At 62.2% G+C, this 56,401-nt stretch carries 51 protein-coding genes, 1 rRNA gene and 1 pseudogene; 9 read left to right on the top strand and 44 right to left on the bottom strand.

The window, feature by feature from the left end; all coding sequences use genetic code 11:
* Positions 1-102: 102 nt before the first annotated feature.
* Complete coding sequence (locus BR00_RS11725; RefSeq protein WP_496477786.1) at positions 103-2,964, top strand: tetratricopeptide repeat protein; 2,862 nt, start codon at positions 103-105, stop codon at positions 2,962-2,964.
* A gap of 79 nt (positions 2,965-3,043) precedes the next feature.
* Complete coding sequence (amrB, locus tag BR00_RS11720; RefSeq protein WP_496477785.1) at positions 3,044-3,856, top strand: AmmeMemoRadiSam system protein B; 813 nt, start codon at positions 3,044-3,046, stop codon at positions 3,854-3,856.
* Here amrB and folD read toward each other — a convergent pair.
* The 3 genes from folD to BR00_RS11705 all read right to left on the bottom strand — a co-directional run bounded on the left by folD (position 3,853) and on the right by BR00_RS11705 (position 6,869).
* Positions 3,853-4,707, bottom strand: coding sequence for a bifunctional methylenetetrahydrofolate dehydrogenase/methenyltetrahydrofolate cyclohydrolase FolD (folD, locus tag BR00_RS11715; protein WP_496477784.1), 855 nt, complete (start codon positions 4,705-4,707; stop codon positions 3,853-3,855). The genes amrB and folD overlap by 4 nt on opposite strands.
* A gap of 75 nt (positions 4,708-4,782) precedes the next feature.
* Entirely contained in the window at positions 4,783-6,075 is a 1,293-nt protein-coding gene (gene eno / locus BR00_RS11710) for a phosphopyruvate hydratase (protein WP_496477783.1), read from the bottom strand.
* 17 nt (positions 6,076-6,092) lie between these two features.
* A complete protein-coding gene (locus tag BR00_RS11705) occupies positions 6,093-6,869 on the bottom strand; it encodes a type III pantothenate kinase (RefSeq protein WP_496477782.1) in 777 nt (258 codons plus the stop codon).
* Between the two features lie 124 nt (positions 6,870-6,993).
* On the opposite strand from BR00_RS11705, the gene BR00_RS11700 reads away from it, so the two are divergent.
* Both BR00_RS11700 and BR00_RS11695 read left to right on the top strand, forming a co-directional pair.
* A complete protein-coding gene (locus BR00_RS11700) occupies positions 6,994-7,197 on the top strand; it encodes a Trm112 family protein (RefSeq protein ID WP_496477781.1) in 204 nt (67 codons plus the stop codon).
* A complete protein-coding gene (locus tag BR00_RS11695; protein ID WP_496477780.1) occupies positions 7,194-8,036 on the top strand; it encodes a TatD family hydrolase in 843 nt (280 codons plus the stop codon). The genes BR00_RS11700 and BR00_RS11695 overlap by 4 nt, the downstream gene beginning before the upstream one ends.
* A 42-nt stretch (positions 8,037-8,078) precedes the next feature.
* Here BR00_RS11695 and BR00_RS11690 read toward each other — a convergent pair.
* The 13 genes and pseudogenes from BR00_RS11690 to BR00_RS11630 all read right to left on the bottom strand — a co-directional run.
* Positions 8,079-8,231, bottom strand: a pseudogene (locus BR00_RS11690) (DUF4911 domain-containing protein); the annotation flags it as partial.
* Positions 8,232-8,269: 38 nt separating this feature from the next.
* The gene (locus BR00_RS11685; protein ID WP_496477779.1) at positions 8,270-9,325 is read right to left on the bottom strand and encodes a M24 family metallopeptidase; all 1,056 of its coding nucleotides are present in this window, start codon (positions 9,323-9,325) and stop codon (positions 8,270-8,272) included.
* Between the two features lie 82 nt (positions 9,326-9,407).
* Positions 9,408-10,499, bottom strand: coding sequence for an MraY family glycosyltransferase (locus BR00_RS11680; protein WP_496477778.1), 1,092 nt, complete (start codon positions 10,497-10,499; stop codon positions 9,408-9,410).
* Between the two features lie 3 nt (positions 10,500-10,502).
* Positions 10,503-11,642, bottom strand: coding sequence for a glycosyltransferase family 4 protein (locus tag BR00_RS11675; RefSeq protein WP_496477777.1), 1,140 nt, complete (start codon positions 11,640-11,642; stop codon positions 10,503-10,505).
* Positions 11,639-13,639 (bottom strand): asparagine synthase (glutamine-hydrolyzing), encoded by a 2,001-nt coding sequence (asnB, locus tag BR00_RS11670; protein WP_496477776.1) that lies wholly within the window; start codon positions 13,637-13,639, stop codon positions 11,639-11,641. Before asnB ends, BR00_RS11675 begins: the two co-directional genes overlap by 4 nt.
* Positions 13,640-13,717: 78 nt before the next feature.
* Complete coding sequence (locus BR00_RS11665; protein ID WP_496477775.1) at positions 13,718-14,485, bottom strand: glycosyltransferase; 768 nt, start codon at positions 14,483-14,485, stop codon at positions 13,718-13,720.
* A 135-nt stretch (positions 14,486-14,620) separates the two neighbouring features.
* Positions 14,621-15,502 carry an alpha-1,2-fucosyltransferase gene (locus BR00_RS11660; protein ID WP_496477774.1) on the bottom strand — a complete coding sequence of 294 codons (882 nt, stop codon included), beginning with the start codon at positions 15,500-15,502 and terminating at the stop codon, positions 14,621-14,623.
* A 136-nt stretch (positions 15,503-15,638) separates the two neighbouring features.
* Positions 15,639-16,310, bottom strand: a complete 672-nt coding sequence (locus BR00_RS11655) for a class I SAM-dependent methyltransferase (RefSeq protein ID WP_496477773.1) — start codon at positions 16,308-16,310, stop codon at positions 15,639-15,641.
* A complete protein-coding gene (locus tag BR00_RS11650) occupies positions 16,297-16,848 on the bottom strand; it encodes a class I SAM-dependent methyltransferase (protein ID WP_496477772.1) in 552 nt (183 codons plus the stop codon). The genes BR00_RS11655 and BR00_RS11650 overlap by 14 nt, the downstream gene beginning before the upstream one ends.
* Before the next feature lie 194 nt (positions 16,849-17,042).
* On the bottom strand, positions 17,043-17,819 hold the full coding sequence (locus BR00_RS11645) for a DUF268 domain-containing protein (RefSeq protein WP_496477771.1): 777 nt from the start codon (positions 17,817-17,819) through the stop codon (positions 17,043-17,045).
* Complete coding sequence (locus BR00_RS11640) at positions 17,803-19,080, bottom strand: lipopolysaccharide biosynthesis protein (protein ID WP_496477770.1); 1,278 nt, start codon at positions 19,078-19,080, stop codon at positions 17,803-17,805. Before BR00_RS11640 ends, BR00_RS11645 begins: the two co-directional genes overlap by 17 nt.
* 380 nt (positions 19,081-19,460) lie before the next feature.
* Positions 19,461-21,047 carry an ATP-binding protein gene (locus BR00_RS11635; RefSeq protein WP_496477769.1) on the bottom strand — a complete coding sequence of 529 codons (1,587 nt, stop codon included), beginning with the start codon at positions 21,045-21,047 and terminating at the stop codon, positions 19,461-19,463.
* Positions 21,048-21,184: 137 nt separating this feature from the next.
* Positions 21,185-22,516 carry a glutamine synthetase family protein gene (locus BR00_RS11630; protein WP_496477768.1) on the bottom strand — a complete coding sequence of 444 codons (1,332 nt, stop codon included), beginning with the start codon at positions 22,514-22,516 and terminating at the stop codon, positions 21,185-21,187.
* Positions 22,517-22,618: 102 nt separating this feature from the next.
* Here BR00_RS11630 and BR00_RS11625 point away from each other — a divergent pair, with 102 nt between their 5' ends.
* Positions 22,619-23,191 (top strand): GNAT family N-acetyltransferase, encoded by a 573-nt coding sequence (locus BR00_RS11625; RefSeq protein WP_496477767.1) that lies wholly within the window; start codon positions 22,619-22,621, stop codon positions 23,189-23,191.
* Between the two features lie 26 nt (positions 23,192-23,217).
* Here the strand turns inward: BR00_RS11625 and trpA are convergent, their stop codons facing one another.
* The 13 genes from trpA to BR00_RS11560 form a co-directional block, all read right to left on the bottom strand.
* Entirely contained in the window at positions 23,218-23,991 is a 774-nt protein-coding gene (gene trpA / locus BR00_RS11620; protein WP_496477766.1) for a tryptophan synthase subunit alpha, read from the bottom strand.
* Complete coding sequence (gene trpB, locus BR00_RS11615; protein ID WP_496477765.1) at positions 23,981-25,204, bottom strand: tryptophan synthase subunit beta; 1,224 nt, start codon at positions 25,202-25,204, stop codon at positions 23,981-23,983. The genes trpA and trpB overlap by 11 nt, the downstream gene beginning before the upstream one ends.
* Positions 25,201-25,809, bottom strand: a complete 609-nt coding sequence (locus tag BR00_RS11610) for a phosphoribosylanthranilate isomerase (protein WP_496477764.1) — start codon at positions 25,807-25,809, stop codon at positions 25,201-25,203. The genes trpB and BR00_RS11610 overlap by 4 nt, the downstream gene beginning before the upstream one ends.
* Positions 25,806-26,582 carry an indole-3-glycerol-phosphate synthase gene (locus BR00_RS11605; protein WP_496477763.1) on the bottom strand — a complete coding sequence of 259 codons (777 nt, stop codon included), beginning with the start codon at positions 26,580-26,582 and terminating at the stop codon, positions 25,806-25,808. Before BR00_RS11605 ends, BR00_RS11610 begins: the two co-directional genes overlap by 4 nt.
* Positions 26,575-27,567: an anthranilate phosphoribosyltransferase gene (gene trpD, locus BR00_RS11600; protein WP_496477762.1), complete on the bottom strand. Its 993-nt coding sequence runs from the start codon at positions 27,565-27,567 to the stop codon at positions 26,575-26,577. The genes BR00_RS11605 and trpD overlap by 8 nt, the downstream gene beginning before the upstream one ends.
* Positions 27,568-27,569: 2 nt before the next feature.
* The gene (locus BR00_RS11595; protein WP_496477761.1) at positions 27,570-28,142 is read right to left on the bottom strand and encodes an anthranilate synthase component II; all 573 of its coding nucleotides are present in this window, start codon (positions 28,140-28,142) and stop codon (positions 27,570-27,572) included.
* Complete coding sequence (locus tag BR00_RS11590; protein ID WP_496477760.1) at positions 28,117-29,538, bottom strand: anthranilate synthase component I family protein; 1,422 nt, start codon at positions 29,536-29,538, stop codon at positions 28,117-28,119. Before BR00_RS11590 ends, BR00_RS11595 begins: the two co-directional genes overlap by 26 nt.
* A gap of 85 nt (positions 29,539-29,623) precedes the next feature.
* The gene (locus BR00_RS11585) at positions 29,624-30,394 is read right to left on the bottom strand and encodes a prephenate dehydrogenase/arogenate dehydrogenase family protein (protein WP_496477759.1); all 771 of its coding nucleotides are present in this window, start codon (positions 30,392-30,394) and stop codon (positions 29,624-29,626) included.
* Positions 30,387-31,709, bottom strand: coding sequence for a 3-phosphoshikimate 1-carboxyvinyltransferase (gene aroA, locus BR00_RS11580; RefSeq protein WP_496477758.1), 1,323 nt, complete (start codon positions 31,707-31,709; stop codon positions 30,387-30,389). The genes BR00_RS11585 and aroA overlap by 8 nt, the downstream gene beginning before the upstream one ends.
* Before the next feature lie 7 nt (positions 31,710-31,716).
* A complete protein-coding gene (pheA, locus tag BR00_RS11575; RefSeq protein ID WP_496477757.1) occupies positions 31,717-32,799 on the bottom strand; it encodes a prephenate dehydratase in 1,083 nt (360 codons plus the stop codon).
* Positions 32,796-33,761, bottom strand: coding sequence for a 3-dehydroquinate synthase II domain-containing protein (locus BR00_RS11570; RefSeq protein WP_496477756.1), 966 nt, complete (start codon positions 33,759-33,761; stop codon positions 32,796-32,798). The genes pheA and BR00_RS11570 overlap by 4 nt, the downstream gene beginning before the upstream one ends.
* Before the next feature lie 10 nt (positions 33,762-33,771).
* Positions 33,772-34,578, bottom strand: coding sequence for a 2-amino-3,7-dideoxy-D-threo-hept-6-ulosonate synthase (locus tag BR00_RS11565; protein WP_496477755.1), 807 nt, complete (start codon positions 34,576-34,578; stop codon positions 33,772-33,774).
* A 710-nt stretch (positions 34,579-35,288) separates the two neighbouring features.
* Positions 35,289-35,462, bottom strand: coding sequence for a hypothetical protein (locus tag BR00_RS11560; RefSeq protein ID WP_496477754.1), 174 nt, complete (start codon positions 35,460-35,462; stop codon positions 35,289-35,291).
* A gap of 25 nt (positions 35,463-35,487) precedes the next feature.
* On the opposite strand from BR00_RS11560, the gene BR00_RS11555 reads away from it, so the two are divergent.
* Positions 35,488-36,864 (top strand): HAD-IIB family hydrolase, encoded by a 1,377-nt coding sequence (locus BR00_RS11555; protein ID WP_496477753.1) that lies wholly within the window; start codon positions 35,488-35,490, stop codon positions 36,862-36,864.
* Here the strand turns inward: BR00_RS11555 and BR00_RS11550 are convergent.
* The 9 genes from BR00_RS11550 to BR00_RS11510 all read right to left on the bottom strand — a co-directional run bounded on the left by BR00_RS11550 (position 36,861) and on the right by BR00_RS11510 (position 46,721).
* Positions 36,861-37,595 (bottom strand): metal ABC transporter solute-binding protein, Zn/Mn family, encoded by a 735-nt coding sequence (locus tag BR00_RS11550; RefSeq protein WP_496477752.1) that lies wholly within the window; start codon positions 37,593-37,595, stop codon positions 36,861-36,863. The two genes, BR00_RS11555 and BR00_RS11550, sit on opposite strands and share 4 nt — an antisense overlap.
* Complete coding sequence (locus BR00_RS11545) at positions 37,592-38,413, bottom strand: metal ABC transporter permease (protein ID WP_496477751.1); 822 nt, start codon at positions 38,411-38,413, stop codon at positions 37,592-37,594. The genes BR00_RS11550 and BR00_RS11545 overlap by 4 nt, the downstream gene beginning before the upstream one ends.
* Positions 38,410-39,027 (bottom strand): ABC transporter ATP-binding protein, encoded by a 618-nt coding sequence (locus BR00_RS11540; RefSeq protein ID WP_496477750.1) that lies wholly within the window; start codon positions 39,025-39,027, stop codon positions 38,410-38,412. Before BR00_RS11540 ends, BR00_RS11545 begins: the two co-directional genes overlap by 4 nt.
* Positions 38,999-39,601 (bottom strand): class I SAM-dependent methyltransferase, encoded by a 603-nt coding sequence (locus BR00_RS11535; protein WP_496477749.1) that lies wholly within the window; start codon positions 39,599-39,601, stop codon positions 38,999-39,001. Before BR00_RS11535 ends, BR00_RS11540 begins: the two co-directional genes overlap by 29 nt.
* A gap of 12 nt (positions 39,602-39,613) precedes the next feature.
* Positions 39,614-41,515 (bottom strand): TonB-dependent receptor, encoded by a 1,902-nt coding sequence (locus BR00_RS11530; protein WP_496477748.1) that lies wholly within the window; start codon positions 41,513-41,515, stop codon positions 39,614-39,616.
* A gap of 131 nt (positions 41,516-41,646) precedes the next feature.
* Positions 41,647-42,030 carry a TraR/DksA family transcriptional regulator gene (locus BR00_RS11525; RefSeq protein WP_496477747.1) on the bottom strand — a complete coding sequence of 128 codons (384 nt, stop codon included), beginning with the start codon at positions 42,028-42,030 and terminating at the stop codon, positions 41,647-41,649.
* A 96-nt stretch (positions 42,031-42,126) separates the two neighbouring features.
* Positions 42,127-44,742, bottom strand: a complete 2,616-nt coding sequence (locus tag BR00_RS11520; RefSeq protein ID WP_496477746.1) for a putative bifunctional diguanylate cyclase/phosphodiesterase — start codon at positions 44,740-44,742, stop codon at positions 42,127-42,129.
* Positions 44,732-45,946 carry an HDOD domain-containing protein gene (locus tag BR00_RS11515; protein ID WP_496477745.1) on the bottom strand — a complete coding sequence of 405 codons (1,215 nt, stop codon included), beginning with the start codon at positions 45,944-45,946 and terminating at the stop codon, positions 44,732-44,734. The genes BR00_RS11520 and BR00_RS11515 overlap by 11 nt, the downstream gene beginning before the upstream one ends.
* A 106-nt stretch (positions 45,947-46,052) precedes the next feature.
* Positions 46,053-46,721 (bottom strand): GntR family transcriptional regulator, encoded by a 669-nt coding sequence (locus BR00_RS11510; protein ID WP_496477744.1) that lies wholly within the window; start codon positions 46,719-46,721, stop codon positions 46,053-46,055.
* 177 nt (positions 46,722-46,898) lie between these two features.
* Here BR00_RS11510 and BR00_RS11505 point away from each other — a divergent pair, with 177 nt between their 5' ends.
* On the top strand, positions 46,899-48,152 hold the full coding sequence (locus BR00_RS11505) for a DUF401 family protein (RefSeq protein WP_496477743.1): 1,254 nt from the start codon (positions 46,899-46,901) through the stop codon (positions 48,150-48,152).
* Here BR00_RS11505 and BR00_RS11500 read toward each other — a convergent pair.
* Positions 48,112-48,807: an HAD family hydrolase gene (locus tag BR00_RS11500; RefSeq protein ID WP_496477742.1), complete on the bottom strand. Its 696-nt coding sequence runs from the start codon at positions 48,805-48,807 to the stop codon at positions 48,112-48,114. The two genes, BR00_RS11505 and BR00_RS11500, sit on opposite strands and share 41 nt — an antisense overlap.
* A gap of 87 nt (positions 48,808-48,894) precedes the next feature.
* On the opposite strand from BR00_RS11500, the gene BR00_RS11495 reads away from it, so the two are divergent.
* Positions 48,895-49,569: a Crp/Fnr family transcriptional regulator gene (locus BR00_RS11495; RefSeq protein ID WP_496477741.1), complete on the top strand. Its 675-nt coding sequence runs from the start codon at positions 48,895-48,897 to the stop codon at positions 49,567-49,569.
* An 80-nt stretch (positions 49,570-49,649) separates the two neighbouring features.
* On the opposite strand, the gene BR00_RS11490 is transcribed toward BR00_RS11495, so the two are convergent.
* The 5 genes from BR00_RS11490 to BR00_RS11470 form a co-directional block, all read right to left on the bottom strand.
* Positions 49,650-53,384 carry a pilus assembly protein gene (locus BR00_RS11490; RefSeq protein ID WP_496477740.1) on the bottom strand — a complete coding sequence of 1,245 codons (3,735 nt, stop codon included), beginning with the start codon at positions 53,382-53,384 and terminating at the stop codon, positions 49,650-49,652.
* A gap of 275 nt (positions 53,385-53,659) precedes the next feature.
* Positions 53,660-54,088, bottom strand: coding sequence for a hypothetical protein (locus BR00_RS11485; RefSeq protein WP_496477739.1), 429 nt, complete (start codon positions 54,086-54,088; stop codon positions 53,660-53,662).
* Positions 54,089-54,119: 31 nt separating this feature from the next.
* Entirely contained in the window at positions 54,120-54,494 is a 375-nt protein-coding gene (locus BR00_RS11480; RefSeq protein WP_496477738.1) for a type IV pilus modification PilV family protein, read from the bottom strand.
* Positions 54,495-54,497: 3 nt separating this feature from the next.
* The gene (locus tag BR00_RS11475) at positions 54,498-55,121 is read right to left on the bottom strand and encodes a PilW family protein (protein WP_496477737.1); all 624 of its coding nucleotides are present in this window, start codon (positions 55,119-55,121) and stop codon (positions 54,498-54,500) included.
* Positions 55,109-55,687, bottom strand: a complete 579-nt coding sequence (locus tag BR00_RS11470; RefSeq protein ID WP_496477736.1) for a GspH/FimT family pseudopilin — start codon at positions 55,685-55,687, stop codon at positions 55,109-55,111. Before BR00_RS11470 ends, BR00_RS11475 begins: the two co-directional genes overlap by 13 nt.
* Before the next feature lie 493 nt (positions 55,688-56,180).
* Between BR00_RS11470 and BR00_RS11465 the strand changes: the two genes are divergently transcribed.
* A 16S ribosomal RNA gene (locus BR00_RS11465) occupies positions 56,181-56,401 on the top strand; the annotation flags it as partial.

Below are 56,401 nucleotides of genomic sequence, written 5' to 3'. Positions count from 1 at the left end.
GGCAGCCTTCTGCTCCTTGTCCCGCTTCCTGTAAGGGCGGCGAGCTATTATTGGAGCCGGCAGCCTCAGCATGAGCGGCTCGTCTTCCACTTTGATACCGTCATGCCGCCGTTGGACACGGCCCGCACCAGCGCCACGGAAATTACGTTGCGCCTGCCTCAAGGCATTTGGAAAGCCGAAGCCCGGCCTGCACCTTTTGACCTGACGCCATCCCGTCTTGTCGCCGCCGTACGGGTGGAAGGGGACGCCTTGGTGGTCCAGCTGCGGCGTGAAGATGTGGATTATCTCGCCTATCCGTTGCCGCGGGAGAACAAAATTGTGCTGGAGCTTACGCGCCGGCCCAAAACTCCCCCGGCGGCCAATGCCACGGAGAAGAACGCGACTCCTGAGGGAGCGTCCAACACCTCGGCCGACACTCCGCCGCCTCCGGAAAACGCCTCCGCCGCGCAGCTCCCTCCGGCGGATGTTTCCGCCAATACGACCATATCGATCCCCCACCTGGAGATACAGCCGCCCGCGGCAGGGGGGAACGAAACGCCAGCACACCGGATGCGCGCCGCCATTGCCCCGGCGGGGCCTCCGCCGCCGTCCCCCCACCGCGTGCGCTCCCGCATCGATGCGACCGCTACCCCGGAGCGTCCCGGCGAAGTGCTGCAGGCTGCTGCGTCGCCGACGTTCACTAAGGCGCCCTCGGGGCCGCAGCAAACGGGCGGAGAAAGCCCGTCCGCCGCGCCAGGGGCACTGCAATCGGCAGAAGTCAATGCCTCGGTGTCTGCGGAGGGGGCCGCGAACCCAGCCCCCCCTGCAGAGCCCCCCGCGGCTGCCGTTGGTGGCGCTCCTGAATCTTCCTCGCCGCGCGAAAACGCAGACGCTCGCAATGCCACGGCCAAGTCCACCCCCCCGGCCGGTGCGGAACAGCCTCCTGCGTCGGTAGCCGCAAACACCAACGCCAGTGCGGAAACTGTTTCTCCTGGGCAGTCCGAGGCCAACGCCACGGACGCCCAGCGCACGGCGGAGTTGGAAAATCTCTTTCAAACCGTACAGGAAACCTTGGCCCGAGGGGATATCCCCGGCGCTCTCGACGGCCTGGAGTCCTTGCGTCGGTATCCAGATCTCCCGGATCACTTGCGTGAAGAGGTGCTGTACACCCTGGCCGAGCTCCGCATGAAAGAGGCCAAGGACGACCTGGCGAGTCAGTACCTCAAGGTCCGCGAAGCCTTCTTGGAGGCCCTGAACTTTAATCCTGCCTCCGTCCGCGCGCCCCAAGCCCTCATCAATCTGGGGTACCTCAATCTTGCCGTGGGCAACGAGCCCGAGGCCAAGGCCTATTTCGATCTTCTGCGCCGCAAGTACCCCCGAGATTTCCACGTCCCGCTCATCGATTACTATTGGGGGGAGTATTTTTCCCGGCGGGGACAGTGGAGTCAGGCCGCAGACCATTTTCAGGCCGTAATCCAGCAGTATCCCGATTCCCAGCCGGTGCTCCAAAGTGCGGTGGGCTTGGTGCGCGCCTTGGCTGAACTCGGGTTTTGGGCCAAGGCCTGGGAGATCGTGGACTTCGTGGAGAAACGCTGGCCCCGCTACTACATCGACGACCCGGAATTCCTCTCCCTGGCCGGGCAGGTGGCCATGAATCATGGCTTGCTCGATGCGGCTCGGGAGCGGCTGTGGCTCTACTACAACCTGATGGGCGACAAAGGTGCCTCCGCGGACATGGCGCTGGCCCGCATCGGTGATATCTATCTTCGGCAAAATAGTCCTCAGGCCGCCAAAAGGATTTACGAAAAGGCGGCCGCCGAATTTCCGGACAAGGAAGGCGGGCTCATTGCCATGATGCGTCTGGCCGAAGAAGGCATCGTGGATTCTCCCACCCTGGAAGGCATGGCCGCGGTGTTCGATCGGCCCTTCAGCCTGCGGCCGGAGCGCATCTATACCGACATCGTCACCCGGTTTCCGGACTCGCCCTTGGCCCCCATCGCCCGCCTCAAGCTCGCCATGTGGTATTTGTGGACCGGCCGCTTTGATGAGGCCGTGGCCCAAGGCCGACGCTTTTTGCAGGACTATCCCCAGCATGCGCTGGCGTCTCGGGCAAAGGAAACCATCTTCACCGCGCTTACCCGGTGGATGGCCCGGGATGCGGAGGAGGAAAACTATCGCGGCATTGTGACCCGCTTCGAGGCCAATCCGGATATGGCGAAGCGGCTTTTGGAAAGCGATCGTCTGCGCCTGGCCTTGGCCATGGCCTACCTCAAGCTCGGACAGCCTGAGAAGACGTTGGAGATCGCCCGTCCCTTCTTCTACGGCTCCATTGCCCAAGGGGAGTTTTCCCTGCCTGCCCTGGATTTGGCCCTGGCCGTGCTCGTGGATTTGGGGCGCTGGAGCGACGTGGTGGACTTGGCCTCCCGAGTGAAGGACTGGAATTTGGGTGAAGCGCGGCAGCGTCAGGTGGACTACGCCCTCGCCCTTGCGTTTGAGAATTTGAATCAGGAAAAAGACGCCCTTGCCATCTGGCGGCACTTGGCCATCGACGTGGATCTCCCGCCCACGCAGCGGGGCCATGCCCTCTATTTTCTCGCTCGCGCCGCGTATGCCGAAGGAGAGTGGGAGCAAGCGTACACTGCTGCCCAGGAAGCCCTTTCCTTACTGCTGCACAAGAACAGCGATCCCGAAAAGATCCGGGACGCTTTGGCCATGTTGACGGATATCACGGAAAACACCGGCCGCCTCGATGAGGCCCTCATGTGGGCTGAAGAATACGAGCGTCGGCTGGAGCCGAAGACCCCCCAGTGGTCCGCATGGGTGTATCGTAAGGCCCAGATTGAGCGGCGTTTGGCCCGGGAAGAGGCCTGGCGGGCGAGCCTCAACGCCCTGATCGACGCGGCCCCGGATTCCCTGTATGCCCGCATGGCCCGTTCGGACCTCACGGCCGCGGCCATTGCCGAGCGTCTGGATCGCCTTCAATAACCGCGTACAGTGGGAGTGAAGGCGGCATGCCCACGGGCATTGGATGCGGCGAAAAGCGCCTTTGGGAAAGGAGATGTCGATGAGCCAAGATCGGTTCCCTATCGTTGCCGGACAATTTTATCCTCAGGACCCAGAAACCCTCAGCGGCGTGGTGCGTGCCGCCCTCGCCAAAGGAAAGGAGCGACAGCACCCGACCCTTTTGGCCATGGCCCCCCATGCGGGCTACATGTTCTCCGGCCGTCTGGCGGGCGAAACGCTTGGTGCGGCCAACCTGGCGCAGACCGTGATCCTTTTAGGCCCCAACCACACCGGCCTGGGAGCCCCCATGGCAGTATGGCCCCACGGCCGGTGGCATATCCCAGGAGGGGCGCTGGAGGTGGACGCCGCGCTGGCGCAGGCGCTCCTGGAGGCCGAGCCCAGCCTGACTGCAGACACGGCGGCGCATCTGCGGGAGCACTCACTGGAAGTCCTCCTCCCTTTCCTTTTCGGAAAAAATCCTGCCATGCGCATCGTACCTATCGCCGTGGCCGATCCCCGGCCGCAGGTGCTTGCGGGGGTTGCCGCCCGCATGGCCGAGGTGACTCAGGCGTGGGAGGAGCCCGTCAGCGTGGTGGTGAGTTCCGACATGAATCACTTCGCCGACGACGCCACCACCCGGAAGGTGGACCGTCTGGCCATTGATCGCATCCTCGCCCTCGATCCCATGGGGCTCTACGGTGTCGTGCGCGAGCATGGGATCTCCATGTGCGGGGCCTACCCCATGACCTTGGGGCTGCAATGGGCGTGCATCCGGGGCGCCAAGACGGCCGAACTGGTGGGCTATGCCACCTCGGCCGATGCCGGCGGCGACACCGACCGGGTGGTGGGCTATTGTGGCGTGCTCGTTGCTTAAACGCGCGGGGCGGAGTGCTGGCGGTAGGCCGTAAGGGTGTTGGCAAGCAGCATGGCAATGGTCATGGGCCCCACGCCGCCGGGCACAGGCGTCATGGCCGCGGCCTTGGGAGTGAGTGCGGGATAGTCGCAGTCGCCCACAAGGCCTGCTTCGGTGCGGTTGATGCCCACATCCACCACGACGGCGCCTTCGGCCACCATGTCTTCCCGGATGAGGCACGGCATGCCCACTGCGGCCACGAGGATGTCCGCCTGGCGGGTGATGGCCCCCAGGTCCGGAGTGCGGGAGTGGCACACGGAGACCGTGGCGTGGGCTTCCAGGAGCATGAGGGCCATGGGCTTGCCCACAATGGTGCTGCGTCCTACCACCACGGCGTGTTTGCCTGCGCAGGTGATGTCGTAGCGTCGCAGAAGCTCCATGACTCCGGCCGGGGTGCAGGGCCGCAGCCCGGGGAGGCCCTGTACGAGGCGGCCCATGTTTTCCGGGTGGAACCCGTCCACGTCCTTGTGGGGGGCGATGCGGGTAAGGCACTTTTGGGTGTCGAGGCCGCGAGGTAAGGGGAGCTGGAGTAGGATGCCGTCCACCGCAGGGTCGGCGTTGAGGGCGTCGATGGTGGCCAGGAGGCTTTCCTGTGTGGTTGTCTCCGGCATGCGGATGACCTGAGAGACAAAGCCGACTTCCTCACACGCCCGTTCTTTGTTGCGCACGTATACCTGGGATGCCGGATCTTCCCCCACCAAAATGACGCAGAGCCCGGGGACGCGTCCGCCACGGGCGCGGATGTTCTCCACTTCGGCGCGGATTTCCGCCCGCATCTGGGCGGCTACGGCCTTGCCGTCGAGCACGATCATGCAGTTCTCCTTATGGGATGCGAAAGCGGGGCCTTGGCCACCGCAAAACGAAGCGGCCCCGAGGGGCCGCTTGCCTTAGTCTTCGTCGTACCAATTGGCCGCCATGGCCGGGCCATAGTAGATGGCAATGTCGTCCAAGGCTTCCTCGATACGCAGCAGCTGGTTGTACTTGGCCAAGCGATCGGAGCGGCACAGCGAGCCGGTCTTGATCTGACCGGCGTTCACCGCCACCGCAAGGTCGGCGATGAAGCTGTCTTCGGTCTCGCCCGAGCGGTGGGAGATGACCGTGGCGTAGGCCGCGCTTCGTGCCATTTCGATGCAGTCCAAGGTTTCGGTGACCGTACCGATCTGATTGAGTTTGATGAGGATGGCGTTGCCCACCCCGCGCAGGATGCCTTCGGCCAAAAGCGTGGGGTTGGTGACGAAGATATCATCGCCCACCAGTTGCAGCCGGTCGCCGAGGTTTTCCGACAGGTACTCCCAGCCGTCCCAATCACCCTCCGCCAGGCCGTCTTCCAGGCTGATGATGGGATATTTGTTGGCCAATTCGGCGTAGTAGTCGGTGAGCTCTTCGGCGGAGAAGGTGCGATCCTCGCCGGCGAAAACGTACTTGCCGTCATGGAAGAACTCGGAGGCCGCAGCGTCCAGGGCGAGGGAGATCTGTTTGCCCGGCACGTAGCCAGCCTCTTCGATGGCGCGGACGATGTAGCCGAGGGCCTGGTCATGGCTCGCCAAATTGGGGGCAAAGCCGCCCTCATCGCCCACGCTGGTGACGTGGCCGTCCTTGTGGAGGATTTTTTTCAGGGTGTGGAAAGTCTCCGCGCCCATGCGCAGGGCCTCGCGGAAGGTCTCGGCGCCCAAGGGGACGATCATGAATTCCTGGATGTCCAGGTTGTTGGGCGCGTGGGCGCCACCGTTGACGATATTCATGAGCGGCACGGGCAAGACCTTGGCATTGACCCCGCCCAAATAGCGGAAAAGGGGAAAACCCACATGCGTCGCCGCGGCCCGGGCCACGGCCATGGACACGCCCAGCATGGCATTGGCGCCCAGCCGGCTTTTGTTCTCCGTGCCGTCCAGATCGATGAGGGCCTGGTCAACCTCGTTCTGGCGCAGCGCGTCCATGCCGACCACTTCTGCGGCGATGTCTTCCATGACATTCTTGACCGCGGTCTCCACGCCCTTGCCGCCGTAGCGGGCGGGGTCGCCGTCGCGTAACTCCAGCGCCTCGCGGGTGCCGGTGGACGCCCCTGAGGGCACGGCGGCGCGGCCTTTGGCCCCGGATTCCAGAACCACTTCCACTTCCACGGTGGGATTGCCGCGAGAGTCGAGAATCTCCCGGGCGAAAATGCCGGTAATGGTGCTCATGCCTCCTCCTTCAACGGTTAGGGGATAGGGGAAAATGCGATCCGCTGCAGCCCGCGCAGCAGCAGGTCCGGGACGAGGTGCTCCAGGGCGTCGGTAATCCGGGCGATGGTGGAGGCAAAGCCTCCGGTGGCCACCACCTGGGCGTTTGGGTCTTCAAGGCGTTGCCGCAGGCGGGCCACCAAGCCTTCCACCATGGCGGCAAAGCCGAAGAGCACACCATGGTTCATGCTTTGGCGGGTACTGGTGCCGATGGCAAGGGTCGTGTCGTCGAGCTCCAGGATGATGTGCGGAAGCTTGGCCGTTTGCGCGCCGAGCGCCGCCACGGAGCTCGCCACGCCTGGGGCGATGAGTCCGCCCAGGTACGCGTTTTCCTGGACGCAATCAAAGGTTGTGGCCGTGCCGAAATCCACCACGATGAGGGTGGGGGCGGAAAAGAGCATGCGGGCGGCGTATGCGGCGAGCAAGCGGTCCGCGCCCACTTCCTGGGGCCGGGCGTAGCGGTTCTCCAAGGGAAGCACGATATCCTGGAGCACAAAGCGTGCGGGGCACTGCCAAAAACGCTGGGCAGCCTGACGTACCAATGGGTCCAAAGGGGGCACCACGGACGAAGCGACCACCTCGGCGACCGTGTCCACTCCGTGGCGCTGGCGCAGGGCGTCCAGGGCAAGGCCGAGGCTGTCGGCGGTGTGGTGATGGATGGTGGGCAGGGTGTACACGGGCCCTAAGCCTTCGTCCGTGGCGAGGCACGCCTTGATGGTGGTGTTGCCGATGTCAAGGAGTATGCGTGTTGCCATGGGCGGAGTTGTATTCTCTTCCGGGGAAAACACAAGGCTTGCCCTTGAGCTTGGGCGCGCCTCGGCGTAAGCCCCGAAGGCCGCAGCGGAAACGCTGCGGTAAAGGCGCTTTTGAGGAGGATTTATGGCCTTACATCCGGAATTGCTGCAGATTTTGTGCTGCCCGGCCTGCAAGGGCGATCTGGTGGTGCTGGGCGCGGAAGAGGGGCTGCATTGCGCGGCCTGCCAGTTGGTCTATCCCATTCGGGACGAGATCCCGGTGATGCTGGTGGACGAGGCCGTGCCCTTCCCGGCGTGGGAAAAGGGCGAGCGGGAGGTTTCGCGGTGAGCCGCAAAGCCCCACGGCCGGCGCCGGAGGCTGCGGCGCTGCCGCCAGGCGGAGTGGACACCCACGCCCATTTGGACGGAGACCGCTACGAAGATCCGCTCCTCGTGCTCGAGCGGGCGCGCGCCTGCGGCGTGAGCGCCGTGGGCAACGTGTTCTTGGGGCCTGCGGCGTACGCTGCGGACCATGCGCGGTTTCGCGTGCCTGGAGTGTTTTTCCTCTTGGGCATCCACCCGCACGAGGCGGATCAAGCGACCCCCGATGCTTTGGCGGCCATGGAAGCCGCCTTTCGCGAGGATAGCCGCCTGCGCGCCGTGGGCGAGATCGGCCTGGATTACCACTATGACTTCCATCCCCGGGCCGTGCAGCAGGATGCCTTGTGCCGCCAATTGGAGCTCGCCCTCCGATTGGATGTCCCCGTGGTCATCCACAGCCGTGAGGCCGAAGACGACACCCTCGCCATTTTGGAACGCATGGGCCTTACCCACCGGCCGGTGCTGTGGCATTGTTTTGGGCTGGGCGCCGATTGGGCGGCGGAGATCGTCCGCCGCGGTTGGATCCTCTCCATCCCCGGCCCGGTGACCTTTCCCAAGAATCACGCCTTGCGGGCCGCAGTGGCGGGGCTTCCTCCCGATTCCTTCGTGCTGGAGACCGATTGTCCCTATCTTGCGCCCGAACCGTACCGGGGCCAGCGCAACGAACCCGCGCTACTGGTCTTCACGGCCCGGGAGGTGGCCCGGCTGCGTGGGGAGGACCCGGCGCTCGTGTGGCGGCGCTGCGGGGCTACGGCCCGGCGCTTCTTCGGGATCCAGGAGGAGACGGGCGCCGAGGGCGGGAAGTAGGGCGCGCACCTCGGTTTCGGCTTCACGGGTGCATCGCAGTTTGAGTACCGCCCGAAAGCGATCAAGCACCGTGGCAATGGCCAGGTGCCCGTAGGCCTCCAGCAGAAAGCGGAAGCGGGCGATGTCGGTCCGCGGGACCTCCACGTAGAGGACGCGGCTGCGTCGTGGCTTTGGAGTTGGGGAGTGGTTGGGCATGGGCTTTTGTGGGGGGGCTGGGGAGCGCCCGGATGCATCTAGAGGACTTCGTGTCCCGTTTCGGTCACCACCACCATGTGTTCCCAGCGCACGCCTCCCCAGGGGAAATAGAGCCCCGGTTCCACGGTGACCACCATGCCCGGCTCCAGGATGGTGGGATCGTGGGCCGCCAAGCGCGGGGCCTCGTGCGTCTCCAGACCGATGCCGTGCCCGAGGCTGTGGGTGAAGTGCTCGGCCACGCCATGGCGGGCCAGAAACTCCCGGGCCACACGGTCCACTTCGGCACACGGGACTCCAGGGGCGATTGCTTCGATGGCCGCGGCCTGGGCCTCCTGCACCAGGGCGAGGGCGCGGGAAAACTCTGGACCGGGGCGGCTGCCATACCAGAAACTGCGCGTCTGGTCCGAACAGTAGTCCTGTAGACGGCAGCCCATGTCCACCAGGACCGGGGTCTCGGGCTCCAGGCGCTGGTTTCCGGGGATGGCATGGGCCTTGGCGCCGTTTTGGCCGAATCCGACGATGGTGGGGAAGCTCAAGGCCTCGGCCCCGGCTTCGCGGAAGCTGCGTTCCAGCTCCCAGGCGAGCTCGGCCTCGGTGATCCCGTGGCGCAGCATCTCGGTTACCCGGGCGAACACCCGGTGGTTGACGGCGCAGGACGCCCGAAGCCGGGCGATTTCCTCTGCACTCTTGATGCGGCGCATCTCCTCCACCAAGGGCGGGGCGGGGTGCAGCTGGATCTTTTCCGCCAAGGCCCGGTATTCGCGGACGCACAGGGAGTCTTCCTCCACCCAGAGTTCGGCGACGCCGAGGTCGCTCAGCATGGCGGCAAGGTCTTTGCGGCGACGGTAGATGACCACGGATTCCGCGCCCAGGCACTCGGTCGCCGTCTCCTCGAAGCGGGAATCGGTGAGGAGCGCGTTCGGCCCGTCCAGGCGGATGAGGAGCACGCCCGAGGACTCGTTGCACTGGGTGTCGTGGAGTTCGAAGCCCGAGAGATAGTAGCGGTTGGCAGGGGCGGAGACGAGCAAGGAGCACACTCCGGCAGCCTCCATGGCGGCTTGGAGACGGGTACGGCGGACAGCGTAGTCGTTCATCGGCAACCTCCCGGCAGGCCTTGTGGCGGAGAAGTTTCGCGGCGTCAAATGCGCGTGGAGGGCGGATTGGAGAGCGGACGCCTCAGCGGCGGCGCCAGGGCGCAAGCTCGCGGGTGCGGAAGCGCACGATGCGCTGGTAGGCCCAAATATAGAACAGGATAAAGGCCAGGGCGAAGAGGGCGAGCACCGAGGTATGCCGCCAGAAGACGACCGCCGGGGCGATGGAGGTCAGCGCCAGGAACCAGAGGTAGGGTGCTGTGGCGGCGTTGCGGCGGGTGAGGTCTCGGGCGGCAGCCTTCCCCATGGCCCAGCGGATGAACCGACGGAAGATGAGGGAATGCAGGTGCAGGGCGTCGGGGAGCCCGGCGCTGCGCCGCCGCAGGATACGGCGGCGGTAGATGGAAAACACCGTCTCGAAGACCGGATACAATCCCACCAGCAGGCCGAACCACGGCGAGACTTGGGGGTTGCGGGCCGTGAGCAGCACCGCGGCCTCGGCAAACCAGAACCCGGCAAGATACGCCCCCCCATCGCCCAGGAAGATGAGGCCGCGGGGGTAGTTCCACAGCCAAAATCCCCACAAGGCGCCCATCCCCGCCAGGGTCATGTTCCACACCAGGGCGTCTTCCACGAGGTAGGCCACGTATCCCAGGGCCGCCAGCATCAAGGCCACCACCATGGATGCCAGGCCGTTGAAGCCGTCGATGATGTTCACGGCATGGGCCACTCCGGCCACGGCAAAGACCGTAAAGGTCGTGGCAGCGGGCCACCAGGCAAGGAGGGCGTCCACGCCGGGTACGTCCAGCCGTGGGAGCACGGCTCCTGCCCACCAGGCGCCCAGCCCCGCAGCCACCATGGTGGCCACCAGGCGGGGCAGCGGCCCCACTTTTTTGGAGATGTCCTCGGCAAGGCCCATGAGAAAGGCGGGAAGCGCTGCCACAAGCAGTATCCCCATCAGATTGGATTCATTGCTTCCGCGCGCGAGGAGCACCATCCACGCCGCCACCATGCCGCCGAGCAATCCCACGCCCCCCACTCGGGGGACGCTGCCCACGTGAAATTTTTGCACCCCCTGAGTGCTGTCCGCGGTAAGGCGGCCGTGCAGATGGCGCAGACGCACGATCCATAGCGTGATCGTGAAGGCAACCAAGAAGGCGACGATCAGTACCTGCACGGCTCATTCTCCCGGTAGCAGTGCGCGCACCAAAACCGCATTGGCCCGCCGCACGTCGAAGCGCTCCTCGGCCAGGCGGCGGCTTTCCCGGCCCATGGACTCGATCCATTGAGGCTCCTCCACAAAGCGCAGCATGGCCTGCGCCAGCGCCTGTGTATCCCGCGGCGGCACCAAAAAGCCGTTGCCGCCATGGATCACCGTTTCGCGGCAGCCGGGGGCGTCGGTGGTGATGACCGGGCGGCCCATGGCCATGGCTTCCTGCGTGCTGCGCGGCACGCCCTCGCGGTAGGATGGCAGCACAAACACGCTGGTCTGCGCCAGCCACGGCCGCACGTCCACCGAACCGGGCCACTCCACGGTGCCGTCCTGCACGTACGGCTGCAGGTCGTTTGCGTCCAGCGCCCCTGGATTGTCATCCAGCGGACCAAGGAGCCAAAAGCGCGTGGCCGGGTGCTTGCTTTTTACCTGCCGCGCGGCGTCCAAAAATTCCAGCACCCCTTTTTCCCGCAGCAGCCGGGCCACCATCGTGAAAGTGATGGGCTGCGTGTGCGGCGGGTGCATCGGCCATTGGTCGAGGGGCACGCCAATGGGGCCTAACAGCAATATGCTCTGGGGGGGCAGGCCACAGCGCTGCTGCAACTCTTGGGCATCATCTGCGTTCAGTACGATTACTTGATGGGCCGCTCGGAATGCAGTCCGATACAAGAGCGAGAGCATCCATCCAAGCAGCAGCTGACGCACTGACCGCGTGTTTGGGCCACGTTGGGTAAAAGCGTACCCCATGCCTTCCACCATGACCACCCGTCGGGGAATGCCCGCCCACGCCGCTGCAAGCGTCCCCCACACATTGGGCTGCGCCGTATAGGTGAGCAGCGCATCATAGGCGTTTTCCCGGAAAAGCTTTCTCAGGGCCAACAGTACACGCAGATGGTGCATGGGATGCATGCTGCGGCGATCCAGCGGATAGGGGACGCAGCGCGCGTTGAGCGCCTCCACCCGTGCGCGCTCCTCGGCCGACCAGGTAGGCGCCAAGACATCCACCGCGCATCCTTGCCGAACCAGCTCCTCGATGAGCGGCAGGCGAAAGTGGATGACCGAATAGGCGGCGTTGCTCATGATCGCAACGCGGTATGGGGGTTTCATCGTCCTGACTCCAGCCACGCCTCCCACATCAACACATCCCACAGAGGATACGCCCAGTTGCGTCGGCCGGAGAGGTGTTCCTGCCATTTTTGCCGCACCGCAAGAGGATCAAGGTATCCTTCCTGTTTGAGTCGTGCTTCTGAGAGCAGTTCCTCCGCCCACTCCCGCAGCGGCCCGCGCAGCCAGCGGTCGAGGGGGACGCCAAAACCCATCTTGGGGCGCTCGATGAGCGCCTTCGGTACGTAGCGGTAGAGCACCTGCCGCAGCAGCCACTTGCCCTGCCCGCCGCGGATCTTCATCGTAAGCGGCAGGCGCCAGGCAAACTCCACCACGCGGTGGTCCAAGAACGGTACGCGTGTTTCCAGACTCACCCCCATCGCCGCGCGGTCCACCTTCACCAGAATGTCGTCCGGAAGGTACGTGCGTTGGTCAAGGAACATCATCATTGCTTCCAGCCTGTTGCCCTTGCCGTCCGAATGCAGCGCCTGGGGCCACGCATCGACCGTTTGCAGCACTGTGGGCGGCTCGTTGGCCCCCAGTACCAGCTCTTGGGCAGGGTGCTTCCAATGCGAGACAAGGTAGCGGTACACTGCCTGGGGCGAGTCCAGCGTCAGCAGCTCCGCTAACTTGTGCACCTTGTCTCCAGCCAGGGAGACCCGATACCGGTGTGGCAGCAAGGGGTGGATCGCCGCAAGGAACGTATTCCAGCACGCGGGCGGCACTGCGATAAGCATTCTTTGCAGCGCGCGACGCAACTCCATAGGGATCTGGGCAAGGCGCCGCCATAGCGAGCGCGTCCAAAAATAGCGTGTGTAGCCCCCGAACAGTTCATCGCCGCCATCGCCGGAAAGGCTCACCGTCACCTGCCGGCGGGCGAGCTCCGCCACCAGAAAGGTGGGGATCTGCGATGAATCGGCAAAGGGCTCGTCATACAGCGTCGGCAGCTTGGGGATGACCGCCATGGCCTCTTCCGGCGTCACATAAAGCTCGGTGTGATTCGTGCCTAAGTGGCGCGCCACGGCCTTGGCGTGCTCGGCTTCATTGTATTCGTCTTCGTGAAAGCCGATGGAGAAGGTTTGGACCGGCCGGCTGCTGTGCGCCTGCATGAGCGCCACCACCGTGCTGGAGTCGATACCACCGGAAAGAAACGCTCCCAGCGGGACGTCCGCCACCATCTGGCTAGCGATGCTTTGCTTGAGCAGCGCTTCCAGTTTTTCCGCCGCCGCTGCCTCGTTGTCGGCGAGCGGGTGGAGCAGTCCCGCCTCTGCTACATCCCGCACCGACCAATAGGGTTTGACCTCTCCTCTTCCCATGGGAGAAGAACCAGGCGTGAGGGCGGCGGCAGCAAACTGCACATAGCAGCCCGGCGGCAGCTTCCAGGTGTTCTCAAAAATGCTCCACGGTGCCGGCACATAGTTGTACCGCATAAAGAGCGTCAGCGCCCGCCGCTCGATGGCGTTGTCAAAACCCGGGTGGGCCCGCAGGGCCTTGAGTTCCGAGCCAAACACCAGTGTTCCGCGCACCCAGCCATAGTAGAGCGGCTTTTCGCCCATGCGGTCGCGGGCAAGCGTCAGCGTGCGCGTTTTACGGTCCCACAGCGCCAGGGCGAACATGCCCACGCAGCGCGTGAGCGTCTTTTCGATACCCCAGGCTTCAAACGCAGCCAACAGCGTTTCGGTATCGGAATGGCCACGCCAGGCCGGTGCTCGGCCCTCGGACTCGAGCCTGTGGCGCAGTTCCAGGTGGTTGTAGATCTCGCCGTTATAGATGATCACATAGCGATGAGCGGCCGACACCATGGGCTGATGGCCGGCGGGAGACAAGTCCAGGATCGACAGCCTGCGGTGCGCAAGCGCAATGCCTGCGTCTGCATCCACCCATACCCCGGCATCATCGGGCCCGCGGTGGATGAGCGTGTCCGCCATGCGCTGCGCAGTGGCACTAGCCGCATCTGCGGGACAGCCGCCAGGCTGCCAGAAACCGGTCAGGCCACACATAGATTAGGTCCGTCTCTTTTAAATTATAAGCGCGGCCTTGGCCGCGCCGACTATTCCGCACATCAAAGTATCAAAGATTTATTTAGCAAGAAACAATGACTTTCCTATTGTACAGAGCAATCCAGGAAGTAAACTGATCCGACGAGAAGCGACAAACGAATTCATTAATGCCCCTGCTGCAGATGCATAGGCATGTATATTTTTTCTCGCTTCACCAACTCCAGTATATCTATAATGCAAACATACATCTTCTATATTTGCAAATTTTACATCAGTAATTTGGGCGAGTCTTAACCACAAATCATAGTCTTGTGCATAAATTCCACCCATATATCCACCTTCTCTTATAACTATTTTTTTTCTAAAAATTACAGAAGGATGGCAAATTGGATTTCCATATTTTAATTTTCTTTTTATTGATTTGTCATCTAATGGTAAATTTATCTTTTTAATTAAATTTCCATGTTCATCGATGATGTTATAGTTTGTTCCGAGAATTGATATATCTTGATTTTTTTGCATAAATTCTAACTGGCGCTCTAGTCTGTCTGGCGTCGATATATCATCTGAGTCCATTCTGGCAATGAATTCTGATTTAGAATAGTGTAAACCAAGATTCAAACTGAAAGTTAGGTATCGTAATTCTGTCGAGTAGATATTTACTCTTTTGTCATAGCCATATACTTCTTGAATTTTTTGGGCGAGCACGTCTCGTTGCTCACCGTTGACCACTATTATGAGCTCAAAATCCTGGATTGTTTGATGTAAGCAGGAGTCGATTGCTTGGAATACATAATCATTGAACTTGTGCGCACATAGAAGCCATGACACAGCGGGAGTTTTCATTCTCAGGCAACCTTATCAGGCGTATCCCGTTTTATTAGTCCAACGACCTGCCGCTATCCATGTAGGGGATCAACTTGCTGATGTCGTTAGGGGGTAATCCACAAGCATCGGCAACGACACCTTGGTTATCGTAAGTCATAGCACGATCCAACCAGAGCAGTATAGGTCTCGGGTGTCAAAAACGTCAATGTTGAACCAGCGCCTGGGCGCAGTGACGATTTTGCCCGGACGCGGATTGAGCCACGCCCCCCACCAGCTGAAACTGCTGTTGGCGATAATGTGATGCCGACACGCGCTCATCAGCTGCATGTCGCGATAACTTGCCGCACCGGGGTTATGGTCGACCAACGTGTAAGGGACAGGCAATCTGAGATGCTCCAAAACCCATTGGGGGTCATCGGAGAAGACATAGAAGCGCTCGACTCTCGTCTTTTCGAGCATCGTGGCAACCGCAGCCGGGTAATACTCAGACAAGTCCACGCCGTGTACGCGCCTAGTCTCAGGATTGTTAAAGTAATCTCCTCGACGGATATGCAGGGAGACACTCACGCAGGACTGCATCTCATCGATTAGGGCAGCATTGCGCGGGTCGAGCGGCTCGATGAAACGGAACTGTTGCCGGATCGTGTCGGCGATGCACGAAAAATATTTTTCGCTTTGCCAGTAGCCGTCCAGATACACATCGTCGGGCAGATGCTCGATGCCGGCCCAGTAATGGAAATGGGGTTCGATGACCAGCGCCTTCGGTCGGAGGCTGCGCAAAGAACGGCGCGACAAAAGCCGCCTGACGACAGGACGCGCGCACACGCCCAGCACTTTTTGCAAATCAGCGATTGAAGGTTTCGGCAGCTCGAGACCGAAGACGCGCTTCAATTCAAGCCCTTGATGTGCGTGGTTATTATCAAACCACTCGGTGTCGAACCGGACATCCGACGCTACTCGACAGGCAACCGCCAGGCCTGCCGCGTACTGAAACATCTGGTTGCCCAAACCACCACAGAGACGAACGATGATCATGGCTCAGCTCAATTTCTGACGAAGCAGAACGTAGAAAATCGTTGCGCGGTGAAGAGTAGAAAGGCTCACGCACGATCGCATAATTGGCAGATCTGGTTGCCAAAGCTACCCTTAACTGAAAAATAACCACGCCTAGTTACAATCCGATCTTATTTGCGATGCGATCGAAGAGTCGGCGCAAAGGCCTTTTCGCAACAACGAAAGCATGGGAAGGCACGAGCTTCTCAAAGTCCCTGGTTTTCTCAATATCAAATGGCTGAGTGAATTCAAAACCCTCGAAAAAAAGTTTTTTGTTCGAGGCAATCAAGTCATCCCATCCACACTCGAGCGTTTTGTAAAACAACGAATTAATTGCCGCGAACTGGGACAACTCTGTATCGCACTTAGGCAAGTAATACAGAGTCTTCCGAACAAAATCGAACTTTACAAAATGAAGGTGAACATGAAAGTTGTATAGATATTCATAAGTTGCCAATGGACATTCAAGGTAACCTCGTCCTCCTCCAACCCTAAAAATCTCATTCAGAAAACTCTGCGGATCGACGACATGCTCCACCACATGAGAACAAATCACATAGTCGAACTCGCCATCTTGGAAAGGAAAGCGACCACCATCGTAATAATGCACTGGCCTTTTCCCAAAATTAGGTTCCTGATATACATTACCGCGTTGCGAAATTCTTTCTTTATTCGTTTCGAACTTCAGCTCGAGGAAAGCATTGCTTCTATGATGCGGGGCAGCCCCAGGGCCAATTTCAAGAACCCTATCATGAGGGCGGATTAATGTCATTTTTTCAGGATAAAACATTTTGCCTCCCTGCCTGCTTGACTGCTATGCAATGCCAGCCGAAACACGCCAGATCGTCAGCCCTTCGGGATTTTCCGCGCAACAAGAAATAAATTAGCCCGATTCCCGCTACTAGATAGGCGAGCGGCCAGCACCAATCCCCGCAACGCCGTGCCATGGCAGGTAGTCGTAACATCTCCTGTTTGGTATAAGAAAACCAGTCTCCGTTTGGCGTCAGTTCCTGAATCTCAAAGCCTCGCCGTGGCAGGTGGTATTCGTACCAGCAGCGGCTAAAACCACTGGCGTAATGGTATGGCGCAAAGTGGACGAGCGAAGCAAAAGGTGCCGTGAGGATCAATTTCCCACCGGGCTTGAGGAGACGAGCAAACTCATCGAGCGCTTTGAGCGGATCGGGTAAATGTTCTAATACTTCACTGCAAAGAACGACATCAAACGAAGCATCTGGCTCTGGTATATTCGTGATGTCACAAACCAGATCGATTTGGCTAGTATTCCACGTTCCCGTTTGCAAACCCTGAGCATCCCCCCCTGCCATCATATTGACAAAAATCCTGGGATACATAAATCAAATGGATGCACAGCGACTTGTTGCGAAGTTCACCCGCCCCAGCATCTAGAATACGCAAACCTTGAGGGATTGTTGCCAAGGTCGCCGCCAGCCACCGATTGCGCGCTTCATCGTTGACATTGACGTCGATCATTTTTTTTAACAACTTCTTCATTCCCTTACCCTTATTGTTTGACGAAGGTAAAAATTGCTAACACATATGGCAGCTTGCCCAACTCCTCTATGTCCCGCTGCGGGCTGGCGGATAGAACAAGCGTCTGACCCGCTCTTATCCAGGCGAACTCCCGGAGCACCAAGCCGTTTTCCGCAGCGAGTCGAACCAGTGAAAGTGGATCGAATATGCGGTGTCCATTGAACTCAACACGCTCCCGGCCGATGGGCACGGATAAATAAAACAGCCCCCCTGGTTGGAGCATTCTGGCCATATTAGCCAATCCCGACGCATACCCATGGGGGTCAATTGGGTCGCCATAGCGGCCCAAGCCAAAATGTTCTAGGGCATGCAAACACGACAACGAGTCGCAATATTCGACCAGCGTCGCGGACGGGTTCATCAGGTCCGCTTGCCGGAAGGTAACCCCCGGTATTTGAGATGTGACTGGGCGAATGTCGAATACCTCGATTTCCCTAAAACTAGCCACATGGGCAACAAAGCCATCTACTCGCGAGCCAATATCAACATGCTTTTCCGGATTGGAAAAATGAATCTTCTGCGCCACATACAAGTCTTGCCAGAAATATTCATTTTTTGTGGCTCCGCCCTCTTCATACCAGTCGTGCAAACAGGGAAGAAAGCCGATTTGCCCCTCATATTCTTTGCAGAATCGGAACAAATCTCGGACATAACGAGGAAGCCCCCTTAATGAGCGAAGCAACCGTCTGATATCAATACCGAACTGGACGCATAGCAACCAGTGAATTTTTCTAATCACTTCTCTCATTTGGCAGCCTTTTAACCCACCCCAAACTGAACGCCAATCCGATCAAATTAATCACCAACCAGCCAAATGCAGCCCCTATCGTACCCTGCCACGAAACAAGAAGCGGAATTAATAGCACGGAAAGGATTAGGGCAAACGCATTTACCCGCAATATCATGTAGACCTTCTTTCGGGCTAGCCAATTCACATAACCTACATTGTAAAAGGCATTCAAGACTGTCCCAACAAGCAGGACAGATAGTATCGGGTAGATGGCTGTAACAGCCTCGGTGTTTCTCAACCAGACTTCCAGCAGCCATTTGCCGATGACAATGTATGTCATGGCGGCTGAGCCAACAAGCAGAGCGATCAGCCCGGCCAGCTTGACACACAAGCCGCGCAAGGCAACGGGATCGTTCCTCATCTGAATCGCACGCGGCAATACGGCCTGCGTCAATGGATAGAGTAACTGAAGCGAGCCAGTGGCTACCGTTGCAGCAACCGTGTAATAACCAAATTGCTCAATCCCCACCATCCGACTCAGCACGATCCTGTCCATTTGCACTGTCAGCACGCCCAACAGGGTAGCGCCAGACATGCTGGCAACCAATCGCCAAACCGGACGCAATTCATTTGGATCCCATTTGACCTGGCTTCGTTTTAATAGCGTTATGCCCCACGCCCACCTGCTTCGAATTAACGTTTCGAGTAGTGTAATCGCGATGTGCCAGATCAGATAAGCCGACAATGTAGGCCAGACAACCACCCCCACTACACCACCAAGATGGCGCAATAATACACCGGCAGCCATGATGCCATTCAAGGCGATTTGTGCCTGCGTCCCTACCAGCAGGCTGCGATAGATGGAGCCTGGAAACTGGGCGGCGAACAAGGCTGCTGCACCATAAACAGCCTCCCGACCTGTTGCTACTGGCAAACCTTCCAGTTTGAGCCAATGCGTGGCAATAGTGTCAGCCAGTAGCGCGACGACAAGCCCGGCGCACAGAGCGAACAGCCAGTAGATTCGCTCAAAGCCAAAGAGTAGAGACGCTGTTCTTTGTCGCCCTAGGGCGGTCATATCAAAGCGTGCCGCCACCTCACGCACCAAAGCCTGGCTCATGCCGGCATCCAGCAAACCAAGAATCCCCTGAAGCATGGCTATAAACCCGATCAGACCATACTGCTTAGCGCCAAGCACCGACAAATACCATGGCAATGCGAGAATGGGCGCCAAAACTGTAACACCCGTGCCAAGGTAATTAGCGAGAATGTTTCTTTTCATTGGCATTCTTCAAGAAATTAAAGAAGAAATTTGTGTCCAGTCAATCGAGGGGATCACGAGTGTGTGTCTTTGCGAGGCCATGTATCGGTCTTCGATTTTTTGGACACATTTTTTATTCATTACGCAGCCTTGATTACGTAGCCTCGCTTGAGGCCTTTTTCTGAATGATCCGGACTGCTGTCGGGGGGTCTGGATCCATGACATCCGATGATCCATTGCCAGTTGGAGATATCCTTAAATAAGGGTAAAGCGGAGATCTTCCCCTGTGTCGAACTGCCAGAGGGGGCTTTTAGACATGCTGGGACTGTTGGACACCCACTTTATGCTCCTAAGGTTTCGATGGGAAAGGAGGCAGGAGCCTTGCAGCGCTTCTGTGGATCTCACGCCACCTCCCAGCCCACGATCTGGCGCCGGCTTGCGCTGAATTCCACGCCGACTTGCAGGAGCTTTTCCACCTCCGGTGCGGCGCGGTACTTGGCGGCGTAGTCGTTGGGTCTGAGCTGGGCCAGGGCTTCTCCGGTGGGGGCGTCGCCTTCTACCACCTTGAACTCGAAGAGCCATACGGTAGATCCAGCGCGCAGCATGAGGTCCAGCCGGCCCTGCAGCGAGGTGTCCTCGGCGACCATGGGAAGCCCCAGGCTCGCCAGGTGGCTGTAGAACACGCTGGCGAAATAGCCTTCGTACTGGGCGATGGGGTTTTTGCGGTACCAGTCCGTCGGGATGCCGGCATAGAGGCGCTGGAAGTGCTCGTGCAGGGCCGCTGCGTCGCCGTGGGTCAGCATGTCGTAGATCTCCCAGATGCTTTGCTGCAGGATGCGCTCCAGCTCCGGGGTGATCCATGTGGCGCGCAGGGCGGCATTGAGGGCCGTGCGCACTTCTTGGTTGGGAAGCCCCAAGACGTAGGCCGGGGTCCCCGCCGGCGTGATGCGTCGCTCTGTCAGGGTGAGATACCCGGTCTGCCAGAGCAGGGCCTCGGGCTCGATGTGCTCCACGTCGAAGGCGGAAAGGAGCTGCTCGCTGGCGTAGAGGCGCTCCAGCTGCGGGGTGTAGAAGCGGTGGCGGGCCAGCCACTGCACGAGAAAGCGCGGGGTGGCGGTCTCGAACCACCAGGCTCGGAACTCGCGCTGCCGCAAGAGCAGCAGCACGTCGAAGGGGTTGTACACCGATGTTTCGCTTCCCCAGCGGTAGCCGTTGTACCAGTCGCGTACCTGTCGGCGGTCCAAGGGGCGGCCTTCGGCCGCTGCCGCGGCGAACTCCGGGGCAAAGACCGTGTCCAGGTCTTCTTCGGTGTAACCGCAGATGGTGGCCACTGAGGCATCCAAGGTGAGGTCGTAGAGGTTGTTGAGCCCGGAAAAGAGGCTCACCTTGTTGAACTTGGACACCCCGGTCAAAAACACGAAGCGCAGGTCGGCATCCCGGCCCTTGAGCACGGAGTAGAGGTTGCGCAGACCCTCGCGCATGGCCCGCGCTGTATCCGGATCGGTGAGGTTGTCGAGGATGGGCTTGTCGTATTCGTCCACGAGCACCACCGAGCGCTGGCCGTGGGCTTCGGCGGCGCGGGAGATGAGCTCGGCAAAGCTGCCGGTGACGTCTTCGGGGGCGGTCACGGGCACCGCGAGCCGCTGGGCGTTTTCCCGCAACTGGCGCCGGATGCTGCGCTCCAGCTCCGCTCGGCTTTGAAGCTGTCCTTCGGCAAAGCTGATGCGGATCACCGGGTGGCGCTTTTCCCAATCCCAATGGTTTTCCAGGTACAGGCCGGTGAAGAGCTCGCGGTGTGCCGCAAAGGCCTCGGCCAGGGTGTCCAGGAACAGGGATTTGCCGAAGCGCCGGGGCCGGGAGAGGAAATAGTAGCCGCCATCCTCGGCCAGACGCGCCACGAACGGCGTTTTGTCCACGTAGTAGCAGTTTTCCTGGCGGATCTTGGTAAAGGTCTGGATGCCGATGGGCAGTTTTCGGCGAAGGCGCATGGGACCTCTCAGGCGGCTACTCGTGTTGAGCTTTGGAGGACGCCGCATCAATGCACGACGGCGCATTTGTTTTTTCGCCTATTTCAAGCCAAAGCGCCGGAGCGTCAAGAGGGCCGTGCCCTCCGGATACGTCAGCATCACAGCCGGGCAAGGTAGCGCTCGCGTTCGAAGTCGGTGACATGCGCACGGAACAGTTCCCATTCGGCTTTTTTGTTTTGGAGGAATTTGGCGAAGATGTGTTCTCCCAACGTCTCCCGGACGAGTGTGCTCGCCTCCATGGCCGCAAGGGCGCTCTCCAAGCTGCCGGGCAGAGTGGCGATGCCGCGCTCCTGGCGTTGGAGGGCCGAGAGGGCGCTGACGTCTTCTTCCACAGGGTCCGGCAGGGGGAGGTTTTCCTCCATGCCTTTGAGCCCTGCGGCGAGGATGCAGGCAAAGGCGAGGTAGGGGTTGCAGGCCGGATCTGGGGAGCGCAGCTCCACGCGGAAGGCGTTTTCTTGGCTGGGTTTGTATTGCGGGATGCGTACCAGCGCCGAGCGGTTGCGGCAGGCCCACACCACCGATACCGGCGCCTCGAAGCCCGGGATGAGCCGTTTGTACGAGTTGACCCATTGGTTGGTGATGGCGGTGAATTCCGGCGCGTAGCGCAACAGCCCGGCCACGTAGGCGCGGCCTTCGCGGCTCAAGCCGTAGGGGGCGCTTGCGTCGTGGAGGACGTTGCGGCCATTTTTGAACAGCGACTGGTGGACGTGCATGCCGCTGCCGTTGATGGTGGCAATGGGCTTGGGCATGAAGGTGGCGTAGAGGCCGTGCTGTCGGGCCACGTCTTTGACCACGGCGCGGTAGGTGACGGCGGCGTCCGCCATGCGCAGCGCCTCGGCGTAGCGCAGGGAGATTTCGTGTTGGCCCGGGGCGACCTCGTGATGGGCGTATTCCACGTCGATGCCCATGGCGCGCAGCCCCGTGATGACGGCCCGGCGCACCGGCGTCCCCAGATCATGGGGCGGGGCGTCGAAATATCCGCCGGGATCCGTGGGGCGTGGGGTTTGCGCGTCGGGAAAGAGGAAAAACTCCAGTTCCGGCCCCACGTACAGGGTGTAGCCCCGCCGGGCGGCGCGCTGCAGCAGCCGGCGCAGACAGGCGCGGCTGTCGCCTTCGAAAGGGCGGCCATCGGGGTGGAGGATCTGGCAGAACATGCGGCCGGTGGCGGGTTCCCCGGTCCGCCAGGTGACCAGTTGGAAGGTCGTGGGGTCCGGCTTGGCGAGCATGTCGCTTTCCTCGATGCGGCAAAAGCCTTCCAAGGCCGAGCCGTCAAATCCCATGCCGTCTTCCAGGGCGATTTCCAGCTCATCGGGCAGCACCTGAAAGCTTTTGAGCCCGCCAAGGACGTCCACGAACCAGAGCTCCACCAACTCCAGGCCGTGTTCACGCACCGCGCGGATCACGTCATCGGAATTTTTGCATTTGAGCATGTGGTCTCCTCGCTTTTGCGGGAGAGTGGAGCAAAATTTCGTGGTGGTCAAGGTAGTTGCATCTTCCAGGACACTGATGGCACAGGGAGGGGGAGGGAGGAAATGATGCTCGAACGATTGCAGGGACCCAAGATTGGCGCGGTGATCGAAGCGTTGGGTCGTTTTCGGATCACCATCTTTCGGGAGTATCCGTATTTGTACGACGGTTCCATGGAATACGAGCGGGAGTACCTCTCCCGGTATGCTGCAAGCACCTCCAGCGTGGTGCTGTTTTCCCGCGATGCCCACGGGCTGGTGGCCGCGGCGACAGGGATCGCGCTGGCCGAGGAGACCTCGTGCTTCATCCAGCCCTTTTGTGCGGACCCGTCCGAATACTTCTATATCGGCGAGGTCATGGTCCGGGCCGATTGCCGCAGGCAGGGATGGGGCAGCCGCCTGCTTGCCGCCATGCTGGATGCGGCGCGGGCCCAGGGGTTTGCCAAGGCGTGCCTGTACACCGTGCGCCGGGACCCTGGGCATCCGGCCAAGCCCAGCGGGTACTGGTCTGCGGATGCGCTGTGGGAGCGCTTCGGCTTTGCCAAGGTCCCCGGATGCGAGACCCCATGCCCCTGGAAGGAGATCGGCGAGGCCGAGGAGACGGAAAAACCCATGGAAGTGTGGACCTTGGATCTGTGATCCAAGGCGGGAGGCCCCGCCTTGGATCATGCCATGCAGGCGCGCAAAAACGCCTCCACAGCCGGGATGCCGCCGTGGTTCAGGAGACTGAGCACGTGGCTTCCCACCACCGCCACCTGGGCGCGTTCCGCCAGGGCCGCCACATGCCGGGGCTGACTGATGCCGAAGCCCGCGGCGATAGGGATGTGAGTGCGGCGGCCAAGGCTCTGGAGATAGGCGAGTGCTTCGGGGTGCAGGTCGGAACTTGCGCCCGTGATGCCCACTTTGAGGGTGGTGTAGAGGAGCCCGGATGCCTGGGGGAGCAGGAGCTCAAGACGTTTTTCCGGGGTGTCCGGGGAGATCACCATGACGGGATGGACGCCCAGACGCCGCGCCATGGCGGCGTAGTCTCCTTCGGGTTCGTCCACCGGCAAATCCGGGATGATGACTCCCTGGATGCTTTTCGCCGCGCAGCGCCGCAGAAACTCCTCCATGCCCATGGCATAGGGCACGTTGGCATACGTCATCATGAGTACCGCCACCTCGGGGAGGGCCGCTGCCACCGCTCCTGCCCAGGCCAGGGCGTCCTCCGGGGTCATGCCCGCATCCAGGGCCGCCTGGTTGGCGGCCATGATGGTGGGGCCGTCGGCCAAAGGGTCGGTGAAGGGGATTTGGATCTCAATGATGCGGACCCCGCAGGCCGCCATGGCGCGCACCAGGCGCAGTCCGGTGTCCAGATCCGGGTATCCGGCCACCACATGGGTCATGAGTTGGATATGCCCATGGGCCGCCGCCAGCACGGCATCGAGTTTATTGGTCACGTTCCACCTCGCTTTGCAGAAAGGAAATCCACCGTTCGGCGTCCAGGGCGCGGGCGGTGATGAAGAGGTCTTTGTCGCCGCGGCCGGAGATATTGACCACCATGATGTCCTCGGGGGGCAGGGTCGGGGCCAGGCGCATGGCCAGGGCCACGGCGTGGGAGGATTCCAGTGCCGGGATGATGCCCTCGAGGCGCGCCAGCAGTTGGTAGGCGGCCAGGGCCTCGGTATCCGGGATAGGGGTGAAGGCCACCCGGCCCTGGTCAAAGAGCCAGGCGAGCTCGGGCCCGATGCCGGCATAGTCGAGCCCGGCGGAGATGGAGTGGGTGCCCTGCACCTGGCCGTGGTCGTCCTGGAGGAAGTAGCTCTTGTACCCTTGGACGATGCCGGCCTTGGGCTGCCCTTGGAGTCGGGCTGCGTGGTCTCCGGGGTTGGGGCCCCGGCCGCCGGCCTCGGCGCCGTAGAGGCGCACGCTGGGATCTCCAAGGAAGGGGGCGAAGAGCCCCATGGAGTTGGAGCCGCCGCCCACGCAGGCCACCAGGTGACCTGGCCGCCGGCCGGTCTGGGTTTCCAGTTGCGCCGCCACCTCCCGGCCGATGACCGATTGGAACTCCCGCACCACGGTGGGATACGGATGCGGCCCCAGGGCGGACCCCAGCACGTAGTGGGTGGAGTCCAGATGCTGGATCCAATCCTTGAGGGCCGCGTTGACCGCGTCCTTGAGGGTGCGGGTGCCGTCGGCCACCGGGACGACGTCGGCCCCCAAAAGGCGCATGGCGAAGACATTGGGATATTGGCGGGCCACGTCCACCTCGCCCATGAACACCGTGCACTGCATGCCGCAGCGGGCGGCCACCGTGGCTGTGGCCAGGCCGTGCTGGCCGGCCCCGGTCTCGGCGATGAGTCGTGTCTTGCCCATGCGCCGGGCAAGCAGGGCTTGGCCGAGGGCGTTGGTGATCTTGTGGGCGCCGGTGTGGTTGAGGCTTTCAAGCTTCAGGAACACCTGGCAGCCGCCCAAATGCCGGGTCAGGTTTTCCGCTGGGTAGAGCGGCGTGGGGCGGCCGCAATAGCAGGCAAGCAGGCGTTGGAACTCCTCGTGGAAGGCCGAATCGCTGTGCGCCTCCACAAAGGCGGCTTCCAGTTGATCCAGGGCCGGGATGAGCATCTCCGGCACGTAGCGGCCGCCAAAGGGGCCGAAATGACGCGGAAGAATCATGAACAACCTCGCAGGTGGTTGAGGGTCTGACGAAGCTTTGCGGCGTCCTTGACTCCGGGGCGGGCCTCCACCCCGGAGTTGAGGTCCACCCCGTCCGGGCGGAGGGCGCACGCGGCGGCGATGGTCTCCGGGCCGAGGCCGCCGGCCAGGATCCAGGGGAGAGGTAGCGCGGGCAGGCTCCAAGGGAGTCTCCATGGTCGGCCGTGGCCGCCGCCGCAGCGCCCGGCATCCAGGAGCAGAAAGCGGCAATGCCCCTGCCAGGAGGAGGCCGCGCGGAGGAATGCCTGCGGCGTGGGGAAGCGCTCCGGCCAGAGCACGGCGATGACGCGCTCCGGGCCAAGGACTTGCCCGGTGGCAGGCGCATAGGGGCCATGGAGCTGGAGCATGTCGAGCCGCGCCTCGGCCGCCATGTGAGCGATGGTGGCGGTGTCCTGCACCGTGAACACTCCGACCTTGCGGCAGGAGGTGGCAATGCTCCCCACCCAGGCCGGATCTACCCGTCGCGGGCTTTGGGGATGGAAGATAAATCCCACCATGTCCACTCCAAGTGTCTGGCACAGGCGTACATCGTCCTCGCGGGTGAGTCCGCAGACTTTGACGATCATGGCTCCCCCAACAGTTGGCGCAGGGCCGCCCCAGGGTCAGGGGCGCGCATGAGACTCGTGCCCACCAGGGCGGCGTCGAAACCCGCATCCTCCAGGCGCAGCACGTCTTCCCGGCAGGTGATGCCGCTGGCGGCGATCCAAATCTGTCCCGGGGATTTTTCCCGCGCCAGGGCGCGGCTGCGACCTAGGTCCACGGCCAGGGTGTCCAGGTCCCGGGCGTTGACCTGGATGATGCGCGCCTGGGCCGCGAGCGCCCGGTGAAGGTCTGCGCGGTCGAAGACTTCCACCACGGCCTCGAGCCCGGTGCGCTTGGCGGCCTCAAGGCATTGGGTAAGGACGGCGTCCGAGAGCATGCGCGTGATGAGGAGCACGGCGCTGGCCGGGGTGGCGGCGGTGGCGCGCACCTGCAGGGGGTGGAGGATGAAGTCCTTACGCAGCATGGGCAGCCCCAGGGGCGCGGCGTCGTGGAGGAAGGCAAGGCTTCCCTGAAAGTAGCGCTCTTCCGTGAGGATGGAGAGGGCGCAGGCCCCGGCGCTGGCGTACTGGTTGCAGACCTCGCGGGCGGTGAGGTCCGTGCGGATGCAGCCCTGGCTGGGTGAGGCGCGTTTGTATTCGGCGATGATGGCGCTGCGTCCCGTGGCGCGGGCCGTGGCGATGGCTTCGGCAAGGCTGGGGCGCGCTGCGGCCCAGAGGGGGGCAAGGGTGCCGGCGGCCTCGGCGGCATGCAGGGCGGCGATTTCAGCCTGTTTGGCCGCCCGGAAGCGCTCAAGCATAGCGCACCTCCTGCGAGACTCCTTGGGCGACCTTGTCTCGGGCCATGGTCATGGCCTCGGCAAGGGGCAGGTCTTCGAGCAGATGCAGGGCAAGGCCCAGGTTGAGGGCCACCATGGCCTGCAAGGGCGCCGGGCCTTGGCCGGCGAGCACTTCCCGCTGGCGGGCGATGGCGTCGGCTTTGTCGGCGCAGGTGAGGCTCTCCGGGGGATAGGCGTCGAAACCAAAGGATTCTGGATGGATGGTCGCTTCATGCACCATGGTGCCGTGCACGAAGGCCACTTGGGCTGGGCCGCAGGGGGTCAGTTCGTCGAAGCCTCCGGCCCCGTGCACCACGGCGGCGCGCTCTACGCCGACCTGCGCCAGGGCGGCGCTCATGATGGGCACCAGGCGTTCTTCCGGGACTCCAAGGATCTGGTGCGTGGGGCGGGCAGGATTGATGAGCGGCCCCAAGAGGTTGAAGAGCGTGCGCACCCCGAGAGCGCGGCGCAACGGGGCGATGCGGGCGAAGGCGGGGTGAAAGTGCGGGGCGAAGAGAAACACGAAGCGGCTGGCCTGGGCGGCGGCTGCGGCGGATTGCGGGGTTTGCGCCATGGGAAGGCCCAGGGCCTCGACAATGTCGGCGCTGCCGCAGGTGCTGGAAACCGCGCGGTTGCCGTGTTTGACCATGGTATAGCCCATGTCCGCGAGAAGCAGGGCCACAGCGGTGGAACAATTGAAACTCTGGCGCCCGTCGCCGCCGGTGCCGCAGGTGTCCATGCGCGGGGAGGGAAGCCCTTCCACCAGGTGGGCGCGCGCCAAGGCCGCGGTGGCGGCAGCGGCCAGCTCGGTGGCGGACTCGCCTTTGCTGCGCAGGGCGATGAGCAGGGCCGCGGCCTGCCCCTCGGACAGGCGGCCGTCCAAGAGATTGGCGAACACGGCCGAGGCGGTGGCAAAGTCCAGGTCGTGGCCAGCAAGCAGGGTTTCGAGAATGGGAGCGATGGACATGGTTACCTCCGGATCATGGTGATGAAGTTGGCGAGAAGCTTGGGCCCATGGGGGGTGAGCACGGACTCGGGGTGGAACTGGACCCCCATCCAGGGGCGGTCGGCAAAGGCGATGCCCATGATTTCTCCGTCATCGGCCCGGGCGGTGACGGTAAAGGGGAGCGGTTGGTCCTCGAGGATGGCGAGGGAGTGGTAGCGCCCCACCTCCACGGGGTTGGGCAGGCCCGCAAAGAGCCCGGCACCGTCGTGGGTCACGAGGGAGGTTTTGCCGTGCATGATGCGCTGGGCCCTGCCCACGGTGGCGCCAGCGTGATGGGCCAGGGTCTGGTGCCCGAGGCAGACCCCGAGGATCGGCACGCTCCGGGGCACCAGGTCCAGGAAACGCAGGCACAGCCCCGTATTGCTGGGATGACTGGGACCAGGAGAGAGTACCACGGCGCTCAGCCGCGGGTCTGTGGCAAGCTCAAGGAGCTGCGTTTCTGTGTTGCGCAGCACCAATGGTTCGACGCCCAAACCTTGGAAGACCTGCACCAGGTTGAAAGTGAACGAGTCAAAGTTGTCGATCAGCAAAAACATCGCTGCCTCCGGTTTCGTTGACGGCCGTCAGGATGGCCCGGGCCTTGTTGTGGCACTCTTGCCATTCTTTTTCGGGGTCGGAGTCGAAGACGATGCCGGCTCCGGCCTGCCAATGGATCTGGCCGCCCTGTACCCACAGGGAGCGGATGGTGATGCCGGTATCCATGTCCGCGGCTTCGTCGCCCAGTCCTATCCAGCCGATACATCCGGCGTAGGGACCCCGGGGGAGGGATTCTTCGTCGTGGATGAGCTGCATGGCCCGGATTTTCGGGGCCCCGGAGACGGTGCCGGCGGGGAACACCGCGGCGATGACGTCGAGGGCCGTGAGCCCTGGTTTGAGGGTGGCCGAGAGGTAGGAGGTGAGGTGCATGACGTGGGAGAAGCGCTCCACCTCCATGGTGGCGTCCACCTGTACTGATCCGGGGGCGGCGACGCGCCCGAGGTCGTTGCGCCCCAGGTCCACCAGCATGACGTGTTCGGCGCGTTCTTTTTCGTCCGCCAGAAGCTCCTGGGCCAAGGCTTCGTCTTCGTTCACCGTGGCCCCGCGCGGCCGGGTGCCGGCGATGGGGCGAAGCTCCAGGTGGCCTTTCTGGGAGCGCACCAAGAGTTCGGGCGAGGACCCGAGCAGGGTGAAGTCCGGGGATAGGGCCATGTAGAAGGTGTAGGGCGACGGGTTGACCCGGCGCAGGGTGCGGTAGACCTCGAAGGGCGATCCGGAAAACGAGGCCGAGAAGCGGGTGGAGAGGACCACCTGGATGGCTTCGCCGGCCTGGATGGCCTCCTTGGTGCGGCGCACGCTGGCCAGGAATTGCTCGCGGTCCGGGATGGTGCTCACCGGGCCAAGGCGCGGAGGCTCGGGGGTGAGCGGGCGGCCACAGATGGGCGGCATGGGATCTTCCTCCAGGGCCAGCGTGAGGCAGCGGTGCCGCAGATGGTCGAAGAGGATCTGGCGGCCGGGCAGCACGAGGCAGGCATCCGCCTGGTGCGGGGGCAGGATATCCGCCACGGCGGGCTCCCAAAGCCCGGCGCTGGTGTAGCCGAAATAGCCGATGAGCGAGCGGGTCATGGCCGGCAGTCCTGCTTCGGGCGGCAGGATGGCGATGGCCGCCTGCGCGGCGCGTACGCCTTCCAGGAAGGGCAGGCCGTGGAGCTCTCGCAGGGGCTCCAGGCGCGGGTCATTGACGCGCACCGCCAGTCGGCCCTGGGCGCAGCTGAGCACGAGCCGAAAATCCCAGGCAATGAGGCTGTAGCGGCCGAGCCGTCCGTCCACTTCACTGCTCTCCAGGAGGATGCCCGGTTTGCGCTGCACCATGTGGAGGTAGAGGGAAATGGGGGTTTGGGTGTCAGCCGGCAGCCACGCGCCGCGTTGGCGCAGAGGTGGTGGATTATGGGGCATGGTGTTCTCCAGGGTTGGGGGAAAAAGAAAGGCCGGTTCCTCGGGAGGAACCGGCCGGCCATGGATATTTACCAGGACCAAAGCCTTACGGCCCTCCCGAGGAAGTCGTCCTGCGCCACCACCACAGCATGGATTCCGCCTTGCGGGTCGCCAGTTCCAGGTCTCCGCTGGCGGTGAGGTTGAGGTAGCTGCGGAAGCGGCGGGCGGCCTCCAGGGAGAAGGGATTGGCCTCCACCAAGGTGGAAAAGAGGGCCGCGTCCTCGCCCACCAATTTGGCGGCAGCCTCCATGCGGCGGCCAAAAGACGGGGTGAGGTACGGCGTGAGATCGAGGTCCGGCGTGGCGCAGAGATAGGCCACGGTGGTCAGAAAATTGAGCCCTTGGATGTAGGCCATGGCCTGGTCATGGGCGCTGGCCGTGGTGCGAAACGGGGCGTAGCCGGCCTCTTTGAGGAGTGTTTCGGCTGCGCAGGCGGCCTCCTCGCCCCGGCCGGGGACCACCGCCACCCGCAAGGGCGCTTGGGTGTCGGGGCCAAAAAGCGGGTGGAGCCCCACCACCGGGGTGGCGGTGGCGCCGAGCATCTGCTGCAGAGGCAGGACCTTCACCGAGGTGATATCCATGAGGATGGTGTCTTCGCAGAGCGCCGGGGCAACGACGGCGGTGGCCCCGGCCACGGCGGCCACAGGCACGGCAAGGACGACGAAGCGCGCCGCGGCCACGGCGGCATGCAGGCGCGTGCGATCCAGGGGAAGGTCGAAGCCGGCCACGGAGAATCCGGCCCGGGCAAAGTCCCGGGAGAGTCTTTGCCCCATGCGGCCGCGGGCGCCGAGGATCACCATGGAAGCCTGTTTAGGCACGACGTTCCTCCGCATTGGCGCGGCGCACCGTTTCCCACAGCTCCCAAAAGTGGGGGAAGGATTTGGCCACACAGCCAGGGGTGTCGAGCATGGGCCGCGCCCCCAAGAGCTCCGCCAGGCAGAGACTCATGGCCAGACGGTGGTCGCCGAAGGTGGCCAGCTCCACCGGAGAGGTATTCTGGATTCCCCCATGGATGATCATGCCGTCGCTTGTTGGCTGCGCGCAAACCCCCAGGCGGGTAAGCCCGTCCACCACGGCGGCGATGCGGTCGCTTTCCTTGAGGCGCAGATGCGCGGCGTCACGGATGCGGGTCGTGCCGTGGGCGGCGGCAGCGAGCATGGCCACGGTGGGCACGATGTCCGGGCACGCGCCCATGGACAGTTCCGCGCCGCGCAGGCGGCTGGGATAGGCCGTGACGCGATCTTCGTGCACCTCCACCCGGCCGCCCATGGTGTTCAGGATATCCACAAGCGCCCGGTCTGCTTGCAAGGATTGGGAACGCAGCCCGGTGACCGCCACCGGCACCCGGCCGAGCGCTCCGGCGGCGAGGAAATACGAGGCGCTGGACCAATCGCCTTCCACGAGAAAATCCCCGGCGCGGTAGCTGTGGCCGGCGGGCACGCAAAAGCGCAGGGTTGGGGCCGAAAGCCCCGGCACCTCTTCCGGTGCGCGCGGGACGAAGCCTTTTCCTTCGCGTTCACTGATGGTGACCGGGACCCCGGCGTGGTGCATGGCCTCCAGGGTGAGGTGGGCGTACGGCCAGGAGGCGATGGCGGCACTGGTGATATCCACGGTGAGCCCCTGGGGGCTCAGCGGCGCGGCCAAAAGCAGGGCCGAGAGATATTGACTGCTTTCCGCAACATCGAGGGGGGTGTGGCTTTGGAGAAACCCGCGTGAAGTGAGGCGCAGGGGCGGGCAGCCCGGGGCGCCTTCGAAGTGGACGCCGACGCCCAGGCGTTCCAGGGCGTCGGTGAGGGGGGCGATGGGCCGCAGGTGCATGCGTCCTTCCCCAGAGATGCGGTACGTGCCGGGGAGTGCCGCCGCCACTGCAGTGATGAGGCGGCAGGTGGTGCCGGACTCCCCCACGGCGAGCTCCACGGGATGAGTCGGCCGGGTCTGCGCAATGGCTTCCACGCGGTAGCCGCCCTCGATGGGATGGATGCGGGCGCCCAAGGCGGTCAGGCAATCGCGGGTGCGCTGGGTGTCGTCGCTCTCCAAGGGCCGTAGCACCCGCGAGACGCCTGGGGCCAAGGCCGCCAGGATGAACGCGCGGTGGGTCTGGGATTTGGACGGCGGTGCAGGGATGATGATCATGTCGTGCTCACAATGGGTCGAGGTGGGGGCCGGCGGGGTAGCTTCCAAGCACGCGCAGGCTATGGCAGCATTCGGCCACCTGCCGGAGGGTCTGGGCGTATTTTTCCGCGCCCAAGTCTGACTCCACGTCCATGAAGAAGATGTACTTCCATTTTTCCGCGCGCAGCGGCCGTGACTCCAGCTTGGCGAGGTTGAGCCCGGCCTCGGCGAGGAGGCTCAGCACTGCGGCCAAGGCGCCTGGCCGGTCGGGCAGGGTGAGGAGCAGCGAAGTCTTGTCCCGCTGGGCAGCAGTGCCGGGTTCGCGGCCGATGATGGCGAACCGGGTCCAATTGTCCGCCAGGTCCTGGATGTCCGTGGCGAGCACGGCGAGCGTGGGGCCTGCCAAGCCGGGATGGCCGATGGCCGCTGCCTCGGGGTCGTCGTGGACGGCTCGGGCCGCGGCTGCCGTGCTTTCCACGGCCATGAGCTGGGCGTGGGGCAGGTGGGTGCGCAGCCACTGGGCGCATTGGGCCAGGGCCTGGGGATGGGAGAGCACCCGGCGCACCGTCTCCATGCGGTGTCCAAGGAGGGCGTGCCGGACTCGGCAGAAGACCTCGGCCAGGATGGGGGTGTCGTGGTGGAGGAAGAGGTCCAATGTCTCGGCCACCGAGCCGTGGAGCGAATTTTCCAGGGGCACGATGCCCAGCCGGCAGGTGTCCGTGGCAACGGCCCGGAATACCGCCTCCAATGATGGCTGGGGGAGGAGCTCGGCGCTGTGGCCGAAGTACTCCAGGGCGGCGCGGTGGGAGAAGGTCCCTTCCGGGCCGAGATAGGCCACGGTCTGCGGGGCTTGCAGGCTGCGGGAAGAGGAGAGGATCTCGCGGTAGATGGCGCGCAAATGCTCTTTGGGCAGGTGCTCGCCGGGCAGAGCAAGCAGGCGGTCGAGGACTTCCTTTTCCCGAAACGGGTGGAAGATCACGCCGTCTTTTTTGCGCTGGCCCACCTGGCGGCTGAGGCCCGCCCGTTCGTGAAGCAGGGCGACAATGGCCTCGTCCACGGCGTCGATGCGCTGGCGCAGTTCTTCCAAGGTCAGGGCAGGTTCGGTGTTCATTCGCGGATGTCCTCGGAGATGCGCATGCCGAAGTGCCGGCCCGCTGCATCCAGGCGGCAGAGCACCTGATCGCCGGGGGCGAGCTGCACCACGCTCACCGGGGTGCCATCCGGCCGGGTGAGGCGGATGGTCTCGGCGTTTTGCAGGAAGATGGTCCCGCGCTGGCCGTCGGCCTCGGCGTCGATACGCAGCATGGGGCGGATTTCGGTCTTGACCCGGCCCACGGTGGCCCGTTGGGTGTGGCCGTCGGCGTGGACGACCATCAGCGCGTCGCCGGGCCGCAGTTCTTCCAGGTAGCGGGTGCGGTCTTCGGGCATGACGCAGTAGCTGTGCACCGCGCCGGCATTGATGCGAAAAGGCCGGGGCGCCACGTAGGGGTTGGACTCGGTCTCGGCGTGCACCAGGAAGGTGAAGGCGCTGGAATTCCCCACCAAAAGCCCCATGCCGGTGGTGAAGAGCGAGGTGGTGTCCACGCACACCCGGTGCCCGAGTCCGGCGTCCTCCACGGCAGTGATCGTGGCTGCCACCAAGGGCTCCTGTCCCAGGCGTTCGCGCAGCTCGGCGATGATGGTCTTGAGTTCCGCCGCGGCTTCCGGCCGTACCACAACTCCCGCCACCCCGCATTCCAAGATGCCGGCCGCCACCCGCGCCCGTTCGGCGCTTTCCACTTCGGCCAGGACCTCTCGGGTTTGGGCGAGGATGTTTTCCACCGGGATGATCTCGAAGCCGGCGCGCAGGACCACGGTCTTGCCGGCAAGGGCTTGAGTCACGGCCGTCTCTTCGTCTTCCTTGGAAGCCAGAGTCACCCACAGGAGGTCTGCGGCGTCCAGGACCACTCCTTTGGCCAGGGATTGGACCGCCGGCACGTGTTCGGCGTCGGTGATGACGCCGTCCACTCCGGATTCCAGGGCCAGGGCGACCTCGTCTTTGCAAAAGGGCAGGGCAGCGAAATAAATACGCATGGGGAATCCTTTAGACGCTTGGGGTGTGCATGAGGTCGAGGGCCTGGTCCACGTCATAGTCCAGGTGCACCACGGCGTGCAGGGCCTGCACCAAACGGGTGGGATCTTCGGCCTGGAAGATGTTGCGGCCCATGGAGAGCCCGGCGCCGCCGGCCTTGAGACTGTCGTGAGCGGTTTGGAGGATTTCGCGCACCGAGCCCATCTTGGGGCCGCCGGCGATGACCACCGGGATGCAGCAGGCTTCCGTGACCCGGGAAAAGCTCTCCGGATCTCCGGTGTACGGGACTTTCACGACATCTGCGCCCAATTCCTCGGCCACCCGGGCGCAGTGCGCTACCGTCGCCGGATCCCATTCGGATTTCACTTTGGGGCCGCGGGCGTAGACCATGGCCAGAAGCGGCATGCCCCAGGATTCGGCCCGGGAGGACACTTCGCCCACGTCCCGCAGCATGTCGCGCTCGGTCTCGTCGCCAAGATTGAGGTGCACGGACACGGCGTCCGCCCCCAGGCGCAGGCCGTCTTCCACGGTGGCCACCAGGGTCTTGGCGTTGGGGAAGGGCGAGAGGGTGGTGCTGGCGGACAGGTGAATGATGAGCCCCACGTCCCGGCCTTTGCCGCGGTGGGAACAGCGGGGCAGGCCCTTATGCATGAGCACGGCGTTGGCCCCGCCCTCGGCCACCTTGTTGATGGTTTCCCGCATGTCCACCAGCCCGGCGATGGGCCCCACGGTAGTGCCGTGATCCAAAGGCACGATGATGGTCTTGCCGGTGTTGCGGTTGAAGATCCGCTCCAAACGAACGCTTTTTCCCAGGTTCATGGCCTCCTCCTTGGTTTGGGGCCCGGCCCCGGCGGCCCGAAAAACTCGAAGGGCCGCCGGCTTTGCGCCTGCGGCCCTTCGGTGGATGTTCGTGATGTGTAACGCTACGACAGCCCCTCCAGACCACAGGCCCTGTTCCCATAAAAGTACCAAAAAAAGTACAGGCTGTTCTGGAGGAGGTTTTCGCGCTTCATGGAAAGCTCCTCTATGCGCCGGGGCGGGGAGGTGTCAAGGAAAAATGTGACCCTGGGTCAATAATCGATAAAAAAATAAAAGTATGAAAATACAAATAGTTGTATGTATTTTCCTGCCTGGCGTTCTGCAGGACGCTTTGTTGTGGGGCATGTGGAGGGATCGGTTGGCGCGATCTTGGCCTTTGGCCGCAAAGGGGGTAGCAACAGCGGCAGGAGGCGGACATGCAGCAAGCATCAGTGGTATTGCGGGCCGTGCGGCGGATGTGTTCCTGGTGTCGGGGCGGCCGGGTGCAGACCCTTGGCTGTGGCCAGTGCCCGCTCGAAGGGGTGACGGAGGACGAAGACGCCCCGCGGCTTCTGGCCCGGGTGCGGGCGTTTTGTCTGGCGTGTGCCGGTTCGGTCCAGGATGTGGCGGACTGTCCGGCAGGAGCCGTCATGGGCGTCCATGAGCCCTGCGCCCTGCATCCTTTTCGGTTGGGGCGGGCCGTGCGTTTGCGCCAGTTGCTCTTTCCTGCGCTAGGGGGCGAGGAATTGTTGCAGCAGTTCGGAGAGCCCGGCGGCGCTGCGCGCCATGGCGGGCCAGGCGAAGTTGAGAATGTGGCTTGCGGCAAAGAGGCTGAGAAAAAGGAGCACGGACCAGAGTTTTCGGCAGATGGCGGCAAGGATACGCAGGCAGAGGGAGTGTTTCATAGCAAACCTCAAGTGGAGTGGCCCCATGGATAGCCGCGTGCAGGAAAAATGTAAATGGCAGGAGCAATTGGATACGTTTTTTGCGCACAATCCTGCTCGCTTGCAGCATATGCGGGACGCCTCCCGCGTGGCCGCCGATGTGGCCGCCGTGCTCGGGCTTTCCCCCGTGGCCTCGCAGCAGCTTGCGCGTGCCGCCTTGGCCCATGACATCGGCTATGCGCCCGCCGTGATGCAGACCGGCTACCACCCCTTGGATGGGGCGTTTTTTCTGGAGGCGTGCGGCGAGGACCCCTGGATTGTGGAGGCCGTGCTGCGCCATTCCCGGGCTGGTGCGGGGGATCATCTCCCGCCTGCAATCCGGCAGGCCTACGCTGCGCGGGTGCCGCGTGCGGAGGCCGCGTGGTTGGTGGAGGCCACGACGCTGTGCGATTGGCGTGCCGCCGGCGTCGGGGGGCGGGTGAGCCTGGGGCAGCGGTTTTGGGATATCGTGGAGCGCCATCCGGGAAACGAGGCCAAGGCAAGGCGCGCCCAGCGTCTGGTGGCCGAGGTGCGCCGGTATTGGGCCGCCTGCATGGACGCCTGGGGGCTGCCGTGGCTGGTGTGCGACATCGACAATACCCTCCTCGTCCCTGGCGGAGAGCTTCCGCCGGCGGTGCAGGCGGCCTTCGCCCGCTACCTCGAGGCCGGCGGCCGGGTGAGCCTGGCCTCCGGCAAACACCCGGTGAGCACCTTGGCCCATGCCCAGAAATGGGGACTTCCCGGCTGGCACGTGGCGGCCAACGGCACCTGTGCCGTGGGGCCTGGCGGTGTGGAAGTGGTGGCGCACTTGCCGGAGTTTGCCGAAGACCTGGTGGCAGCCCTCAGCGCCTTGGGCCTGGGGGTGGCGGTGTACCGGGTGGCGGGCATCGAGCCCCGAGGCGCGTGGCAGGAGGCGTATTCCATGGCCTTTGCCCGCTACGGCGAGCTCGTGCCTGCAGGCGCCAGGCTGTCCGGCCCCATTCTCAAGCTCCTCGTGGTGCTCGAAGAAGGTGCGGCGCAGATCGAGGCCCAGGTGCGGCAGGTGGCCTCGGAGGCGGGCTGTGAGGTGTGCCGCAGCGACCGGCATTTTCTCGAGATTCTCCCGGCAGGCTGCGGCAAGGGCACGGCTGCGCGTTGGATATTTTCCCAGCAAGCTTGGCCGGTCTTGGCGAGCATCGCCGTGGGGGACAACGAAAACGACGCCCACCTCTTTGCCCTGTGCGGTTTGGCTGCGGCCGTGGCCAATGCCGCGCCCCGGACTCAGGCCACGGCGGATCTGCGCCTGCCTGCATGCGCCGATGCTGGGGTGGCCGCGCTCGTCGACATCCTGCTTTCGTCCGGGGTGCGCGGCGCCGTGGCGGAGGCGTCTGCGGGCGCGGACTAATCCTGCAGGGCGCGCTCCAGGGCCGCGGCATTGGCGCGCAGGACGTCGAGAAGACTTTGCCCTGGGCCGGGAAAGTTGGCGAGGACGATGCGTCGTGCGCCGGTGGCCTCCGCCAGGGCTTGGGCCTGGGGCATGTGGGCGTTGTCGAGGATAAATTCGGGGTGAAGCGTGGCGAGTCTGCCCAGTTGGGGGATGGAGAGGGGCTTGGGGCCGAAGGTGTCGCGCACCGTAAGGCCGGCGAGCTCGGCCCAGGGCGTGAAGAAGAGGTGGGCGATGCACGTGCGGCCTTGGGCGAGATGCCGCAAACGGGCTTGCGTCGCGGCCACTTCCGTGCGCCACTGGGCCACGAAGGCTTGGGCCGCGGGAGAAGTGCCAAGGATCCCGGCGAGGCGTAGCACTTCGGTTTCCACGGTATGCGGGTCGTAGGAGAGATGCAGGCGCACCACCTGCGCCGAGCTCCCGGCGGCCTCCAGGAGCTTGGCGGCAAAGCCTTCAAAACCGCCGAGCACCACCACCTGCGCTTGGCGTATAGCCACGAGGTCCGAAGGTTTGGGGTCGTAGTCCGGCGGGTGCTGGAGCCCTTCCGGGGCGATGACCCGCACCTCGGTGGCGCCGGCGGCGCGCGCCATGGCCGCAGCCCAGGAGGTGGAGGCCACGACGCCTTCAGCGTGGGCCGGCAGGGCCGCAAACACGAAAATCAGGAAGTAGAGAAACGGGATTCGGCATTTCATGAGCGTCTCCTTTGGGTGTGGGCGCGCACGAGGTGCGCAGCCAGGGTGAGGCCGCCTGCGGTGATGACGAGGATGGGCCCGGGCGGAACGTCCAGCACCAGGGCCAAAGCAAATCCCAAGAGATTTCCGGCAAGGCCTGCGGCCATGGCCAGAAGTGTCATCGATGTCAGGCTGGTGGCCATGGCTCGGGCGGTCAAGGCCGGCAGGATGGTGACGGCGTCCACGAGGAGCGCCCCGGTGAGGCGCACCGAAGCGGCCATGGCTACGGCCAGGACCGACAGGAGGATGATCCCCAGGCGGCGGGTTTCCACCCCGCTTGTCCAGGCGAGCTCCGGGTCCAGGAGGTAGAGGGCGAGCTGGCGCCGTCCTGCGCAGGCAAGCCCCAGCATCCCTGCCCCCACGGCGGCCAGAACCCCCACTTCGCCCCAGGACGCCACCAGGACCGAGCCCCACAGCAGGGCAAAGGCATCCGTGGCATGGACCCCGGAGGCCGCCAAGACGAGAAACGCCAGGGCAATGGCCACGGGCATGAGAAACCCCATGGCTGCGGCCGCGCTCCGTGGGCAGGGGGCCAGGGCGCCAAGCCCTGCCCCGGTGGCGGCGCACAGCACGATGGCCACGGCTCCCGGGGGCGCGCCCAGCCACCCGCCCACCGCCAGGCCGAGGAGGGCCGTGTGCATGATGGTGAAGCGCAGCGGATAGATATTGAGGGCCACGATGGCCACCCCTGCCACGGGCAGGAAAATCCCGCATACCACCATGGCTACCAGGCCGCGGAGCACTGCGGGCAGACTCAGGAGGCTCAAGAGGTCGGTCATGCGCTGCGAATCCTCCCTTGCGCCATGGTGAGGCTGCGGTGGCAACGTCTGGCCTGGGCCGGGTCATGGGTGACGAGTAAAAGGGTGACGGGAAGGGCGGAGAGGATCTCCCCCACCTCGTTCTGGCCGGAAAAATCCAGGGCTGCGGTGGGCTCGTCGGCGAGAAGGAGCCCGGTGCCGGCGTCCACCTGGCCGAGGGCTCGGGCCACGTAGGCCCGCTGGAGCTCTCCTCCGGAGAGCTGCGAGAGCGGCCGGTTTTGGAGCGCCCCAAGCCCCAGGCGTTCTCCCCACGCCCACGCCCGGGGATGGGCGAGGAGCTCCCGCAGTGGAAAGGGGATTTCTCCCCGCGGCGGGCGTTGGGGGATCCAGGCCATGGTTAGGGCCCAGGAGGCAGGACAGGGCCGGGGCTGCCGGCGGCCGTCCACGAGGATGCTGCCGGCATGCACCGGGGCAAGCCCCAGGATGGCGCGCAGCAGGGTGCTTTTGCCCGCGCCGTTGCCGCCAAGAAGGGCGACGTGCTCGCCCGGGGAAAGCTCCAGGCTGACCGCGCAGACGATCTCTTGGCCCCCGAGGCGGCAGACGAGGTCACGAAGGACAAGATGGCTCGGATTCACGTCGCGCCCGTGCCAGATAGCGGCCTGGCTGGTCAACGAGCTCGATAAGACGCAGCCCTGCTGCAGCCAGCATGGCCTCCATGGCGCCTGCCTCGGGGAGGACGTCTGCGGCCACGGCCCCGTGGTGGCCGTGGTGCCTCGCCAACTCTTCGCGGGAGAGGAGGTGGGCGATGACGAGGGTCCCCCCTGGCCGCAACACCCGGGCGCATTCCTGCGCCGCCTGCGCCTTATCGGGAAAATGGGGAAAGGCGGCAAAGCAGATGACCTGGTGGAAGGTGGCGTCCACAAAGGGGAGCCGTTGGGCGTCGGCCTGCACCAGCTCGAAGGCCATGGACTTGCGCGCCGCCTGCTGGAGCATGGCCATGGAAATGTCCACAGCCACCACGCGCACGCCGTAGGCCGCGAGATACGGCAAAAGCACCCCTGGACCGGTGCCTAAGTCCAGGACATGGGCGCCTGTCTCCACCTGCCAGCTCGGCAGGAAGGCTTGCAGCCGGGCCCGCGTCTCGGGAGGATAGCAGCGCGCCTCCCAGTCGTGGGCCCGGGCATCGAAGAATTGGCGCTGGGCATCCATGAGCGGCGGGCCCTAGAAGCGCAGATCGAGTCCCACCATGGCGGTGGTCCCGGGCATGGGGTAGCCCGGCTGGTATTCGTAGTCGGCGTCGAAGAGGTTCTCTGCGGCCACGAAGATTTCTCCCTGGAGGCGCTCCCATGTCCAGCCATACCCGAGACGGGCATTGACCACGGTGGAAGCGTCCACTTCTTTGGCGTTTTCCGTGCCGGCCCGCCGTGCTTGAGATCCCACGTGCATGGAGGAGACGTGCTGGCCGTCGATGGCCAGCCGCCAGTGCTCGAGGAAGCTCCAGGTGCCGCCCAAGCTGATGCTCGTATGCGGGGCGTAGGGCAGGTCCGCGGGCTCGGGGTCGAGGAAGGTGGCGCCGGCAAAGAGGCTCACGTCGTCCGTGGGCCAGAGGGTGAGCGCCAGTTCCAGCCCGCGCAGGGTGTATTCTTCGATATTGGCGTAACGGGGCGGGAAGGGCGGGGCCGGGACGATGACGTAGCGGTCGCGGCCGGCATCACGAAAGAGGGTGGCCTCGGCCCGGGCCAGGGTGCCGAAGTCGTGGCGCAGGCCCACTTCAAAATGGTCGAGCACTTCCGGGTCCAGGTCTTTCCAGGATTGTCCCAAGGCAGGCAGGACGGCTTGCGAGAATACCTGCACTTCAAGGCCAGGATAGAGCACACCGCGGGAATAGCCGGCATGCACCTGCGTGGGGCCGCAGCCGGCCACCACGCCGGCGTGGGGGGCAAGCCGGGCGCCCAGCTCGCTATGGCTCGTGAGGCGAGCGCCCATGGAGGGCGTGAGGAACCAGGATGAGGGATCGCCGAAGGTGTGGTGGATGGCCGCATACGGGGAGAGGATCTGGACCCCTGAGGTGTCCCAGTCGGACTCGGCGCCGTTTGCCTTGGTGAAATCCACGTGGCCGTCCATGCTGTCCCAGTCGAGCCCGAGGCGGATTTCCCCGCCCTCCCAGGGGACGAGGTTTTCCTGTGCCCGCAGACCCCAGGCCGCGAAGGTGCTGATGGTGTCGCGGTCCGGAGGGAGCTGCTCGGTCCAGGCCCCGTGGCCGCTGTTGGTAAAGAGCTTGATGAAGCCGCGGGCCTGAGGCAGCTCGTGGCCGAGGGTGAAGATCCCAAGCCCGGCGTGGGTGGCGTACGTGCCTTGTTGGGTGGCGGCTTCGTTTCCTTCTACGCCAGGATCATGGGCCAGATTGTCGGTATAGAGGCCAAAGGCGCTCACGTACCAGCCGGTGTTCCAGTCGTAGCGCGTATTGGCGTGGTACGCGGTGATGCGGCCGCCGGCGTCTTCGCGGTGTCCGCTGGAGCGGCGGAAGCTTTGACCGATGAAGTAGGCGAAGTTGCCGCTGCGGCCGCCGTGCTCCGTCTTTTGGATCACGGTGCTGGAGCTACCTGCCTGGGTCTGCAGGTGGGTGGTGAAACCTTGGTTTTTGAGGATGCTGGGCACGAGATTGACGGCCGCCAGGGCATTGCCGAACACCTGCGGCTGGGGGCTCTTGAACACCTGGATGCGCTCGGCAGGATCAATGGAGATGAGGTCGAGGAGCGGATGGTTCCACACCCCCATGAGGAGCGGTACGCCGTCAACGAGGGTTTTCACCTCCCCGCCGGGACGGCTGGAGCCAAGGCCGCGGATGAAGATGCCGCCGCCTTCGGCCCCGCCAAAGGCGCCCACCGGGTTATAGCGGGAGATGGTCACTCCCGGCGTGCGCCGCAGGGCAGTGGGGAGATCCACGGCGTTGAGGTCTTCCATCTGCTGTCGGGACACCACCGTAGAGCTGGAGGCAAACGGGTCTACCTGATTGGCTTCGATGATGGGCGTGGCCTCCACGGTGATGATGGGGAGCGTCTCCGCCCCGGCGGACGTGAGGCCGAGCGCACACACTGCCATAGTCGCAAGAAGTCGGCGCACAATCATCTCCTTGGATAAAAAAATATCGTTTAAGACATATTTTTATAAAAAAAGTATGCAAACAGGTAGAAAAATGCCGCCCTTCATGTCAAGCACGAAGGGCGGTGGCGGGGCGAATCAGATGGGTGGGGTTAGAGCCGTTGGGAGGCTGCAGCGCCGGAGTGGTTGCCCGTCACCTGTTGGGCTTCCAAAAGCGTCTGGCAGTGGATGCACAGCCGGGTGGAGGGCACGGCCATGAGGCGGCGCAGGGCGATGGGTTCGCCGCAGAGTTCACAGATGCCGTAGTCACCGCGCGCAAGGGACTGCAAGGCCTTTTCCAGTTCTTCACAGCGCCGCACCACCGCATGATAGCGGGCGAGGTCGCGCAGGGAGGTTTGGATGCGGTCCGCCTCGTCGGTCATGTCCGGGAGTGCCGTGGTCTCGGCCAGCCGGGCGCGCAGGGAGTCGTGTTCCTTTTGGGCGCGGTGCAGTTCTTGCCGCAGGGCCGCGGAGATGTCGGGGTGGAGCAGGGACATACAACCTCCTTGAAGTCGGGTGATGATGTCCGCTTCTGCCATGGGGGCGTTACCGGATGATGGCGCGTTGGTGACGTTTGGGCGGCGATGGATAGGTTACGGGGCAAGGCTTGGGGTGGAGAGAAGCGCCTCGGCCTCGGTTGCAGGCACAGGGCGGGAGAAGAGAAAGCCTTGCAGGAAATGGGTTTGGCTTTGGGCAAGGAAGAGGGCCTGCTCTGAGGATTCCACGCCTTCGGCGGTCACCTGGAGGCCGAGGCTGAAGGCCAGGGAGAGGATGGTGCGCACGAGGTTTTGGGTGGGCGGATGAGAGAGGGTGGCGACGAACGAGCGGTCGATCTTGAGGCTCGTGACCGGCAGCTGATGGAGATAGGCCAAGGACGAATACCCGGTGCCGAAGTCGTCGATGGCGATGCCGATACCCAATTGGCGCAGGCGCTGGAGAATGGTCAGGGCCTGGGCGGGGTTGGTCATGAGGGTGGATTCGGTGATCTCCAGGGTGAGCAGGTGTGGGGAAAGGCCGCTTGCCGCAAGCACCTGGCGTACGTGCTCGGCCAGATCCGGGGAGAGTAGCTGGCGCGTCGAGAGATTCACCGACAAGTGCACTTCGTTGCGGGTATTCCAGGCCGCGGCGTGCAGGCAGGCGCGCTCCAGGACCAGCCTGCCCAGGGGGTCGATGAGGCCCGTTTCCTCGGCCAGGGGGATGAAGACCGCCGGCGGGATGAAGCCATGATGGGGATGGTTCCAGCGCGCCAGCGCCTCGAACCCCCAGAGCGTAAAATGCGGAGGGCGGACCAGGGGTTGAAAATAGATGTCCAGCGGTCCGCCGCCTGCACCGCTTTCTTCCAGGGCGCGGGCGAGGTCCTGTTCCAGGGCGGCGCGGTGCGCGAATTCCTGGCGCATGGACGGACGAAAGACCTGTACGCGCCGGTGCTCTTGTTTTTTGCTGTGGGCAAGGGCGAGGGAGGCCTGACGCAGGGCCTCGTCGGCCGTGGTTTGGGGCTCCAGGATGGAGGCGAGGCCCCAGGCGGTTTCCAGCCGGGTTTCTTGGTTGTCCACCAGGTAGGGGGCTTCGAGGGCTTGGCGCAGCCGACGCTGGAGGCGGATGAGGGCGCGGCCGTCGTGGGGATCGTCCAGGAGGATGCCGAATTGGTTTTCCCCGAGCCGAGCAATGGCGTCGTGGGCGCGCACGTGTTCCTGGAGGCGGCGTGCCACCTGGAGCAGGATGGCGTCAGCCACGCGCTGTCCAAAGGAGATGGCGACCTGGGAAAACCGCAGGAACTCCACGAGAAAAACCACGGGGGTGCGCTTGGGATCTCGGTGTTTGGTCTGGATGGCGCGCTGGATAAAGGAAAGGAAGAGCTCTCGCTGGGGAAGGCCGGTGAGTCCGTCGTGGAGGGCTTGGTGGGAGAGACGGGCTTCCAGGGCCTTGCGTTCCCGGATGTCCCGGGCCACCACCATGATGCTGTCCCAATGGCCCTCGTCGTCCCGCAGCGGCGAGGCTACCAGCTCGCAGGCGATGGGTTCGCCGCTGTGGTGCACGAGCTCGGTTTCCACGGTGACGGGACTACCCCCCTGGGCCAGGCGTACCCGGGCAAGGACCTCTTCCGGGATGATGTCCGTGGCGGGCATGCCCGCGAGTCGGGCTGGGTCAGCGCCGAGCAGCCTGCGGGCGCTGGGGCTCACATAGGTGAGAATGCCTGCCTCGTCGATGGCGAGGGTGAGGTCGCGGGCGTTGTCTTCCAGCATGCGGGTGAGGCGCCGTGCTGCTGCCAGGGCTTCTTCCATACGGTGCTGCTGGGTTGCGTCTTCGAAGAGCAGAAGCACTTCGTTGGGCCACACCGGCACTGCTTGGCCTTGGATCCACCGCTCTTGGCCGTGGCAATGGCACGCGAGAGGACCAAAGGGGCGCGGCGCGGGCGACGAATCCGTCCAGAGCGTGGAGTGCTGGGCAATACAGGGGAATATCTGCGCCAAAGGGGCGGGCAGGGCATCTTGGGTGCAGCGGCCGTGGCGTCGGGCCGCGGCGTTGATGGCGATGATGTTGGGGGGCTCGTCGGGGGGGGTGCGGAGGATGGCAAGCCCCAAGGGCATGAGCTCGAAGCAGGCATGAAAACGGGCCCGCGCCAATTCCAGGGCCTGGTTGCGTTCTTCCAGCTCCCGGTTGGAGGAGCGGAGCATGCGGTAGAGTTCAAAACTCTCCAGGGTATGGGCGAGGTTGCCGAGGGCCACGCGAAGCAGGGTGAGCGCGCTTTCCCGGAGGTCCTCCCGGGGGCCCTGAAGCACCCCCAAAAAGAGTCCTCGCACGCGGGAACGGGTGGCGATGCCGTGGAGCACCAAGGTGGCGTCGCCGCGGGATGCGGTGCGGAAGATGACGTGATCGCTCACCAAGGCTTGCGCCACCAGGCGTTCTTCCCGGAGCCGTTCGATTTCTTGGGGGATTTCTTGGGTGATGTATTCCGGCCCCTGAACGAGGCGCATCTCGATGTCGGCGGTGGCTTCGTCGATGAGAAAAAAGGCCGTGGCCACCAGGGGGAGTACCTGGCGGAGCTTGTGGTCCGCCTCCTGGAGGATGGCATCGGCCGAGGCGTAACGGTTGAGGCTTTGGTGAAAGCAGCCGGCATCGCTCATTTGGGCGAGCACCGATTGGGCGAAGAGCAGTTCCTCTTCCAGGTGGAGGATGCGGGTCTGGAGCTGCTGGAGTTCACTCTGCATGGTGGAAAAAGAGGTGCATGACCTCGTCGATATGGGCGTCCAGTTGGGGCATGACCGTGTGGACGAAGCCTTCTCCCAGGCCGAGGCGTTCGATGGGCGCGATGTCCAGGGGTGGGAGGGCTTGGACGCCGCTGCCACCGTGGAGGCTTATGTGGGCCAGGGCATCGGCCAAATGCACGATGGCTGCTGCCGGGATGTCCGGGGCCTGGCCCGGGGCGTGGTGTAGGGCCACCGGCAGCGCCAGGTGATCCGGAAGTTTCCAGGCTTGGAGCACGGCAGCGGCCACTTGGGTATGGTCATAGTGCCAGAAATGCCGTTCGGCATCCAGAAGGCCATGGGGTCTGCGGGCTTCCAGGGCCAGTGGCGCCCGGGCGGAGTCTGGTTCGTGGGTGAGCATGATGAGCCGGCCGATGTCGTGGAGCATGCCATAGAGGAAGAAGGCCTCGCTTGCCGGCATCTTGGCCTGGATGGCCAGCAGCCGGGCCAGGATGCCGCAGGCGATGCTGTGGCGCCAGAACTGGGGCATGTCCAAGAGTTCTTGAGGAATGTGGGAAAAGAGCGAAACGAGGGAAATGCCGAAGGCCAGGCGGCAGAGTTGGTCCGTTCCCAGGAGGGCGATGGCCCGTGACACGGTCTCCACCCGTCGGGGGCCGGCAAAGGCCGGGCTGTTGGCTACCTTGAGCAGCCGGGTGGTGAGCCCGATGTCGTTTTGGATGAGCTCCGCCAGATAGCTGGCCGAGGCGTTGGGTTTCCCCAAGGCCTCGATGATGCGGGTAAAGATGTCCGGCAGTGAGGCCAGCTCGATGCGCTGTCCGAGCAGCTGGTCGAGGGGCGGTGAGGTGATTGCGGGCCCCTCTGGGATGGGCGGCGGCGCTGGAGGGAGCTCCCCGCGCTTGAGGATGCGGCTATAGTAGATGTGCGCCAGCTGCCGCACCAAGGGGTGGCGCGTGTCGTTGCGGGTAAAGAAGCGCTTGGTGGCATGTCTGGCGTGCTCGAGAAACGCTTCGGGCAGCGGCGGCGGTGTCTCTTGGGGGGAGGCGGAGGGGTGGACTTGGACGGTGTGCACCCCCCAGGTCTTGAAGGTACGCAGATGGGCCTCGGTGAGAACGGTCCCGGCAGCGGCCAGACGGCGACCATGAAGGTTGACCACATCCTCTTGAAGGACGTGCCCGGGCCGGAGCTGATCGATGGTGATCGCAGGCATGCCGCATCCTTTGCCGTGATGGAGGTTGCTACAAGATAGCTGTCCTTAGGCGAAAACAGGGGTCTTTCGCAAGCGATTTGGCGCGGGTGTTGCGCACGACAACTCCCTATTGCGTGGCAGGCATGGCAAAGAGGCGGTCAGCGTCGAAGTAATGGCCGCGCACGCATTGCGTATAGGCCTGGACGTCTTTGGCAGCGATGGCGCGAAAGAGCGCTTTGTGTTTTTCGATCTGTTCCGGAAGCAGGGAGGCGAGGTGATCGTAGTGGATGGCCACGTACATCCAGTAGTGGTTGCCCAGGCTGTTCCAGGCCTTGAGCAAACTGTCGCTGCCTGCGGCGCGGACGATGGCCTCGTGGAAGGCCATGTCGTGCAGGCGCATGGTCTTGGTGTCGTTTTGGAGGAAGCAGCGCTCCATGTCTTCCACGCAGCGCTCCAGGTAGCCCAGGTCCAGATACCGGCCGTCGTATTTGCCGATGGCCCAGCGCACGGCAATGCCTTCGATCTCAGTGCGCACTTCGTAATAGTCGGCGATCTGCTCGCGGGAAAGGGTGCGGACGCGGGTGCCTTTGTAGGGTTCGGTCTCCAGGATGCCCTGGGCGATGAGGTCCCGGATGGCTTCGCGCACGGCCCCTTGGCTGATGTTGAGCTCGCGGGCGAGTTTGGATTCCACGACCTTCTGGCCGGGCAAGAGTTCGCCGCGCAGCATGGCGGCCATGATGTATTCGGCCACCTCCTCGCGCAGGACGCGGCGTTTGAGACCATGGTGTTCGCTCATAGAGAACTCCCTTCTCGATTATAGATAAAATTTCCACGGCGGGCGGTCGGTTCCTATTCCTTTGTGGCGGTTGCGTCAATGCGCTTCGGAAAAAACTCGGAAAAGCAGGCATTGACCCTGGGCGGGGGGGGCTGTAGCGCAACCCTGCGTGGATTACCCAAAGCCCCGTGATGAGAGATGCCTGCGACCCTGACCCTTGTTTTCGTGTTTGCCGTGCTGCTCGGCGGAATCCGTGCGCGGCTGGGCCTTGCGACCTCCATCGTGGGGGCAAGCTTCGCTTTGGCCATGCTGCGGGGGCTTTCGTGGCTGCAGTGGCTTGGGGCACTCCCGGCGGCCCTGCTTTCCCGGCAAACGGTCCTTTTGGCCGTCATGATCACGGTGATTCTCGTCTTCAGCTCCGTGTATGCCGCCTCCGGGCAATCGGCCCGGTTTTTGGCCGCAGTGCGCGGCCGCATTGCGTCGCCGGAGCTTCTCGTCACCTTTTTCCCTGCCTTGATCGGCCTTTTACCCATGCCGGGCGGGGCGATCTTTTCCGCTCCCATGGTGGCCCAGGCCGCGGCGGATCTCGAACTATCTCCGGAAGATCAAAGTTTGATCAATTATTGGTTCCGACATGTGTGGGAGTTGGCGTGGCCGCTCTACCCAGGGATCATTCTGGCGGCATCACTGGCTCACATGCCTGTGACGGAAGTCATGGCCTTCATGTGGCCCGGTCCCCTGACAGCCATGGCTTTGGGCTGGTGGTGGATCCTGCGTCCCGTACGATCCCGAGGAGGGTGGAGACGGTTTTCCCAAGCAGGAACACCTGCCTCTGGCCTGCTGGATGGTCTGCCTTTGGCGGTTGCCATCGGCGGGGCTGTGGTCGGCGAATGGGGGTGCGCCCGGCTGCTTCCGCACCTGCCCATGGAGTGGGCTGTGGTCGCGGCCATGGTTGTGGCTACAGTGGTGAGCCTGCTTCGGTCTCAGGGGCAGTGGCGTACGATCCTGCAGGGGGCGGCGAGGAACAATATCTTGGCACTTCTTGTCGTGGTGGCCGCAGTCTTCGTGTTCAAGGAGGTCCTTGCCCGCGGACAGGTGGTGGACGCTTTGGCCGCAGAGCTTGGGGGTGGAGGGGCGGTGGTGCTCCTGGCCGTGGTGCTGCCGTTTGCCGTGGGCGGCATCTCGGGGATTACCATGGCCTTCGTGGGGGCGACGTTTCCTCTGCTCTTTGGGCTTGCGGTTTCTACCGGGCAGCAGGCGCAGATCCCGGCCCTGCTCTGCCTAGGACTCTATAGCGGGTTTGCCGGAATCATGGCCTCGCCCATGCACATCTGCTATTTGGTGACGTGCCGCTATTTTCGGGTGGACCCGGCGCGTTTGCTTCCCCGGATTGTTCTGCCGAGCCTCATGTTTATCCCCGTGGGATTGGTGAGTTATCTGGTGCTGGCTTGATGGGGCTTTCCAGCAGCGCCGCCAGCTCCATGGGGTGATGGATGATGGTCTGCGCCCCGGCGGCACGGAGTTCCGCCTCCGGCCGGAACCCCCAGGTCACCCCCACGGCGTGCATGCCCACGGCGCGGGCGGTAAGCATATCGACGTCCGTGTCTCCCAAATAGAGGAAGCCCTCGGCCGCGATGCCCAGGTGCTCCATGATGCGGCGCGGCCCTGCGGGATGGGGTTTGGGCGGCGTGTGCGCGTCCATGCCACGCATCACGGCGAAGGGCCAGGACGCGAGGTAGGCGTGCATACACTGCTCGGCGAACTCCTGGGGTTTGTTGGTGAGCACCGCCATGGCGAGCCCTTGGGCGCAGAGGAAGTCCAGAAGTTCCGGGATACCGGCATAGAGCCGGGTATGGATGTTCCACGCCTGGCGGTAGCGCGTAAGAAATGCTTCGAGCACCTGGCGGCGCAGCCCGTGCGGCGCATCGGGCGGCAGTGCCCGGGCGGCGAGCTCTGGCGCCCCGCTGCCCACGAAATGTCGGTAGGCCGACACCGGGTGTGTGGGAAGACGGTGCTCGCTCAGGGCGTGATTCATGGCGTGGGCGATGTCCTCCAGCGTGTCGAGGAGGGTTCCGTCCATATCGAAGAGAACAGCTTGAAAAGGCATGATCAACCTCGTGTGAAAATGATAGCTCCCGGATATCCATGTCGGGCCGTGCTGTCGAGCTTGAGACTGTCAGTCGTGGAGGGGTGTATGGAGTGTTTGCAAGTCGTTACTGCGTCCAGCCTCTTTCAAGGGCTTCCAGAGGCGCAGGAGCTCGCCGCCGTGGGGCAGGTGCAGCGCTACACCAGGGGAGAATGGCTCTTTGCCGAGGGAGACCCTGCGGAGGGGTTTTTCGTGGTAGGGCGTGGCCGCGTGCGGGTCTTCAAGACTGCATGGGATGGTCGGGAACAGACACTGCATATCTTGGGCCCTGGAGAGCCTGTGGGCGAAGTCCCGGTCTTTGCGGGCGTGCATTTCCCGGCTTCGGCCCAGGCCCTCGAGGATGCGGAAATGTGTTTTTTCCCGCGAGCGAGCTTGCTCGCGGCCTATGCCCGAAATCCTGCCCTCCCCATGGCCATGCTGGCGGTGCTGGCCCGCCGCTTGCGGGAGTTTACGGGGCTTATCGAAAGCCTTTCCCTCAAGGAGATGCCCCAGCGCCTCGCTGCCTACCTCGTCCACCGTGCCGAGAGGGGCCGCCGGGCCGTGCGGCTGGACGTGGCAAAAGGCACCCTTGCCACCATTCTGGGCGCAAGCCCGGAGACCCTTTCCCGCACCCTGGGGCGCTTGGCCGAAGCTGGAGTGATCAGCGTCCACGGCCGCACCATCACCCTCCACGACACGGAACGGCTCCTTCGTCTGGCCCAGGGGGTGGAAAAATTGGGGTGAGCGTGATGTTCTGTGCCCCTGAAGCCGAGAAGCCCACGCAGGGAGCGTGGGCTTCTCGGCTTCAGGGAAATGCGTTCTGTTTAGTTGACGAACTCACTTTCTCGGGTGGGAAGATCGAATTCCCGTGTATTGTCCCAATACATCACGGGGTTTCTGTCGGTTGAGGAATACACGTCGACACCAACCGGGCCGACGAAAATTTTCACCCCTGTATCTGTGGTGAATTTTTTGGGTTCTACCGGCAGGCCCGTGCCGATATCGACAAATGTGTCGTAATTGTTGTCCCCGAATACCGCCTGGATATATGCCGTGCCTGTTCTATAATATACCCCATAGAGCCGCACGTTTCCTTCGACAGCGCAATCGGTGATTTGGTAGTTTGGAATGTATGATGTAAAATAAATGATTCCTTCGGATATAAGTGGTTTATTGACAACACGCTCCAGAGCGTGTGAAAAATTTAAGCGCCATCCAGAAGCATTCTCTGCGCTTGAAATGATCGTCTGGAATGATGTGTCACTCGTTGTGTTGTCTATGGTTACTGCAGCGCTATTATATAGTGCATCTTTATTTACGACACCCCAAGTCAATGTGCCGTTGGCGTCCGCTGGTTCACGAATCCCGTAAAAAGACATGTATTTTTCTTGGAGAATATCGTCTTTGTGGAAATATCTCCCTGTGCCAAAGTAGACCCACGGGCGCTTATTGGTGTCGATACTGGTTTCAAATCCTGATGTTACAGGCTGGTCGAGGCTGATGAGCGTCGCATTGCCTATCCACTGGCTGGTATCGTTGGTGTCTTTGGTCAGGAGGCGGCGGACCGTGCCCGTGGCATTGGTTTGGTCGCCAGCCACGGTCCCGTAATAGACCACGTCCATGTTGATGGCGCCGGGAAAGTCGATTTGTCCCTGCGCGAGATCGAGGTCCACCGCCCAGGGATCGGTAATGAACGAGGCGGACTCTGTGGTGGCGTAGTGGGTGGGCGTGGTGGTGAACTGGCCGGAGGAATTGAGGAAGCGCAGCTCCTTGTTTTGGACGAGGGCGTTGAGGTCCACCACGAACAGCTTCCCTGTCTGGTCGCTGGTGGGGATGGTGAGGCGGGTGGCCGCCGGAGTCCCCGCGCTGTCCGCGGGCCCGGAGCCAAAGACGAGGTACCATTGGGACGCATTGGTGGCGTTGGCGACCGGGACAAAAGCCGGCAAGCAGGTGGTGAAACCAAGGCCAGGGGCGGTGATTTCTGCGATGGGGGTTGGCGGTTGCTCGGGATCGGTGACGTCCATAATGACGTAGGCGGATCGCATGAGGCGGTCCGAGGAGTCGAGGTTGTCGTTTTTGTTGACGTCGGCGTACACGGTGGCACCGCCAAAACGCATGCCTGCCACTAAAAGCGTGCCCCAGCCATTGGGATGGGTGGTGGAGTCGGGAAAGACCCGGGCGTCGAAGGCCACAGGACTCAAATCCATATACGCGCTATGGATGTCTGGGCCGTAATCTTTATGCATGAGCCAGTAGAGATGTGGCAGGAGATTGTACGGAACGTATGCCCAAAGCTCTTGGCCGATAGCAAAGGATGTTTCTCCGCTTTTGGAAGTGAGTATTTGTTTGTTGGAGAAAAATCCTCCGTTGAACGCATGCAGCATCCCGTCGTTAGCGCCAACATAGATCACTTCTCTACGGTTTTTATATTTTTTGTAGAAATCGAGGTATGTCGAATCTTGGTAGAGTTGATGGTAAAAGCCACTTGGTTTGTTGACCACTGCAGGAGTGGAGTAAATGATATCGCCAAGGCGCCACGTTTTAGTCGTTCCGTTTTGAGTATAACTTCGTGATCTCGTCGCGAGCGTGTATCCAGATACGGTGACGTTACCTTGGTCTTTTCCGCGGATGAATTCCACTTGTCTCCGAGCGAGCTCTCCAAAAAGACTTGACTTTGCTGAAGCAGACAAATTCTTGATAGCACTTGGAGCATCGTCGAAAGACGGATAGAGCGTTAGATACGAATAGAATTTGCTCGTATCTGTGGTATCGCTTGGATTGGAAAGAATCTCGAAGTTTTGAATTTCTCCAGTATCGGCGATACTATTGTTGTTTGCGTCGGCAAAAGTAATGATGTATCGATTTTGTGCGGTGCTATTGTATGTAGATCTTTGCATGACGACCGAGGCGTCTGGAATGTTGTTCAGCCACGTGGACGCACGCCACACGAAATTGATGTCTTCGAGTTTGATCTGAATCCCGTTGCGGGTGATCATGGAGCTGTTGACCTCGAAAGTAATATTTTTGTCGGTACTATCGAGGATGAAATTGGCGTTGCTGTCTTCGCGAAGCTGTCCCGAAGAATCCAAAAAGTAGGTCAGGATATCGCCGGCCCATGGAGGTGTGGTCATGGTGCCATTGGTAGGCGGGTAAAAGATGGCGGAATACATGGTGGTGCTGGAGGAGGTGCGGCCCATGGCGGCCGCGGTCCCGGATGCCGTTGGCGTGGATGCCATTTGCAGGGCCGTGGTGATGGCCGCTTCGAGTTCTTGTCCGGTTTCCGCCTCGAAGTAGGCATCGGGGAGGCCATTGCCGTCGGTGTCGTACTCCGCGGCGAGGTCAGGAAGATTGTTTCCGTTGGAATCTTTGAAATTTCCGTATCGGGCCGCGTCTTTGAGGAGATTGCTTCCGGAGCCAAACGCGAAGACCGTATAGAAATCAAAGGATTGTTGTCCAGGAAAGTCAGAACGTAAATCCGTTGTATGACCATAGTAGGCCACATCGATCAAATAGGATGATCCATAACTGCTGAAACTATAGCTATGTGGCTTGGGGTTGACGATATCTTTTATCGAAGATGGGATGTTTTGGTCTTGTGTGCTTTCACCATCGGTGATGAGGATGACACTTTGCTTGGTACAGTGTGTTGTATCGCTATATTCAGAAAAATAATATGGGTCGTATTTTGTTCCTGTTGTGTAGGAAGATGTCCCGGAGTATCTTGGCCCGTTGTCACTTTGTGTCGTATCTTGTTTGATGTATCCGGTTACTGTGTAGAGTGCTTCGGCAAGGGGTGTCCATGTGCTTGGGTATACATCTCTAATAGCGTTGTACACATCTTGAAAGTGTGTGTCTCCAGAGCCCATGTATTGAGATATGTGTGCGCCTTGAGTTGTATTGTAGAAAAAAAGGGCAATTCTCATGGAATTTTTGAATTGATGGAGGACGCCATCCTTAATTTCCGTAGAGTAAAGACGCGCGCGGCGTGTTATTGTTTTGCTGCCGTAGTAGATGACAAGGTTGTTGTCGTTTGATTCATGGTCAAGGGTGAGGTCGTAATGATATGGGGTCATATGGCGTGCGTTGCCATTGAGATCTGTTGTTGGTGAAGAATCGTTATATGTGAATGATTGGACTCTTCCGTTTGAGTCGGTTGGCTCTGTCTCATAGAGGCTTGAAGTATATTTTCCGCCAATAAGTATTTTCTTTGCCACATCGATGCGATGCATTGTTGCCCAATTGAGAAAATTTCCGTTCCAATCTCCAGATGAGTTGTCGAGATAAAAATATTCTTTTGATGTATTATATCTGTAATAGGATCGTGGATCAAAATATCCATAGTACTCTTTTGATGGGTCAAAATCTTCTGTATATGCGCGCCCAAGCATGCTTCCTGAGTTGTCCAGTATGATTGTTGTCGATGGCTTTTCTTCTTGGGAAGAGAGAAGTGGCGGTATCCATACAAAATCTTCCGCTTTGTAGGCAAAAGATGTGCTTGGGAAAAGTGCGATCACGGAGAAGAGGACGCTACTCACACAGAATATAGACATGTTTCGCATAGTGTTCTCCTTTGGGGGTTGTGCCGCACTCGACTTCGCAATAGGCGCCGTCCATGTAATCTTGGATATATCCGGGAACTCTTCCGCAATCAAAGAAGCGTGTCGACCTCATGACAGGCATGGTGGCATTGGTTGTTGGCGATTGGAGTATCCAATGGATGCCTTGCTTTTTGATTTTATAGATTTGTTCTTGGCATATATTGTCTGCTGCATATGCTGCACTGTATATCATTATAGCCAAGAAAAAAAACATTGATTTTTTCATGCCTGCATCCTCAGCGATAGTATTTTCTTGTGCGTTGATCGATCCGTGCGCGGCTAGATCTCGTTCCTTCGTAGCAGGAAATGAAGATGAAGTCGCAATGTTTTCCTTCTGCACGCGCACCTGTGCTTTCTCCAGCAGCGGATCCACATGGTTCAATAATCGCTCTGGTAATAGCCACAGATGTGTTCATATTTACCAAAGATATCCAGTCTGTCTTATTGGCCTCTTCGCAGGTCAAATTCCCGCTGAGTCCCAATATCTCATCTCCTTGATCCGATTGGAGTATCGCGGTCGCTCGTCGGATTCCGGTTTCCGCAGTAAAGAAAGCGTGCTTCGCCATGCGATCGTTGGCTGCGATCATCACATTGGTGTCTGCCACGTCAACCACCATGTAGCCCAAAGCGCCAAGAATGACGAGCACGATGAGTGCAATAACCATGCTGACGCCACGTTCCCTGTGTCGAAGTGTGTTATCGAGTCGCATAGGTAAAGCTCGTTGAACGGTTTTGTCCAAATATATTCCAGGAAACAGTGCAGGTAACGGCGCAATCGGAGCAATTGGTTGTAGTGCTCCCTTCGGAGAGGGTGATGTTGGCCGATGCGCACGCGATGGTATAATCGACGTTGTCGAGAGTAGTGTTTGTTGTGATCGGCAGCGGCGTCGCTGACGTCAAATTTTCCAGCGTCTGCTCCAAAAGGAAGTTGGCCTGTGTCTCATAGTATGCGCGGCTTTCTTGCCACGCCCCCTGGGAGAAAAGCTTGGCAATGGCAAGGAGACCGATGGCGAGAATGGCCGCAACCACCAAGAGCTCGACAAGTGAAAAACCGTGATTTCGTGTTTCCATAGGCTACTGCAAGTTACGCACGAGCACTCGCGTGCTCATGGTATGGTTGGGGATCCCCATCGCAGCGCGATTGGCAGATGGCACAGCGGTGGCGTTGATTTCGACCATGCGGATCGCATCAAGATTGCTGTTGGGATCGGCAATGACATTCCCGTTTTCGTCAAAATAGGTAAACTGGAGGTCGCCGATATTGATGGCAAATGGCTGCCATGAAACAGCGCCTGCGCTGGCGGTTTGGATTTCAGCGTCTGCCGCATTGAATCGGAAGGTGATGATTTCGTCGTCAGAGGTGTCAATGGTCCCATTCCCATTCATGTCGCGGGTGCAGTTGAGGTATGTGGTATTGGTTGGGGATCGGAACCCCGTCAGACCCGTGGTCGCGCTCATATTGGGCGAATATCCGCACATGCGGATGCTGTCGGTCATGATGACCATGGCGGACAGGAGTTCCTGCTGCATGAGCGCGGTTTCTTCTTGGATGAGCGCTTGGCGGTTGTGGGTTTGGAACAGATTATAGAGGGCGGTGCCTAGGATCCCCATGATGGCGAGCACCACGAGGAGTTCCACCAAGGTCATGCCGCGAACTGCCGTGTCTGGCGTGCTATGCTGTTGGTTTATGGCGTCCATTGCGTACCTTGCCATTGTCGGACGAGCATGGAGCCCGAAAGGCTGCGGGCGGAGACAGCCATGGTCGCCCCTGTTCTGTCCTGGAGGTAAACGGTTCCCAGGGAGCCGGAGATGCCGCCGCGAGGGGTGAAGACAAAGCGGCTGCCTGGAGGGAGGTCGGAAGTAGAATTGGAAAAAGTGGCGCCGCTCACCGTTTTTGTGGCCACGCCGTGCCCGAAGTCGATGCCGCCTTGCAGTTCATCCAGGGAAAACCGCCGGAACATCTCGTTGTCGCCTTCAGTGGCCCAATTGTTGTCAGGACCATCTTCGGTATAGACCGAGCACGTTCGGCCGGCAGCGTTGAAGACCACTGCAACGTTGGTATTTCTTTTGATAGCCTCCATGCGCGCGAGTTGGCACAAGCTGATGATGGTGCGCGTTGCCCGCTTGAGGTTGCTGTAGGGCAGGTAGGTGGAAAGCGCCATGGCGGATAGACCCATCAGGATGCCAATGATGGCAAGGACCACCACGATTTCGACCAGGGTGAATCCGCGGGGGCGGGAGGAAGATGTAGTGAAAATATACATAATGGCGCTCGATTGAAAAAACATGGCTCCTTTTTTGTGTTCCGTATCCTTTTGCTGTATCAAAGGCAAGGCGATATTGCGCCGACGAGGGAGTCTTTTGGGGCATGGCCGTTTATTTTCTGTTTGAAAAAAGGAGGTTCTTCGAAAAGTCTGGGGATGCGAATTTTTCTTCTTGACTTTTGTGCGGGTTTTTCTCTAGAGGCTGTCTTCCCGCGGGCGAGAGGTTTTCGTTCGTGGGTGTTCCTTGAAAGTCGAGTGGTTTTTTGTTGAGGGCGTTGAAAAAAGTCCTTGACAGCGAAGGGTGGTGCTCTGTAGGGGTGCGTCCCTTCGGGAGAGGGGCCTGGTGGCCCTGAGAAAAAACTCCTTGACAGGGGGTTGGGTGTCTCGGTAGAGGCGCCGACCTCGCGCCCGGAAGGGCAACGGTCTTTGACAAATAAATAGCGAGAAGAACCAAGGTAAGGTTTCTACGGCAACTTGGTTGCCTTGACGTTTCAAACTGGAGAGTTTGATTCTGGCTCAGAATGAACGCTGGCGGCGTGCCTAACACATGCAAGTCGGACGCGAACGGGGCTTCGGCCCTCAGTAGAGTGGCGCACGGGTGAGTAACGCGTAGGTAATCTACCTCTGGATTGGGGATAACTCTGCGAAAGTGGAGCTAATACCGAATGGTCTGGCTTTATTTCGATGAAGTCGGTAAAGGATGCCTCTGCATAT

Source organism: Thermodesulfomicrobium thermophilum DSM 16697 (assembly GCF_059568695.1).
The sequence above is the reverse complement of the archived record's forward strand: the minus strand, read 5'-3'. Positions and strand labels throughout refer to the sequence as shown.

What these genes read in the sequence shown, in the direction of transcription:
- eno (WP_496477783.1), bottom strand. Translation starts at nt 6,075, where the DNA reads ATGAGCACCATTACCGGCATTTTCGCCCGGGAGATTCTCGACTCTCGC.
- BR00_RS11705 (WP_496477782.1), bottom strand. Translation starts at nt 6,869, where the DNA reads ATGGCAACACGCATACTCCTTGACATCGGCAACACCACCATCAAGGCG.
- BR00_RS11675 (WP_496477777.1), bottom strand. Translation starts at nt 11,642, where the DNA reads ATGAAACCCCCATACCGCGTTGCGATCATGAGCAACGCCGCCTATTCG.
- BR00_RS11570 (WP_496477756.1), bottom strand. Translation starts at nt 33,761, where the DNA reads ATGCGTATTTATTTCGCTGCCCTGCCCTTTTGCAAAGACGAGGTCGCC.
- BR00_RS11665 (WP_496477775.1), bottom strand. Translation starts at nt 14,485, where the DNA reads ATGAAAACTCCCGCTGTGTCATGGCTTCTATGTGCGCACAAGTTCAAT.
- BR00_RS11640 (WP_496477770.1), bottom strand. Translation starts at nt 19,080, where the DNA reads ATGAAAAGAAACATTCTCGCTAATTACCTTGGCACGGGTGTTACAGTT.
- BR00_RS11505 (WP_496477743.1), top strand. Translation starts at nt 46,899, where the DNA reads ATGCCTGCGACCCTGACCCTTGTTTTCGTGTTTGCCGTGCTGCTCGGC.
- BR00_RS11525 (WP_496477747.1), bottom strand. Translation starts at nt 42,030, where the DNA reads ATGTCCCTGCTCCACCCCGACATCTCCGCGGCCCTGCGGCAAGAACTG.
- amrB (WP_496477785.1), top strand. Translation starts at nt 3,044, where the DNA reads ATGAGCCAAGATCGGTTCCCTATCGTTGCCGGACAATTTTATCCTCAG.
- BR00_RS11495 (WP_496477741.1), top strand. Translation starts at nt 48,895, where the DNA reads ATGGAGTGTTTGCAAGTCGTTACTGCGTCCAGCCTCTTTCAAGGGCTT.
- BR00_RS11650 (WP_496477772.1), bottom strand. Translation starts at nt 16,848, where the DNA reads ATGATGGCAGGGGGGGATGCTCAGGGTTTGCAAACGGGAACGTGGAAT.
- folD (WP_496477784.1), bottom strand. Translation starts at nt 4,707, where the DNA reads ATGATCGTGCTCGACGGCAAGGCCGTAGCCGCCCAGATGCGGGCGGAA.
- BR00_RS11520 (WP_496477746.1), bottom strand. Translation starts at nt 44,742, where the DNA reads ATGCAGAGTGAACTCCAGCAGCTCCAGACCCGCATCCTCCACCTGGAA.
- BR00_RS11590 (WP_496477760.1), bottom strand. Translation starts at nt 29,538, where the DNA reads ATGCCCCATAATCCACCACCTCTGCGCCAACGCGGCGCGTGGCTGCCG.
- BR00_RS11625 (WP_496477767.1), top strand. Translation starts at nt 22,619, where the DNA reads ATGATGCTCGAACGATTGCAGGGACCCAAGATTGGCGCGGTGATCGAA.
- BR00_RS11555 (WP_496477753.1), top strand. Translation starts at nt 35,488, where the DNA reads ATGGATAGCCGCGTGCAGGAAAAATGTAAATGGCAGGAGCAATTGGAT.
- BR00_RS11685 (WP_496477779.1), bottom strand. Translation starts at nt 9,325, where the DNA reads ATGAACGACTACGCTGTCCGCCGTACCCGTCTCCAAGCCGCCATGGAG.
- BR00_RS11700 (WP_496477781.1), top strand. Translation starts at nt 6,994, where the DNA reads ATGGCCTTACATCCGGAATTGCTGCAGATTTTGTGCTGCCCGGCCTGC.
- BR00_RS11630 (WP_496477768.1), bottom strand. Translation starts at nt 22,516, where the DNA reads ATGCTCAAATGCAAAAATTCCGATGACGTGATCCGCGCGGTGCGTGAA.
- BR00_RS11645 (WP_496477771.1), bottom strand. Translation starts at nt 17,819, where the DNA reads ATGAGAGAAGTGATTAGAAAAATTCACTGGTTGCTATGCGTCCAGTTC.
- trpD (WP_496477762.1), bottom strand. Translation starts at nt 27,567, where the DNA reads ATGTCCATCGCTCCCATTCTCGAAACCCTGCTTGCTGGCCACGACCTG.
- BR00_RS11475 (WP_496477737.1), bottom strand. Translation starts at nt 55,121, where the DNA reads ATGGACGCCATAAACCAACAGCATAGCACGCCAGACACGGCAGTTCGC.
- pheA (WP_496477757.1), bottom strand. Translation starts at nt 32,799, where the DNA reads ATGAACACCGAACCTGCCCTGACCTTGGAAGAACTGCGCCAGCGCATC.
- BR00_RS11485 (WP_496477739.1), bottom strand. Translation starts at nt 54,088, where the DNA reads ATGGTTATTGCACTCATCGTGCTCGTCATTCTTGGCGCTTTGGGCTAC.
- BR00_RS11655 (WP_496477773.1), bottom strand. Translation starts at nt 16,310, where the DNA reads ATGTTTTATCCTGAAAAAATGACATTAATCCGCCCTCATGATAGGGTT.
- BR00_RS11660 (WP_496477774.1), bottom strand. Translation starts at nt 15,502, where the DNA reads ATGATCATCGTTCGTCTCTGTGGTGGTTTGGGCAACCAGATGTTTCAG.
- BR00_RS11595 (WP_496477761.1), bottom strand. Translation starts at nt 28,142, where the DNA reads ATGTTTTTGCTGATCGACAACTTTGACTCGTTCACTTTCAACCTGGTG.
- BR00_RS11565 (WP_496477755.1), bottom strand. Translation starts at nt 34,578, where the DNA reads ATGAACCTGGGAAAAAGCGTTCGTTTGGAGCGGATCTTCAACCGCAAC.
- trpB (WP_496477765.1), bottom strand. Translation starts at nt 25,204, where the DNA reads ATGATTCTTCCGCGTCATTTCGGCCCCTTTGGCGGCCGCTACGTGCCG.
- BR00_RS11515 (WP_496477745.1), bottom strand. Translation starts at nt 45,946, where the DNA reads ATGCCTGCGATCACCATCGATCAGCTCCGGCCCGGGCACGTCCTTCAA.
- BR00_RS11560 (WP_496477754.1), bottom strand. Translation starts at nt 35,462, where the DNA reads ATGAAACACTCCCTCTGCCTGCGTATCCTTGCCGCCATCTGCCGAAAA.
- BR00_RS11725 (WP_496477786.1), top strand. Translation starts at nt 103, where the DNA reads ATGCCGCCGTTGGACACGGCCCGCACCAGCGCCACGGAAATTACGTTG.
- BR00_RS11510 (WP_496477744.1), bottom strand. Translation starts at nt 46,721, where the DNA reads ATGAGCGAACACCATGGTCTCAAACGCCGCGTCCTGCGCGAGGAGGTG.
- BR00_RS11610 (WP_496477764.1), bottom strand. Translation starts at nt 25,809, where the DNA reads ATGATCGTCAAAGTCTGCGGACTCACCCGCGAGGACGATGTACGCCTG.
- BR00_RS11550 (WP_496477752.1), bottom strand. Translation starts at nt 37,595, where the DNA reads ATGAAATGCCGAATCCCGTTTCTCTACTTCCTGATTTTCGTGTTTGCG.
- BR00_RS11635 (WP_496477769.1), bottom strand. Translation starts at nt 21,047, where the DNA reads ATGCGCCTTCGCCGAAAACTGCCCATCGGCATCCAGACCTTTACCAAG.
- aroA (WP_496477758.1), bottom strand. Translation starts at nt 31,709, where the DNA reads ATGATCATCATCCCTGCACCGCCGTCCAAATCCCAGACCCACCGCGCG.
- BR00_RS11500 (WP_496477742.1), bottom strand. Translation starts at nt 48,807, where the DNA reads ATGCCTTTTCAAGCTGTTCTCTTCGATATGGACGGAACCCTCCTCGAC.
- asnB (WP_496477776.1), bottom strand. Translation starts at nt 13,639, where the DNA reads ATGTGTGGCCTGACCGGTTTCTGGCAGCCTGGCGGCTGTCCCGCAGAT.
- BR00_RS11535 (WP_496477749.1), bottom strand. Translation starts at nt 39,601, where the DNA reads ATGGATGCCCAGCGCCAATTCTTCGATGCCCGGGCCCACGACTGGGAG.
- BR00_RS11480 (WP_496477738.1), bottom strand. Translation starts at nt 54,494, where the DNA reads ATGGAAACACGAAATCACGGTTTTTCACTTGTCGAGCTCTTGGTGGTT.
- BR00_RS11605 (WP_496477763.1), bottom strand. Translation starts at nt 26,582, where the DNA reads ATGCTTGAGCGCTTCCGGGCGGCCAAACAGGCTGAAATCGCCGCCCTG.
- BR00_RS11545 (WP_496477751.1), bottom strand. Translation starts at nt 38,413, where the DNA reads ATGACCGACCTCTTGAGCCTCCTGAGTCTGCCCGCAGTGCTCCGCGGC.
- BR00_RS11470 (WP_496477736.1), bottom strand. Translation starts at nt 55,687, where the DNA reads ATGTATATTTTCACTACATCTTCCTCCCGCCCCCGCGGATTCACCCTG.
- BR00_RS11490 (WP_496477740.1), bottom strand. Translation starts at nt 53,384, where the DNA reads ATGCGAAACATGTCTATATTCTGTGTGAGTAGCGTCCTCTTCTCCGTG.